This window comes from Sphingomonas oligophenolica (assembly GCF_039522915.1).
Lineage (GTDB): Bacteria > Pseudomonadota > Alphaproteobacteria > Sphingomonadales > Sphingomonadaceae > Sphingomonas > Sphingomonas oligophenolica.
Genome location: NZ_BAAAEH010000016.1, coordinates 115,101 through 170,125 on the forward strand (window position 1 = coordinate 115,101; position 55,025 = coordinate 170,125).

At 63.5% G+C, this 55,025-nt stretch carries 62 protein-coding genes and 1 pseudogene (2 of these 63 cut by a window edge); 32 read left to right on the forward strand and 31 right to left on the reverse strand.

Translation table 11 applies throughout. The features are described from left to right. The 3 genes from ABD050_RS09585 to ABD050_RS09595 all read left to right on the forward strand — a co-directional run. Positions 1-376, forward strand: the 3' portion of a protein-coding gene (locus ABD050_RS09585; RefSeq protein WP_343889070.1) for a nuclear transport factor 2 family protein. It extends 32 nt beyond the left edge of the window; the window shows 376 of its 408 coding nt (coding positions 33-408); the start codon falls outside the window, past its left edge; the stop codon is at positions 374-376. Between the two features lie 28 nt (positions 377-404). Next, positions 405-1,322 carry a hypothetical protein gene (locus ABD050_RS09590; RefSeq protein ID WP_343889071.1) on the forward strand — a complete coding sequence of 306 codons (918 nt, stop codon included), beginning with the start codon at positions 405-407 and terminating at the stop codon, positions 1,320-1,322. A 65-nt stretch (positions 1,323-1,387) separates the two neighbouring features. Further along, a complete protein-coding gene (locus ABD050_RS09595; RefSeq protein ID WP_343889073.1) occupies positions 1,388-2,035 on the forward strand; it encodes a sensor histidine kinase in 648 nt (215 codons plus the stop codon). Between the two features lie 82 nt (positions 2,036-2,117). Here the strand turns inward: ABD050_RS09595 and ABD050_RS09600 are convergent, their stop codons facing one another. Beyond that, positions 2,118-3,011 carry a LysR family transcriptional regulator gene (locus ABD050_RS09600; RefSeq protein WP_343889074.1) on the reverse strand — a complete coding sequence of 298 codons (894 nt, stop codon included), beginning with the start codon at positions 3,009-3,011 and terminating at the stop codon, positions 2,118-2,120. A gap of 170 nt (positions 3,012-3,181) precedes the next feature. On the opposite strand from ABD050_RS09600, the gene ABD050_RS09605 reads away from it, so the two are divergent. The 5 genes from ABD050_RS09605 to ABD050_RS09625 all read left to right on the forward strand — a co-directional run bounded on the left by ABD050_RS09605 (position 3,182) and on the right by ABD050_RS09625 (position 7,663). Beyond that, positions 3,182-4,456 (forward strand): MFS transporter, encoded by a 1,275-nt coding sequence (locus ABD050_RS09605; protein ID WP_343889075.1) that lies wholly within the window; start codon positions 3,182-3,184, stop codon positions 4,454-4,456. 22 nt (positions 4,457-4,478) lie between these two features. Next, positions 4,479-5,558 carry an alkene reductase gene (locus ABD050_RS09610; protein ID WP_343889076.1) on the forward strand — a complete coding sequence of 360 codons (1,080 nt, stop codon included), beginning with the start codon at positions 4,479-4,481 and terminating at the stop codon, positions 5,556-5,558. Between the two features lie 398 nt (positions 5,559-5,956). After that, a complete protein-coding gene (locus ABD050_RS09615) occupies positions 5,957-6,508 on the forward strand; it encodes a VOC family protein (RefSeq protein WP_343889078.1) in 552 nt (183 codons plus the stop codon). Between the two features lie 568 nt (positions 6,509-7,076). Continuing rightward, positions 7,077-7,316, forward strand: a complete 240-nt coding sequence (locus ABD050_RS09620; protein ID WP_343889079.1) for a hypothetical protein — start codon at positions 7,077-7,079, stop codon at positions 7,314-7,316. A 62-nt stretch (positions 7,317-7,378) separates the two neighbouring features. Next, complete coding sequence (locus ABD050_RS09625) at positions 7,379-7,663, forward strand: hypothetical protein (protein ID WP_343889080.1); 285 nt, start codon at positions 7,379-7,381, stop codon at positions 7,661-7,663. 145 nt (positions 7,664-7,808) lie between these two features. Here ABD050_RS09625 and ABD050_RS09630 read toward each other — a convergent pair whose 3' ends face one another. The 16 genes from ABD050_RS09630 to ABD050_RS09705 all read right to left on the reverse strand — a co-directional run bounded on the left by ABD050_RS09630 (position 7,809) and on the right by ABD050_RS09705 (position 19,665). Next, positions 7,809-8,792, reverse strand: a complete 984-nt coding sequence (locus ABD050_RS09630) for a DUF2493 domain-containing protein (protein ID WP_343889081.1) — start codon at positions 8,790-8,792, stop codon at positions 7,809-7,811. 462 nt (positions 8,793-9,254) lie between these two features. Beyond that, positions 9,255-9,452 (reverse strand): hypothetical protein, encoded by a 198-nt coding sequence (locus ABD050_RS09635; RefSeq protein WP_343889082.1) that lies wholly within the window; start codon positions 9,450-9,452, stop codon positions 9,255-9,257. Further along, entirely contained in the window at positions 9,449-9,685 is a 237-nt protein-coding gene (locus ABD050_RS09640) for a DUF6117 family protein (protein WP_343889083.1), read from the reverse strand. The genes ABD050_RS09635 and ABD050_RS09640 overlap by 4 nt, the downstream gene beginning before the upstream one ends. A gap of 58 nt (positions 9,686-9,743) precedes the next feature. After that, positions 9,744-10,736 (reverse strand): DUF2493 domain-containing protein, encoded by a 993-nt coding sequence (locus ABD050_RS09645; RefSeq protein ID WP_343889084.1) that lies wholly within the window; start codon positions 10,734-10,736, stop codon positions 9,744-9,746. A gap of 82 nt (positions 10,737-10,818) precedes the next feature. Beyond that, positions 10,819-11,301: a DUF736 domain-containing protein gene (locus tag ABD050_RS09650; RefSeq protein WP_343889085.1), complete on the reverse strand. Its 483-nt coding sequence runs from the start codon at positions 11,299-11,301 to the stop codon at positions 10,819-10,821. A 369-nt stretch (positions 11,302-11,670) separates the two neighbouring features. Next, on the reverse strand, positions 11,671-12,177 hold the full coding sequence (locus ABD050_RS09655) for a hypothetical protein (protein WP_343889142.1): 507 nt from the start codon (positions 12,175-12,177) through the stop codon (positions 11,671-11,673). 79 nt (positions 12,178-12,256) lie between these two features. Further along, entirely contained in the window at positions 12,257-13,186 is a 930-nt protein-coding gene (locus ABD050_RS09660; protein WP_343889086.1) for a hypothetical protein, read from the reverse strand. Next, positions 13,186-13,377 carry a hypothetical protein gene (locus tag ABD050_RS09665; protein WP_343889087.1) on the reverse strand — a complete coding sequence of 64 codons (192 nt, stop codon included), beginning with the start codon at positions 13,375-13,377 and terminating at the stop codon, positions 13,186-13,188. Before ABD050_RS09665 ends, ABD050_RS09660 begins: the two co-directional genes overlap by 1 nt. Before the next feature lie 32 nt (positions 13,378-13,409). Then, positions 13,410-13,796 (reverse strand): hypothetical protein, encoded by a 387-nt coding sequence (locus ABD050_RS09670; RefSeq protein WP_343889088.1) that lies wholly within the window; start codon positions 13,794-13,796, stop codon positions 13,410-13,412. Then, a complete protein-coding gene (locus ABD050_RS09675) occupies positions 13,783-14,109 on the reverse strand; it encodes a DUF5983 family protein (RefSeq protein ID WP_343889089.1) in 327 nt (108 codons plus the stop codon). Before ABD050_RS09675 ends, ABD050_RS09670 begins: the two co-directional genes overlap by 14 nt. A gap of 75 nt (positions 14,110-14,184) precedes the next feature. Further along, a complete protein-coding gene (locus tag ABD050_RS09680) occupies positions 14,185-15,861 on the reverse strand; it encodes a sensor histidine kinase (protein ID WP_343889090.1) in 1,677 nt (558 codons plus the stop codon). A 211-nt stretch (positions 15,862-16,072) separates the two neighbouring features. Continuing rightward, entirely contained in the window at positions 16,073-16,273 is a 201-nt protein-coding gene (locus ABD050_RS09685) for a hypothetical protein (protein WP_343889091.1), read from the reverse strand. A gap of 857 nt (positions 16,274-17,130) precedes the next feature. Next, positions 17,131-17,838 (reverse strand): DUF5983 family protein, encoded by a 708-nt coding sequence (locus ABD050_RS09690; RefSeq protein ID WP_343889092.1) that lies wholly within the window; start codon positions 17,836-17,838, stop codon positions 17,131-17,133. A gap of 60 nt (positions 17,839-17,898) precedes the next feature. Next, positions 17,899-18,159 (reverse strand): hypothetical protein, encoded by a 261-nt coding sequence (locus tag ABD050_RS09695; protein ID WP_343889093.1) that lies wholly within the window; start codon positions 18,157-18,159, stop codon positions 17,899-17,901. 5 nt (positions 18,160-18,164) lie between these two features. Next, positions 18,165-18,377 (reverse strand): hypothetical protein, encoded by a 213-nt coding sequence (locus tag ABD050_RS09700; RefSeq protein WP_343889094.1) that lies wholly within the window; start codon positions 18,375-18,377, stop codon positions 18,165-18,167. A gap of 91 nt (positions 18,378-18,468) precedes the next feature. Beyond that, positions 18,469-19,665 (reverse strand): DUF932 domain-containing protein, encoded by a 1,197-nt coding sequence (locus ABD050_RS09705; protein WP_343889095.1) that lies wholly within the window; start codon positions 19,663-19,665, stop codon positions 18,469-18,471. A 180-nt stretch (positions 19,666-19,845) separates the two neighbouring features. Between ABD050_RS09705 and ABD050_RS09710 the strand changes: the two genes are divergently transcribed. Beyond that, on the forward strand, positions 19,846-20,577 hold the full coding sequence (locus ABD050_RS09710) for a Ros/MucR family transcriptional regulator (RefSeq protein WP_343889096.1): 732 nt from the start codon (positions 19,846-19,848) through the stop codon (positions 20,575-20,577). 72 nt (positions 20,578-20,649) lie between these two features. Then, positions 20,650-21,078 (forward strand): hypothetical protein, encoded by a 429-nt coding sequence (locus ABD050_RS09715; RefSeq protein ID WP_343889097.1) that lies wholly within the window; start codon positions 20,650-20,652, stop codon positions 21,076-21,078. A 27-nt stretch (positions 21,079-21,105) separates the two neighbouring features. Here ABD050_RS09715 and ABD050_RS09720 read toward each other — a convergent pair whose 3' ends face one another. From ABD050_RS09720 to ABD050_RS09740, 5 genes are all read right to left on the reverse strand, one after another. Continuing rightward, a complete protein-coding gene (locus ABD050_RS09720) occupies positions 21,106-21,522 on the reverse strand; it encodes a type II toxin-antitoxin system VapC family toxin (RefSeq protein WP_343889098.1) in 417 nt (138 codons plus the stop codon). Further along, on the reverse strand, positions 21,522-21,797 hold the full coding sequence (locus ABD050_RS09725) for a type II toxin-antitoxin system Phd/YefM family antitoxin (protein ID WP_343889099.1): 276 nt from the start codon (positions 21,795-21,797) through the stop codon (positions 21,522-21,524). Before ABD050_RS09725 ends, ABD050_RS09720 begins: the two co-directional genes overlap by 1 nt. A gap of 26 nt (positions 21,798-21,823) precedes the next feature. Then, a complete protein-coding gene (locus ABD050_RS09730; RefSeq protein ID WP_343889100.1) occupies positions 21,824-26,110 on the reverse strand; it encodes a strawberry notch-like NTP hydrolase domain-containing protein in 4,287 nt (1,428 codons plus the stop codon). Between the two features lie 113 nt (positions 26,111-26,223). Continuing rightward, entirely contained in the window at positions 26,224-28,251 is a 2,028-nt protein-coding gene (locus tag ABD050_RS09735; protein WP_343889101.1) for a ParB/RepB/Spo0J family partition protein, read from the reverse strand. Between the two features lie 35 nt (positions 28,252-28,286). Beyond that, a complete protein-coding gene (locus ABD050_RS09740) occupies positions 28,287-29,294 on the reverse strand; it encodes a DUF7146 domain-containing protein (RefSeq protein ID WP_343889102.1) in 1,008 nt (335 codons plus the stop codon). Between the two features lie 161 nt (positions 29,295-29,455). On the opposite strand from ABD050_RS09740, the gene ABD050_RS09745 reads away from it, so the two are divergent. Next, complete coding sequence (locus ABD050_RS09745) at positions 29,456-29,722, forward strand: hypothetical protein (RefSeq protein ID WP_343889103.1); 267 nt, start codon at positions 29,456-29,458, stop codon at positions 29,720-29,722. Between the two features lie 52 nt (positions 29,723-29,774). Here the strand turns inward: ABD050_RS09745 and ABD050_RS29015 are convergent, their stop codons facing one another. Then, the gene (locus tag ABD050_RS29015) at positions 29,775-30,416 is read right to left on the reverse strand and encodes a sigma factor-like helix-turn-helix DNA-binding protein (protein ID WP_425542428.1); all 642 of its coding nucleotides are present in this window, start codon (positions 30,414-30,416) and stop codon (positions 29,775-29,777) included. A 91-nt stretch (positions 30,417-30,507) separates the two neighbouring features. Here ABD050_RS29015 and ABD050_RS09750 point away from each other — a divergent pair, with 91 nt between their 5' ends. From ABD050_RS09750 to ABD050_RS09760, 3 genes are all read left to right on the forward strand, one after another. Then, positions 30,508-31,134, forward strand: a complete 627-nt coding sequence (locus ABD050_RS09750) for an acyl-homoserine-lactone synthase (RefSeq protein WP_343889104.1) — start codon at positions 30,508-30,510, stop codon at positions 31,132-31,134. 5 nt (positions 31,135-31,139) lie between these two features. Then, positions 31,140-32,048: a phytanoyl-CoA dioxygenase family protein gene (locus tag ABD050_RS09755; protein WP_343889143.1), complete on the forward strand. Its 909-nt coding sequence runs from the start codon at positions 31,140-31,142 to the stop codon at positions 32,046-32,048. A gap of 71 nt (positions 32,049-32,119) precedes the next feature. Then, entirely contained in the window at positions 32,120-32,488 is a 369-nt protein-coding gene (locus ABD050_RS09760) for a helix-turn-helix domain-containing protein (RefSeq protein WP_343889105.1), read from the forward strand. Between the two features lie 186 nt (positions 32,489-32,674). On the opposite strand, the gene ABD050_RS09765 is transcribed toward ABD050_RS09760, so the two are convergent. Continuing rightward, the gene (locus ABD050_RS09765; protein ID WP_343889106.1) at positions 32,675-33,214 is read right to left on the reverse strand and encodes an RES family NAD+ phosphorylase; all 540 of its coding nucleotides are present in this window, start codon (positions 33,212-33,214) and stop codon (positions 32,675-32,677) included. A 68-nt stretch (positions 33,215-33,282) separates the two neighbouring features. Then, positions 33,283-34,023: a hypothetical protein gene (locus tag ABD050_RS09770; protein ID WP_343889107.1), complete on the reverse strand. Its 741-nt coding sequence runs from the start codon at positions 34,021-34,023 to the stop codon at positions 33,283-33,285. A 195-nt stretch (positions 34,024-34,218) separates the two neighbouring features. Between ABD050_RS09770 and ABD050_RS09775 the strand changes: the two genes are divergently transcribed. The 5 genes from ABD050_RS09775 to ABD050_RS09795 all read left to right on the forward strand — a co-directional run bounded on the left by ABD050_RS09775 (position 34,219) and on the right by ABD050_RS09795 (position 41,185). After that, complete coding sequence (locus tag ABD050_RS09775; RefSeq protein WP_343889108.1) at positions 34,219-34,431, forward strand: hypothetical protein; 213 nt, start codon at positions 34,219-34,221, stop codon at positions 34,429-34,431. Between the two features lie 309 nt (positions 34,432-34,740). Beyond that, on the forward strand, positions 34,741-35,301 hold the full coding sequence (locus tag ABD050_RS09780; RefSeq protein WP_343889109.1) for an RNA polymerase sigma factor: 561 nt from the start codon (positions 34,741-34,743) through the stop codon (positions 35,299-35,301). Beyond that, the gene (locus ABD050_RS09785; RefSeq protein ID WP_343889110.1) at positions 35,298-36,299 is read left to right on the forward strand and encodes a FecR family protein; all 1,002 of its coding nucleotides are present in this window, start codon (positions 35,298-35,300) and stop codon (positions 36,297-36,299) included. Before ABD050_RS09780 ends, ABD050_RS09785 begins: the two co-directional genes overlap by 4 nt. Before the next feature lie 126 nt (positions 36,300-36,425). After that, positions 36,426-38,984, forward strand: coding sequence for a TonB-dependent receptor domain-containing protein (locus ABD050_RS09790; RefSeq protein WP_343889111.1), 2,559 nt, complete (start codon positions 36,426-36,428; stop codon positions 38,982-38,984). Further along, complete coding sequence (locus ABD050_RS09795) at positions 38,984-41,185, forward strand: Atxe2 family lasso peptide isopeptidase (RefSeq protein WP_343889112.1); 2,202 nt, start codon at positions 38,984-38,986, stop codon at positions 41,183-41,185. The genes ABD050_RS09790 and ABD050_RS09795 overlap by 1 nt, the downstream gene beginning before the upstream one ends. A gap of 17 nt (positions 41,186-41,202) precedes the next feature. Here the strand turns inward: ABD050_RS09795 and ABD050_RS09800 are convergent. The 6 genes and pseudogenes from ABD050_RS09800 to ABD050_RS09825 form a co-directional block, all read right to left on the reverse strand. Further along, positions 41,203-42,864, reverse strand: a pseudogene (locus tag ABD050_RS09800) (asparagine synthase-related protein); the annotation flags it as partial. After that, the gene (locus ABD050_RS09805) at positions 42,864-43,535 is read right to left on the reverse strand and encodes a lasso peptide biosynthesis B2 protein (protein ID WP_343889113.1); all 672 of its coding nucleotides are present in this window, start codon (positions 43,533-43,535) and stop codon (positions 42,864-42,866) included. The pseudogene ABD050_RS09800 and the gene ABD050_RS09805, both read right to left, overlap by 1 nt. A gap of 54 nt (positions 43,536-43,589) precedes the next feature. Then, positions 43,590-43,724 (reverse strand): benenodin family lasso peptide, encoded by a 135-nt coding sequence (locus ABD050_RS09810; protein WP_343889114.1) that lies wholly within the window; start codon positions 43,722-43,724, stop codon positions 43,590-43,592. A 152-nt stretch (positions 43,725-43,876) separates the two neighbouring features. Further along, positions 43,877-44,521, reverse strand: coding sequence for a GntR family transcriptional regulator (locus ABD050_RS09815; RefSeq protein WP_343889115.1), 645 nt, complete (start codon positions 44,519-44,521; stop codon positions 43,877-43,879). A 13-nt stretch (positions 44,522-44,534) separates the two neighbouring features. Further along, a complete protein-coding gene (locus ABD050_RS09820; RefSeq protein WP_343889116.1) occupies positions 44,535-44,954 on the reverse strand; it encodes a helix-turn-helix domain-containing protein in 420 nt (139 codons plus the stop codon). A gap of 163 nt (positions 44,955-45,117) precedes the next feature. Next, positions 45,118-45,549, reverse strand: coding sequence for a hypothetical protein (locus ABD050_RS09825; RefSeq protein ID WP_343889117.1), 432 nt, complete (start codon positions 45,547-45,549; stop codon positions 45,118-45,120). A gap of 306 nt (positions 45,550-45,855) precedes the next feature. Between ABD050_RS09825 and ABD050_RS09830 the strand changes: the two genes are divergently transcribed. From ABD050_RS09830 to ABD050_RS09890, 13 genes are all read left to right on the forward strand, one after another. Further along, entirely contained in the window at positions 45,856-46,134 is a 279-nt protein-coding gene (locus ABD050_RS09830) for a hypothetical protein (protein WP_343889118.1), read from the forward strand. A gap of 50 nt (positions 46,135-46,184) precedes the next feature. Next, positions 46,185-46,931: a DsbC family protein gene (locus tag ABD050_RS09835; RefSeq protein WP_343889119.1), complete on the forward strand. Its 747-nt coding sequence runs from the start codon at positions 46,185-46,187 to the stop codon at positions 46,929-46,931. Between the two features lie 214 nt (positions 46,932-47,145). Further along, positions 47,146-47,460, forward strand: a complete 315-nt coding sequence (locus tag ABD050_RS09840) for a hypothetical protein (RefSeq protein WP_343889120.1) — start codon at positions 47,146-47,148, stop codon at positions 47,458-47,460. Positions 47,461-47,570: 110 nt separating this feature from the next. After that, positions 47,571-47,837, forward strand: coding sequence for a type IV conjugative transfer system protein TraL (locus ABD050_RS09845; RefSeq protein ID WP_343889121.1), 267 nt, complete (start codon positions 47,571-47,573; stop codon positions 47,835-47,837). A gap of 7 nt (positions 47,838-47,844) precedes the next feature. Next, positions 47,845-48,483, forward strand: a complete 639-nt coding sequence (locus ABD050_RS09850) for a TraE/TraK family type IV conjugative transfer system protein (RefSeq protein ID WP_343889122.1) — start codon at positions 47,845-47,847, stop codon at positions 48,481-48,483. Continuing rightward, positions 48,467-49,237, forward strand: a complete 771-nt coding sequence (locus ABD050_RS09855; RefSeq protein ID WP_343889123.1) for a type-F conjugative transfer system secretin TraK — start codon at positions 48,467-48,469, stop codon at positions 49,235-49,237. The genes ABD050_RS09850 and ABD050_RS09855 overlap by 17 nt, the downstream gene beginning before the upstream one ends. After that, positions 49,234-50,568, forward strand: coding sequence for a TrbI/VirB10 family protein (locus ABD050_RS09860; RefSeq protein WP_343889124.1), 1,335 nt, complete (start codon positions 49,234-49,236; stop codon positions 50,566-50,568). Before ABD050_RS09855 ends, ABD050_RS09860 begins: the two co-directional genes overlap by 4 nt. Further along, positions 50,568-51,299 carry a TraV family lipoprotein gene (locus ABD050_RS09865; RefSeq protein ID WP_343889125.1) on the forward strand — a complete coding sequence of 244 codons (732 nt, stop codon included), beginning with the start codon at positions 50,568-50,570 and terminating at the stop codon, positions 51,297-51,299. Before ABD050_RS09860 ends, ABD050_RS09865 begins: the two co-directional genes overlap by 1 nt. Beyond that, positions 51,296-53,830, forward strand: coding sequence for a TraC family protein (locus ABD050_RS09870; RefSeq protein ID WP_343889126.1), 2,535 nt, complete (start codon positions 51,296-51,298; stop codon positions 53,828-53,830). The genes ABD050_RS09865 and ABD050_RS09870 overlap by 4 nt, the downstream gene beginning before the upstream one ends. After that, positions 53,830-54,171, forward strand: coding sequence for a hypothetical protein (locus ABD050_RS09875; RefSeq protein ID WP_343889127.1), 342 nt, complete (start codon positions 53,830-53,832; stop codon positions 54,169-54,171). The genes ABD050_RS09870 and ABD050_RS09875 overlap by 1 nt, the downstream gene beginning before the upstream one ends. Beyond that, complete coding sequence (locus ABD050_RS09880; RefSeq protein ID WP_343889128.1) at positions 54,168-54,566, forward strand: hypothetical protein; 399 nt, start codon at positions 54,168-54,170, stop codon at positions 54,564-54,566. Before ABD050_RS09875 ends, ABD050_RS09880 begins: the two co-directional genes overlap by 4 nt. After that, positions 54,563-54,823 carry a hypothetical protein gene (locus tag ABD050_RS09885; protein WP_343889129.1) on the forward strand — a complete coding sequence of 87 codons (261 nt, stop codon included), beginning with the start codon at positions 54,563-54,565 and terminating at the stop codon, positions 54,821-54,823. Before ABD050_RS09880 ends, ABD050_RS09885 begins: the two co-directional genes overlap by 4 nt. Continuing rightward, positions 54,816-55,025: the beginning of a conjugal transfer protein TraW gene (locus ABD050_RS09890; RefSeq protein WP_343889130.1), read on the forward strand. The gene runs 468 nt beyond the window's last position; 210 of the gene's 678 nt are visible here — the first part of the coding sequence; it begins with the start codon at positions 54,816-54,818; its stop codon lies off the right edge, out of view. The genes ABD050_RS09885 and ABD050_RS09890 overlap by 8 nt, the downstream gene beginning before the upstream one ends.

Sequence of the window (55,025 nt, forward strand, 5' to 3'; positions counted from 1 at the left end):
CGCGCTCGTAAAGAGTTTTTATGACGGCGGCGCCCGCGGCGAGATCACGAGCTTCGCACCCAGCCTCGCCGAAAATTTCGAACTGTTCGTGCCGCCTTATCTTCCCTGGGGCGGGACCTTCGGAAAGCAGGGCTATGTCGACCTGCTCCCGGGAGTCGCCCGCGTCCTCGATTTCACACGGCTCAAATATCTGAGCCTGACGGCCGAGGGCCTGCATGTCGTCGCGCTGATCGAGATCGGCGTCCAGGGCACCGACAAGACAATCATCATCTCTGAACATTGGGACGTGGAGGGCGACAAGGCAGTCCGCCTGCTCGTCGCCTATTTCGATCCCAAGATCCTGCTCGACCAGATCGCCGCCGAGCCAGCCGCCTGAAACCCCCGCCCTCGTAAAGGAATCCCCCATGTCCACGCCCGATTATTCAGCTCGCGACAGGAATGTCCGTCACAATGTCTACGCCTCGGTGCGCAAGCGCGACGGCCTGCCGCACGACCTGTTCGCCAATTACTGGCGCGACGTCCATTCCACCCTCTGCTCGCGCATCCCCGGCCTCGGCTTCTATGTGCAGCAGCATTTCGACCGCAACCACACCGCCAATCTCTGGCCCGTAGCCGACGGCGTAAACCGCATCACCGCGGTATTGGACGGATCAGCCGAGCTCGGCTTCGCCAATCTCCAGGATCAGGCGCTGTTCGGCGAGACCGGCCCCATCCTTTATAGCGACGAACAGAACCTGTTCAGCGAGGCGATCGCCTATTTCCTCCCCACTGGCTCGACCACCTTTGTCGACCGCGAGGAAGACGGCATCCGCAACGGCCCCGATCGCCTGCACCGCGTCCATGTCTATATGAACCGTCGGGCCGGCCCTGATCCATCGAAATGGCTTGAAGACATCAGTTCCGACCTGGCGACCAAAAGCGCGGTGCAGAAGTGGAAGCTGCATCTCCCGTCGCCCTACGACAATGCCAATCCGGCACCTCCCTCACCCAATGTCGACCATCACGTTGGTGCTGACCGGCTGAACCTTGCCGTCGCCGAGGTCGCGTTCGAGAATGCCCGCGCCGCACGCGCGTTCTTCGATGGCGGTGACTTCCAGAAGATGCTGCACGGTCAGGCGAAGCACATAGACGCGCTCGGCGCCTATCTCGTGACCGGCATCTACACCTTCGTGCGCGATGGTGTGCCGACAGCGGCCGGATTGCGCGGCAGCCGGCCGGCTGAGCTCATCGATATCGTGGGTGCCGCCAACCAGCTCGCGCCGGAGATCCTCGAACGGTTCGCACCGACCCACGCCCGCGCGCCCCAGCGTATCGCTGCCTAGCGTATCACGACGCCGGCAACACCGGGGTCGGCACGGCACCATCGCAAACCAGAAGGAGCGTCTCAGTGCCGAGCATGCCCGACCCCGGTTCCCGGCTGCAGGAAATCCTGTTCCACGAGCTGCATCACCGCTTCTACAACAGCCTGCAACTGCTCTCGAGTATGACCGGCAGGCTGGGACGCGGCCACGACAGCGCAGCCGACATTTTCTTGCTGCAGGATCGCATCAGCCTGCTCGGCTCTCTGCACCGATCGCTGTCACAGCCCTTCACCTCCGATACCGACATGCCGGCCTTGCTGCATGATCTTTGCAGCGGCCTTATCAAGGGGTTCGGGCGGGCCGATGTCGAGTTGCGGATAGGGAGAGCCACGCTGCCCAGCGACCCGATCGTCGCGCGCGGCCTGACGCTGATCGTCGTCGAACTGGTGACCAATGCGCTGAAGCACGCCAGCGGCCCGGGGTCGCCCTGGATAAGTGTTGCGGTCGAGCGAGACGCGACAGGCTACCGGATGATCGTCGCCAACAGCGCCGTTACCCGCAATGTCCAGGATTTCTGCCGTCCGCGCATCGCGGCAAGGATCACTGAAGCGCTCGGTGGCACGCTGCAGGTGACATCGCTGAATGGCTATGAGGTTGCGGTTACTGTGCCGGCCGTCGGACCGGGAGCCACCGCCACAGTTGGGTCATGTCCGATGTGCAGCGCCGGCCGGTGACGTGCATCGGTCCGATATCGGCTCGCGCCCTAGCGCTGCGCGAAGATCGCGGCGATCGCGCCGCGGCCCTGCTTCGGCCGGGTCAGCGCCTGATCTCCTCACGCAAGGCGTTTGTCAGAAAGTCGATGAACTGGCGTGCCGCGACGCGCGTGGCGCGACCCAGCGGGAAAAAGGCCTGTACCGGGATATCGACTGTCTTCCAGCCGGGAAAGAGACGCACAAGACTGCCATCGGCAAGCTCGCGGCCGCACCCCCAACTCGTGGTCGAGGTGATGCCGAGGCCGGCCACCGCTGCGGCCACGGCGCCTTCATTATCGTCGGCGGACATATGAGCTGCCGGGTCGATCTTCAGCGTGTCACCCTCCCGCTCGAACGTCCAGGCAGTCGGCACAAAGCTGGCGGGTCCGCCGACGATGCGATGGTCGACAAGGTCAGCCGGGCTGCCAGGCGTCCCGGCGCGTGCGAGATAGGATGGCGCCGCCACGATCACTCGGGAGATCGTCGCGATCGATTTGGCGGTTGCGCTCGAGTCCGGCAAGCGCCCCACCCGAATCGCGACATCGGCTGCGTCACGGACGAGGTCCTGGCGCCGGTCGTCGAGCATGATCTGGATGTGAAGCGCGGGATGCCGCTCGGCGAAGGCCGGCAGGCGCGGTATCACTTCGCGCACGGCGACGCTGGTCGGCATGGCCACGCGCAAAATGCCGCGCAGCTCCCCGCCTTCGCGAACCGACTGCTCTGCTTCTTCGAGCGCGTCGAGGATTGGCTCCATGCGGTGCAGGAACTCGGCGCCGGCCTCGGTTGGTACCACCGCCCTTGTGGTACGAGACAAGAGGCGCGCGCCAAGCGATGCCTCGAGATCGGCAATCGTCCGCGACGCCTGGGATTGGGACATGCCACACTCGCGCGCTGCCGCCGAGAAGCTCCCGAGCCGGGCGACCCGGGTAAAGAGCCTGAGCGCGAAGATGTCCTTCATGGGCCGGGCATATCGCGGCGGGGCCCGGCGCGCCAGCGCGTTGCCGGGATCACGATTGATGTGCGGTACGCATGGAAGTTAGCCCAAATGCGCGGCTACCGCCCATCTCGGCCCGGCCCCACCTCAGCGCATCGGTACCAATGCCGTTCACTCCTCACGGGAATTGAATCATGACTCCACCGCTCGATCCGGCCCTCCTGTCCGGCGCGCCCGTCGAGAAGGCCCCGCCCGCCGCGCCGTCGCTCCACCACGGCGCACTCTACGCGCTTGCGCTCGGCACGTTTGCGGTCGGTACTGAAGGGTTCATGATCGCTGCACTTTTGCCGACGATCGCCCATTCGGTGTCGGTCAGCATCCAGGCCGCTGGCCAACTCGTGACGGTGTTCGCGATCGTCTACGCCGTGAGTTCTCCTATCCTGACCGCGCTGACCGCTGCACTCCCGCGCCGGCGATTGCTGATGCTGTCGCTGGCGGCGTTCGTGGCGGCCAATCTCGTCGCTGCAGTCGCCCCGGGATATTGGTCACTGGCCGCGGCTCGGGTCCTGCTCGCGCTCGCCGCCGGTCTCTATGTCCCCAACGCCAACGCGCTCGCCGGCGCGCTCGCAGCGCCGCACCACCGCGGCCGCGCGCTCGCGATCGTCAATGGCGGTATTACGGTTGCCATCGCGATCGGCGTACCCCTCGGCGCGTTTATCGGAGCGCATCTCGGCTGGCGCGCAACCTTTGCCGGGGTTGCGCTGCTGTCGGCGATGGCGCTGGTTGTTCTCGCCATCCTGCTGCCACGCGACATCGGCGCAGCCGCGCCCGCCGCACTTCGCGACAGACTCGCCGTGATTGCCGCCCCGGGCGCACTCCCGACACTGCTCACCACGACGCTGTGGGCGGTCGCCGCTTACACCGTGTACACCTACATCTCGCCCTATCTGACCGCCGCGGCGCATCTGACGCCTGGCATGATCGGGCTCGTCCTGATGGTCTACGGCGTTGCGGCGCTGATCGGCGTCACCATCGGCGGAGCTGGTGTCGACCGGATCGGTTCCCGCAAGGTCCAGGTAATCGCACTGCCGGTCATGGCAGCTGCGTTCACCGGCCTCACCGTCATCGGCCTGTTACCGGGCCCGATGGCCATCGTCGCGATTATCGCGCTGATCATCCTCTGGGGTGTGAGCGCCTGGGGCTTTTTTCCGGCCCAGCAGAACCGCCTGATCGGCGTGGCCGGCCTGGCCAATACACCTGTCATCCTCTCCCTCAATGCCTCCTTCATGTATCTCGGCTTCGCCGCAGGGGCGGTGCTGGGCTCGCTCGTCATCAGCATGGCCGGCGTTGCGTGGATCGGCGTTGCCGGCGCGCTCTCGCTGCTCGCGGCGATGGCAATGTCGCGGTTCGCATGGACCAGAGCGTCATCGACGCCAGCCGCTGTCATCAACTCCATTTCCCGTCCCTGATCGTTCGGAAAAGGAAGCCGTCATGCTTTTCTCGCCTGTCGCCCTTGGCCCCTTCACGCTGCGCCACCGTGTGGTCCATGCCCCGACGACCCGGTTGCGCGCCGACCCGGACCATAGTCCGAGCGCGATGATGCTCGACTATTATCGGCAACGCGCCTCGAACGGTGGTTTGATCATCACTGAGAGCGTGCACCCATCCTATGACAGCCGCGGATACGAAGGTGCGCCGGGGATCTACACCGACGCTCATGTCGAGGCCTGGAAGAAGCTGATCGGTGCGGTGCACGCAAAAGGCGGCGTCATTTTCATGCAGATCGCCCATGACGGGCGCCAGTCTCATGTTGATCTGAGCAATGGCGCAGCGCCGGTCGCGCCGTCGGTCGTGCCGTTCGAAGGCCAGGCGCTGACCGGGGATGGCTGGGTGCCGGTGTCGCCGCACCGGGCGCTCGAGATTGACGAGATCCCGGTTCTGGTCGAGTCCTTCCGCAAAGCGGCCGAGCGGGCGAAAGCGGCCGGCTTCGACGGCATCGAGATGCACAACGCCAATGGGTATCTCGCCGATACCTTCCTGCAGGACGGCACCAACAAGCGCACCGACCGCTATGGCGGCAGCATCGAGAATCGGGCTCGGTTCTCGCTTGAACTGGTCGAGGCGCTGATCTCGGTCTGGGGTCCTGGTCGGGTCGGTGTCAGGATTTCGCCGAGCGGCCAATGGGGGGCAATCTCGGACAGCGACCCCGAGGCGACATTCGGCTATTTCGCGAAGGCACTGAATCGGTACCCGCTTGCCTATCTGCATATCATCGAGCCACGGGTGATGGGGGTCGAGACACTCGACGAGCATCAGGCGCCGGTCGCCTCAGCGACTCTGCGCAAAATCTACCGGGGCACACTGATCGCGGCCGGAGGTTTCGATGGTCCCGGGGCCGAAGCGATCCTCGAGCGCGGTGACGCGGATCTGGTTGCGTTCGGGCGCTACTTCACGTCGAACCCGGACCTGCCGGAGCGATTGCGTCGCGACCTTCCGCTCACACCCTATGTGCGCGAGGCATTCTGGGGCGGTGACGAGCGTCACTATAGTGATTTCCCCGCCTATGATTGATCGGTGATAAGGGCCATGCGTTGATCGCTTAACCTGTTTGCATCGGTCGCAAATCGCCCGGCCGGTGGTTGACGGCTTGCGACCAGACCAAGACGTTCGGCCTAGGCCGGCCGAACGGCCGGTGCCGACACGAGCCGCCGTTCAAATTTCATACTCCCGCCCGACACGAGTCGACCAAGTCAGGCCAAACCGGGGATGGTGACACATTCGCAAAACTGACCATTCCATATGGCGCAGCAGTCCCGTTTCTCCGTCCCCAACCAGCAATTTCGGGAAAACACATTCGGGAACAGGTTATGGGAAAGCCCCATGGCCATATGTGCCTCGAGGCCGGTCTTGCCCCGCTGTCCCACCGAGAATTCCTTTTCGGGAAGATGGCCAAGCATTAAAGCGTCACCATGAAGATCGGGTTCGCCATGCTGTTGGTGTCGGTTGTAGCCGGGGCGCAGGCCCTAACACCGCAAGCACGGCCCAATGAGAGTGCAGTGATGACAGATGCCGCAAACGTGATTGCCGTGGACCACACCGGCTTCGCTGTATCGTCATTGGATGAAGCCGTTCGATTCTGGACAGGAGCGCTCGGCTTTAAGCTTGAGCGCCAGTCGGAGATGGGCGGTGACTTCCTGCATCAGGTGACTGGTGTGGATGATCCAAATGTGAAAACGGCGATCGTCAAGGCACCAGACGGCTACGTGGTGGAACTGCTGCAATATTCAAATGGTCGCCAGAACGGGGCCGTGCCTTCCAGCGCGGGATCGATCGGAGCGGCCCACCTGGCTCTGACCGTGAAGGATATTCATGCCGCCATTGCCCGCGTCGAGGCGGCAGGATGGAAGGCGAAGGGTAGTCCGTTGCCAATCCCGGGTGGTCCACGGAAGGGAACGTTGGTGGCCTACGTTTCCGGCCCCGATCATATCACGATAGAGCTTATGCAGCCGCCAGCCCGTTAATTAATGGGCCTGTGGAAGTTTTCCCGCTTCACCATCCTCTTCGGGACGGCAGCTATCTCTAATCCGCTCGCCGAAACCCGCCTGGCCGTTCTCCACCACAGTTAGGCGTTCCGCAGCGATGATTCATTTAGGTGGCAACGACCGCTTCCGGCAAAAGCCGCCGTCGCCATAGATCACTGGGAATGGCGGCTCTGTCCCAGATGTCGCCATTCCGCCGTCGGCGGCAGTTGTGAGATTCTCTTCGGCATTCGGGAGAGACGGTGACGCATTCTACAGCAAAGAGCGGGCGTGTCTGCTCGGCGGTTTTCTCCGCTCACGATCGACCAGTGGGTGATCCGAGGTGCTCACCGGATACCGCTAGACGGGAGTCGTCGTGCGACGAGATCGCCGGCCAGCGACGTCACATACGATAGTCGGCACCGGAGAGAATCTCTCAAACTTGCCCGCTGGGATTTATGTTTTCGCCGTCCGATGATAGGTACGGATTATTGAGCCCGATCACGAACTTAGGGGTTGAGCTACGAGCCAAAACGATTCAAAATGTGCCCTGAGGGCTTTTAAGAAACCCTTGCAAATCATTGATATTACGCCATTTTTGAGCAGCAATCGTGCGTACGGTGCATTACAAACGGCCAAGGCCGTGAGTGCTCCCCTTCGCAGCGCTCTGCGCGCTGCGTTGTCTCGACCGGGCACGGGCGGACAATCCCCGGCAGGGGATTTCTTCTTCTCGCCGGCGGCACGCCGGCAAGCTCGTCTCGATCGCGATACCGTGAATTTGCATGATATCGATACCCAAGTTCGGGATTGAATGCGAGCGAACCCGGCTTACAATCCGGGATGGCGGGCAGACCCATCACAAGGACGATGGACATGCCCAAGATGACGGAACGTGAGCGGTTGGCCGACCTCGAAGCACGTCAGCGCAAGGTCGCTGAAGAAGTGGAAAGTGCCCGCCGCGCCCTGCGCGACCGATATGCCGGGATGGTGACGGATCTCCCGATCGAAGCGCTGAGTGAGCGGGATTTCAAGGATCTGCTCACCCATGCGATTCGGGTCGGCGGGAGCCAGGCCCTGTCCGCCCTGAAGGCGCTGCCCGCGGCAGTGCCTGAACCCAAAAGTCGCCCAAAGGGCGGCCCAGCGACGAGCATGGCGTAGCCACGCGCAGGAGGCCGACAGCGTCGCTGTCGCACCGCCCCGCGACGGACCCGATCTTCGATCGGGCCCCCGAGCGGGGCGGTTCTCAACGCCAACAAAAAAAGGACCGGCTGGGCATCATGCCCAACCGATCCCCGTCACAATCTCAGGCGACAGCGCTGGCTGTGCGCTGATCCGAGAGCCGGAAGAAGTGCGCCGGCACCCGCTGCTCGCGAACCATCCGGGCGAGGTGCGACTGAAGTCCCGACCCCTCGCAGACCAGCGCTTCGACCGGTCGCAGCGCCAGCAACCGCTCGTTCCGTGCGAACCCGGCCCGCTTGCCCAATCGTGCGTCGAGCGTGAAGGCCACCAGCTTCACGCCCGACCGGGCTGCCCATGCCGCCGCGATCGCGTCGCACCCCTTGTTCTGAGCGGTCGTCGCCAGCACCATCGCCGGGATCCGGGCGTGAATCGTGTCGAGCCGATCCCACAGGAGCTGATGGTCCTCCCACTGCTGGCCGCCCGAGAAGATGACCACCGGCCCCTGCGGCGCGTGCTCCTCGATGCGGCGCTGGCGGCGTGCGGCGAGGAAGTCGGTGGCGGCAATGACCGATGCGGTGCGCTTGCCCGAAACCAGCGTCGCGCGCGGTGCAGACCACGGCCGCCCGGTCTCGGCGTGGTACATCTGCGCCGCGTGATCGCGCATGCAGGCGACCGCGTCCCGGGCTTCGTCCAGCGATTGGCAGAGCGTCTGCGCCTCCTCCAGTTCGGTCGTCGCGACCTCGCTCCCATCGGCGGAGCGGATCAGCCCGTTGACCTGCTGCGCCGCACGATCGGCTTCCCCGTCGAGCTGGTCGGCGACTTTGTGGAAGCTGTGAACGATGCCCCAGGCGAGGCGGTCGGCGATGCTCTCCAGTCTGGTGTCGCGCAGGACGTCGAACAGCGTGGTGACCAGCAATTCGGTCGCGCGCTCGGCTTCCAGCGGGTCGGGCATCCCGGCATCGGTGCCGTCCTCGGCGCGGTCGATCCGGAACTCACCTACGGTCTCGGTGAAAGCGGCGGCGAAGCGGTCCGTAGGCTCAGCCGCTTCCTCGGCATAGAGCGCGGCGATGTCGATGAAGCGCGAAATGGAACGGTGTGAATGCGTCATGATAGCCTCCTGAATTTAAAGAGGCATATTTTTCGGCACGGGCTCTGAGCGACGGGGTCAAGGATCGCGAAGCGGCCGCGAAGCGGCGATGGGGGTCACGATTTTCTTTGGCGGCCACCAACGTCGAGGGGGGAGCGCTGCCGTCGATCCGCCAAAGAAAATGGTGGGGCCCCGTCGTCCTTGAGGCCGGCGCTGTCCCCGTGCCACCCTTGGACTTCTTGATAGATAGAGAGAGGCTGTGATTCGGGGGGCTCGATGCCCCCCGAATCACATCGGCCGGTGCGGACCTTTTGTCCGCACTGGCCGTCCCACACGTCGAGGGGTGTTGAGGCGCTGGCCGCACAGTGTCACTCTACCTACCACGTACTCCTTGTGCCCCGCGGGACGTTCAGGACGTCTGCTTGCAAAAAAATGGGCCGGTACGCGGGGATGCGTCCGGCCCAGATTGCGATCGGGAGATCGTCACGGGTTCATCCAGTCGAACCCTTCATGATGCCCGCAATTGTCACAGGCGATTGTGCGGTAAATATTGAGCGAGCCTTCCGCGCCCTCGACATGGCCATGCTCGGCCGGTTCGCCACAACGCGGACAGGGCGCTTCCCATCGCTCGTCGGCAAGCTCCATGCCGCCGGATTCGATGCAGCCGCCATAGGCGATCATGGCTGGTCCGATCTGTCGGTGACGGGAGGCAGATAGGCCTCATAGGGATCTCCATCGTGAAGATGCCCGAACGGCGTCATCACATACGCGCCGTCGTCCCGTCCCACGGCGCAGATCACGTAGCGCGGGACGCCAGTGACCGCGTCGGTGCACGCCATCAGGGCGAGATTACCGTCTTCGGCCGCGCGGCGCAGGGTTGCGAAATTGCGCCGATACACATCTGGTATGGCCATGTCGGCCTCCTGTGAAACGGTGAGAAAGGAGGCGGGAGCGAGGCCCCCGCCCCGATGTTCAGGCCCGCATCCGGCGCACCGCGGTATCGGCGACCTGATCGGCTTTGCGGAAGGCATGGATGGGGATGCCTGCCTCTTTCAGGGTCTGATAGAGGTTCGCCTGCAAGCCCGAGCCTTCGCACAGCACCGCCTCGACGGGTTTCAGCTCGGCGAGCTTGCGGTTGCGCGTGAAAGCGGTTTTTCGCCCCGAACCGTAGAGTCCGAACGCCACCAGCGGCACGCTGTTGCGCGCCGCCCAAGCCGCCGCGATCGCATCGGCCCCTTTGCGCTGACCGGTAGTGACGAGGGACATGTGCGGCACGCGCTTATGGACCTCGTCGAGTCGCGCCCACAGGGTTTCCCAATCATGCCATTGGGCGGGTCCGGAAAAGACGACGATCGGTCCCTTCGGGCTGTGCTTCTCGCGGGCGGCAAGTTCGCGGGCACGCAGGAAATCCTGCGCCGCGATCTGGCTCGCGGTCGATGCGGAGGATGCCCGGCTTCCCCGCGCCGGCGACCACGGCCAGCCCGACTGTGCGCGATACATCTCGGCCGCATAGTCGCGCATGCACTCGATCGCTTCACGATGCTCGGCGGTCGACTGGCAGAGGAGCTGCTTCTCTTCCAGCTCGTTATTATAGACCTCGCTCGTGTCGGGATGGCGAACGAGATCACCGATTTCAGCGGCAAGGCTGTCTTCGCGACGTTCCAGTTTTCCGGCGACGAAATGGAAGCTGTTAACGAAGCCCCACGCGATCTCGGCCGATAATGGCTCCAGTCGCGTACCCGCGAAGAGATCGAAGATGGTGGCGATGATCGCCCCGCATTCGGCCTGCACCGCGAAGGGTTCGGGCATGTCGTGCTCGCCGGGTTGCTCGCCGGGCTCGACGATACTGAGCGGCATGGGATCGCCGAAGGCCGCCTGAAATTCCGGGGTGGCGATCATCTCTGCATAGAGGGTGGGAAGGTCGGCCAGGCGGCTGACGCTGTTCGAGGATGTGGTTCGAGCCATGATGGCGAACTCCTTGTCGAAAAGGGAAACAAAAAAGGGCCGGAGGCGCTCGACGCACCCCCGGCCCTCGTTCACGCGGCGGTTAGAACGGGATTTTCTCGTCCATGTCCTCGTACGTCTGGCCGCCGGTCAGGCTGCCGTCGGCGCCGGCCGTGCTGTCACCGAAGCCGTCCTGCGTTCGGGGCGCATAGTCGCGCTGGCTGGTGCCGAACCCGCCGCTGCCGAAGCCGCCACCGAACCCGCCGCCGAGATTCTCGCGACGCCAGGCGACGGTGAAGCCACCCGCCTCGTTCGGGAACAGGGCGACCGGAAGCGGCTCGGGCAGGCTCGGATCGTCGATCTGGCCCGCGAGGAAGACCTCGCCGGTCTTCTTCGAAACAGCTTCCCAGAGCGCCCCGATCTGCACCCAGCGCCGCGCGATGTTCAGCGCCACGATCTCATAGATCGGCGCCTTCTCGCTCTGGCTCTGCACCGGGCGCAGCCCGATCCGCGGCAGGTCGATGGTGCGCGTGAAGACCGAACCCATCAGACGGCCGTTCTCCTTCTTGAATTCACCAATGTTCATCGTCTCAACTCCTTCGAATGTCGCTCTCGAGACCATCTCGGCGACACTCCTCCAGATCCCCCTTTCCTCTGATCCCCGGGCTCACCGCGCGCGTTGCTGACCGAGAAGAGCGCCACGCCGCCACCAGCGCCGCCCCTCCCCGCTCGCCGAACCGCCGACGCACGCTCATCCGCCCGCGCCCCGACGAGACGAAGCAGGGTTTCCGGGCTAATTGGCCGTGCGAGTTAGCGAGCGCGAACGAGAAACGCCATTGGGGCACCGCGGGGGTGGCGGGGTTCGGTGTAAGTGTAGGGTGATCGGCGTCAGACGCTGTATCCGACGCGGCGCGGTTCCGGCATCTGGGGCTTACAGGGGTAGAAAGGGCGCTTGCTAGGCGTGACCTGCGGGATGCGCGGTGCCGATCGGTTTGACGATCACTGGGTGGTGGCGGCCGAGCGTAGCGAGAAGCCGGTCTTCGGCCTGATCGAGGGCGTCGATGCTCTCGAACATCTCGGTAGTGTAGCAACCGCGGGCAAAGGAATCGCTCGTCGGTGGCACCATCGCCGTGAAGTTGGCGGGCCAAAGGCAGAGAAGTAGGAGCGGCCAGTTTGGAGCCGGCGGCGCATAGCGACAGAAGATAATGTCAGCAGCATTGATGGCCGAAGGCCGGCGGTCGAATAAGTCGGGGACGACGGGGAAGTCGCGCTCGGCGGCGAGAAAGGTCTCGATCTCGTCGAGTTCGAGGCGGGTTTCGATGATAATGGGATAGTAGCGGCCAAGCGGCAGGCTGGAGGCCGCGTGCCGCGGTGGTATATCTATCACCAGGATATCCGGCATGGTCGGTATCGGTCGACGATAAAGCGTGCGGCGAACGGCGAGGTCGTGGATCAGGCGCATCGTCACGGTACATTGACGGTGTGGCTACACACCGGTCAAGGTGAAGCCGTACGGCCGAGGCGGGGCGAGAAAGCGGCAATCATGCCGCGAGTCGATCGACACCCTCATTGAACCGGGCGATCCACTCACGCATCTGCGGGCGACGCTCGATCGGGATATCCGCGGCAACACGCTGGAAGTCGACAAGGTCGACGGGAGCCCCGGCGATAATAGCGTCGATCTCGGCAGGATCGAGCAGAGCGTTCGCACGAATGAACAGGGTCATGGAGCCGGGTCGAGACTTGGTGGAGGTGCGCCACAACCCCTCGACATTGCGCAGCCGCGGGGCGGCACGCGCCTCCAAGAGCACGATCAGTCGCAGGCACCAGCGCGGCAGCGTCATCAGTTCGTTCGTTTTCTGCGCCGCACAGACCCAGCAAGCCGATTTGATTGGGATGGGGAGGCCCTCGGCGCGGATCCGGGCGGCACAACGCTGGCGGTCCCAGCCCCACTCGCGAAGGGGATAGCGATAGTCATAAAGGGGTGAGACATGACCTTCGCGATGCGCGTATCGCCGGGTGTCGGCGGGTGAGCTGTCATAACCTATAAGCTTCACCACACGCTGGCCGTGAGCCCATGCTCGCTGCGCTGGCTGCCACCGCGCCACCCATTGATCCTGAGGCTGAATCTTCCATTTGGAGCTGCACGAGTGCCGCCCGAAACTGATCGACGGCAAGGTCGCGTTGGTCAGGCAGTTTTCGAGCAACGTGAAGTAGGGCGGCCAATGTTTGAAGCGCTTGGGGACGTAGCAGACGAGGTGATGCTCGATACCATGATCATCCATCCACTTCTGGAAGATCGGTAGATAGGCGTAGGTTTCCTCGCGCTCCACGCCGGTGTCCGCGGTCAAGACGACGGACAGTGGGAGGCCCTGGGCAACCCATTCGATAATGAGCGCGGTGGAATCGACGCCCATTCCCCAGGCCGCGACGACGGGCTTATTTGGCGTGAAGCGGCGCGCGGCATCCATCACGCCACCCAAGCCAAAATCACGTCGTCGTCGGCGGGGCGCCGGGCGGTCACGCGGAAGGGCTGCAGCGGTATGCCAGTGCGGATGACGAACTGGTCGACATGGGTCTCGCGCCGCAACTGCGTCGCGACGGCATAGCACCGCTCGAATGTGGTCAGTCGGCGGCGCAAGGGGGACAGCCCAGCGGACATGGTGAGCTCCTGTGGCGAGTAGCGGGAAACGGTCAGGCGTCCGGGTAGCGGGCGCGCCATGTGAGGAAGCGCTGGAGTGCCTGTGATGCGTCCAAGCTCGCAGAAGGCGTAAAATAGCGGCGCGCGAGCTTTTCCCAAGTACCCTGGGAGAAAGCAGCGCCCGAAATGGCGCGCATCGGCGGCCGGTCGGTTTGAAGGTTTTGGGACGCCGGACTCGGATCGGCGTCCGGATCGAATTGGAGGATGGTGGCCATCGACAGCTCTTCGTCGCTCAGCGCGATTTCGAGTGTCGCCAGCAGACGCAGGACGGCGTCATCGTCATGCGAAGCATGACGGTCCGTTGATCGTTCAGGCATGATTGGGTCCTGTCTTGCGGAGAAGCCGATCGAAGGCGTCGTCAGATGCTCAGTGGGCATCATCTTCGAAGATCGGAAATTCGCTGTAGGGCGGCTCGTCGCAGTCGAAAGAGATCCACGTCGCGCCCGACTCATGAGCGTGTGCGATCAATCGCCACAGTTCGGGCGATAGCGTGCCGGGGCGCTCGAGATGGTCGTCAAGCACGCCGAGATGGATGAAGAAGCCATATTGATGTGGCTCGATCGACAGATCAGGATGGTCGACGATCAAGCGTCCCCGGCGGCGTGGTGACCTCGCGATCAGCGCGTCGATTCCGGCACGTTCGTGCGTCGGCAGATGGGCGGTGGAGCAGATGCAGGTGTGGATGCGGCGCATGGTCTCCTCCCTGGCGAGATGTGATGGTATCGAAGGCAATGGAAGACAGCAGTGGAGCGGAACCGGGCCGCCGCGTCAGCCGGCCGTGTCTTGCGGCAGAAACGACAGCGTCATGGCGTCATCTCCAGCAAGCAAAGTGATCGATCGGCCCTTGGGGATGAGCCATATGACCTCGTCGGCGATCGCATCGCGGATGCGTTCGAGCAGTGCCTGTTCTTCACCAAGAAGGATCTCGTTGGCGATCTGACGGGCGGACTTTTCGAACGCACGATGCTGTGTGCCCCAGCTGTCGCTGTCATGATCCTCGTCATAGCTGAAGCATGACGCCTCGATCAGCCAGGCGAGTGTCCCGGGTTTGATCGCGGCATTCCGGCTGACCAGGATCACCGCTTCGTCGAGGTTGCCATAGCCGTCATTCCGACAGACCAGCGCCTCCAGGGGGAGGCTGTACCATTCGCTGTTACCGGGAGCATCGGGCAGTTCGATGATGACTTGCAGAGTGATCTCGTCGACGCGGCCGGACACGACATCGGTGGGCAATACCTCTCCGTCAGCATAGCGAACGATCCCAATGTCAGTGTCGATGATGAAAGCGATATCGGTGACGCGCGGTAGCGCGTCGTACCAGCGATAGCCGGCGAAGGCGTCATTGGCCCGAACCGGTCGGCGCCCAAGCGGCGTACCGCTACCGAGAACCTGAGCAGCGCTCTGATCGATGTCCGGATCGTAGCTGTCCAAGAGCACCATGGGTTCGCCGGCCACGCGATCACCCGAGGGAATCCCGTGGCCGTCGGCGGTCTGCGGTTCCCAGGCTTCGAGCCAGGCCTCCGCCTCGGGCAGCTCGACGCCAAGGGCATCGGCGCGGCACCACGTTTTATAGGGCAGTCTGTGACTGCCGCGGGCGGCGAAGGCGCGGAGGATTGTACGCTCCGCTGCGGTTTTGAGTTTGGAGAGCGCTTCGTTCTGCACCATCTCCTTGCGCGCCGGGAGAACGAGCTGGAGCGCCGGCGCATCGAGGATGTCGATCTTCACGCTCCACGGCTCGTGATGATCGATTTCGGAGACGATCGGAAAGTCGCAGCCGACGGTGAGGCCGTGAAAATTGATCAGGGGGCAATCCAGCGGCCGATTGCCGAGGCCGCGAAACACGCCGATGCGGCATCCATGCCAGTTTTCGAGATAAGTGGCCCCGGCCAGGAAGTCGGTGCGCGGCTGCGCGTCCCCGCGTAGGAACACGGGGATCGGATAATGAAGGGAGCAGCGGGCGACCGCGCCGTCAAGCGTGCTTTCCCAGCTCTCTGGCAGATCGATCAGGATTTCGGTGCCAATGTCGATCTCGAAAGGCTCGATGGCCAGCGGTGAGCCGCTTTCCCAGGCATCCGGCGTGATCACGACGCGCCAGCCCTTTCCGGCCGAAGCGGAAAAGGAACGTACCTCGACGCGGTGACCGGCAAGGCTGAACACGCCCATCCCTGCCGGATCTTCACGATCAGCGATGGCGTCGTCCCAACCGGAGTCACCGAGCGTCACGAGCTTGGCGGGGTCATCGATTCCCGAACCATCGTCGCGAACAATGAGCGTTGGATGGCCGGCGAGATCGTAGGTGTCGATGTCGACATGGCTGGCGCCAGCACGGCGGGCGTTCTGCAGCAGCTCGGTGAGGACATCGAACAGGCTTCCGTTGAATAGCCTCGACACTTTGTGGACCAGGGACTGGCCGACGGCGGTCTTGATGGTGGCGGGGAGAGACATAGGCGCGCTCCAGATGGACAGCGAACCGATTCCGCCGTCCCGCCCGTTGCTTCCCCCCTTCCTCCCATCACCGTGCCGCAACCAGATCAGGTCGTTGATCTGCGCGGCTAGGCCCTTGGGGCGTCGGGGTGTGGCGGGCACTCGATATTTATTCCGCGGCGACAGTCTGCGAGGAGACGGCCCTGGCGGAAATGGGCCCCGCTCCGTCCGCTCAGCTGCAGCGCACCGCTCCGGGTTGGTCGTTGATAGGGCGCTCGACGAGCGTCGCATCAGCTTCGCAATCGTTGCAGAAGGCAGCGTCGAAAACATTGCCCAGGACCCATGATTGGGACGCATCGTCCCAGGTCGCCCAGGCATCCCGCATGACGTTATCGCCGCCGCAGTTGCCACAGCGTATCGTTATCTTGGTCATCATATCCTCCGGGGTGAGAAGTGATCGGGGGCGGGACGAGCGCGAAGCCGCGCTTTTCAGGCGAAGAGCCGGGCAGGCTCGACGGATGGCGCAGAGGGTGTAACTCGCGGTGGATGCGCGCGAAACGGACGGCGACGTTATAAGGCATAGAAGTCTCGGACCGCGAAGCGCACCGTTGCGCCGTCCATCCTTCCCCCCTTTTCTTCCAGCCAACGGCCCGGCAGCCGAGACGCACGACACGCTACTCTCTTTCCCGTCGCTTGAATTGTCGTGGTGCATGGCGATCATGCGGAATGGAAATTCACGAAGGCATGGGTCTGGCGGACGGGGAAGCGGATCGCTTCGTTCGACCGTCAGGTCATGTCTTCAGGGCCTGTGCGAAGCTTAATTGAGCCCTTTCGCTGCTTGGGCCTTGCGAGGTTGATGGCGAGTGGCGAGCGCTATAGTCTAGGGCGATCCAGCAGGTAGGACGATAAGTCATGATTCCAGCCGAACGCGCTGCGAGGGCGCTTTGCAGGTTCGACGGACACCCCGAAAACATAAAGTTCGAGGGCCGGCCCATGTGGGAAAGCTATTCGTCCCAGGCGCATTATGTTGTCGCCGCGATACAGGATGACTGCGATCGATTGGTGGAGATTGCGCGCAAGATCGCGGACTGGGATGAGGCTGATCCGGCTGTACCAGATTTGTCTGGAATGAGGGCGCTCAAACGCGAGGCCGCAGCCCTACTCTCCGCTCGGGGCCATGGTTCGGGGTCGGGACGGCGGGTTTCCGCCGCCAGTATGCGCTGAAGCCGGTTTTCGTCGATCTCGGGAGCAGTACGGAGCCTATCGTACAAGCGACGGCGATCGCCGCGATCACCAGTTCTGCACCGGCAGGCCATCGACGTCGCCGCCATCGCAATCGAGGAGAACGAACGCGAATCCACGTTCGCGGCCGAAGGCGATGACGCGGAGAATATCGTCCGGCAGATGCGGCTGCCGGTCGTCGTCGATTGGCCGCGTCGGCACGAACCAGCCATAGACCGAGGCGGCGATGTCGATGGGTCTGTCAGTCGGTGGCCAGGAGGCCCAGTCATCGAGGCGAGCAGCTGTTTGGGCGGTCAGGTGCACCGTCGAGATTACGCAATAGCGACCCTGCTCGAGACGATCCCGCGGTGCCACCGCTAGCGTCGCGGAAGGTGCAACCCGTATCTGGTCGACGATGTAGCTTTCACATGCATGGTCATCGAAATAGGCTTTGATTACCTCTTCATCGGCAAGGTGCGTGGGATCGCGGTCATCTCCGGTCTCTGCCCACCAGCAACGACAATAGGCAGCGATTTCACTGGCAAGGGTTTCGGCGTCCGGCGCAGCGTAGATGTTCACGCCGTTCCGGTTTTCGATGACCCCGCCATGAAGCTCAATCGGCCATGGTAATGGCGTCGCGGCAAAGCGGTCCTCGGCAATGGCAATATCCTGGATCAATGCCGCGCGAGCCGCTGGCTCGAGATCGTTCGGTGTTTCGAGTGCGAAACGAATGCGGGTCAGCAGCGCCGCGTGGTCACGATGGGCAAAGTCAGTCATTTGCCTGATCCTGTCGATGAAGTTGTTCGGTTAGACTTGGCTGACGACCCGAGCAGCTGCTCAGTTCGTGTCTTCGGCGCAACGGTTGTCGAAGATCGGCTGATCGCCGGGTGTCCATTCCGCGATCGGCCAGATGCGCCCGTTATAGCTGATGCGCGCGACCGGCATCGAGGCGGCATAATGATGTCGTTCGACAAAGGGCGCGGCCTGTTGCCTCGTATCGATGACATCGACTGCGAGCGATCGGGGATCGATTTCGGTTGCGGCCGGAATCCATCGACACCGGCGATCGCGCCAGCGTTGGGTGCGGTCGGAGATCATGAGGGTCAGGCTTCGCGGGCGTTGGCGCGGCGCCGGCGATCAGGGATACGATCATCGTCATAGATGCTCGAGCCCGAACGCTGCAGCGCGTCCTGCTCTGCCTGGTAGCGGCTGGCGGCAGTGATCGTGTAGGTTTCCGTTCCGTAGCGTTCGTCGTCGCAGAAGAAATCGACGTCGACGATGAAGCTGGTCAGGGAGAATTGCGAAGCAGCGGGCATGGCGGATCTCCTGATCGCAGAAAAGGATCGGCCGCCGGGGGCCGGCGGCCAGGCTGAGTACTGGTGCGGTGACGGCGTGACAGGGGGTGGTTCAGAGCGCCTTTTCGAGAAGCTTGCGGGCCTTGCCCTCAAGTTCGAGGCGGCCGTCCTGATGGGTCTTTGACCGGGCGACGGCGGTGATGCCCTGTACGAAATCATAGAGGGATTCAGGCGGGTGCCCTTCCTCGACCAGCACGGTCTGAATGATTTTGGAGGTCTCGGTTTTCGAGAAGCCGCGCTTGCGCAGGAAATCCTCGCGGTCCTCGTCCTTGCGGGCGACGATGCGGTCGCGGGCGGCGTTGATCCCGCTCACGAATGGCTGCGCTGAGGAGTCCGCGAAATGCTCAAGGGCGGGCGCTGCCTGATGGGCGAAACGGGCGGCGGCGAATTTCGAGTGGCGAATATTGACTTCCTCGAAGTTCTCGACGCCCCACAAGCAACGATTGGCACACACACCGCGAAGGTAGAAAGTCGCGATGCCGAGCGTCTTGGAGCCGACCTCAGAGTTCCAGGCGTAAAAGCCGCGGAAATAATAATCGGGCTCACCATTTGGGAGCTTGCCTGCTTCGATCGGATGAGTGTCGTCGACGAGAAACACGAAAACGTCGCGATCCGATGCATAGAGCGTCGTCGTGTCCTTGGTGATGTCGACATGGGGATTGTAGTGCATATTCCCCCACTGGATTGTGCCGGGCACTTTCCAGCGCGTGTCGCCGACGCCGTCACCAGCGAAATTCATGACGGCCGATACGAGCTCGTGATCCCAGATCCTGCCATAATCGGGGCCGGTTGCAGCGCGTAGCTCGGTGCGGCCGTCCTCGGTCTGGAGCAGTTTCACCTGCTCGCCGCGATGGGTGATCAGGCCGTGCTGCAGGTTTATCCCGGCAAGCGCTGCTGGAAGCTGGCGCAGATAGGAGGCTGGCGCACCGACAAGGCTGGCAAGCTGGCCGAAGGACCAGTTGGTCGGGGCAATGGGATTGTCGTCGCCGGGGGCGAACAGCATCAATCGTTCGGGATTGTCGCTTCTGGCTTCGACGCGAACTGCCCGGCTTTCGACGACACGGGTCGAGGCACGATCGGCGCGGCGGCGCACGCTGTCGTAGAGGGTGGTCAGCGACAGAAATTTCTCATCATCCGGGCGCGAGAACCACTCGGAGGATACGCGGCTGCTCATCTGGCCGCGCGAGACGTCGATGCGATAGGGCGCAGTCGTGCGCGGTGAATCGATGGTACGGGCGAGCGTCGCCATGGGAACGTCTCCTTGCAAGGTCGGGACCGAGAGCGCCAATGCTCTCGCCGCGCTTATCCCCTCTCCCTCCCCTTTGACTTCCTGTTCTGGGCACGGCAGGACTTGGTGTTTACTTGTTTGAAAATTGGTGCGGTTAGCGCGCCGCGGTGCGCATTTGTTTGCACGATGAAGGAGTATCCCATGGCCGATGCCGAAACGCCTGATCTCACGACGCTGACCGTGCAGCTTTTGAGCGCTTATGTTTCAAACAATTTGGTGCCGAGCGCGGAACTCGCTGGTCTAATTCAGACGACACGGACAGCTCTGTCCGGAGATGCCGTCCCAGTGGAACCTGCGGTGCCTGAATTTGCTGCAGCGGTAACCGCGCGCAAGAGTCTGGCGTCGCGCGATCACATTCTCAGCATGATCGATGGGAAGCCGTACAAGACGTTGAAGCGCCATCTGTCGACGAACGGGCTGACCCCGGCGGAATATCGGGATCGGTACAAGTTGCCGAAGGACTATCCCATGGTTGCGCCGGGCTATTCAGAACAGCGGCGGGAGGTCGCGAAGCGCTTGGGCCTTGGGCGCAAGCCAGCGGCGCCGGCTGTGGCGGTGAGAGAAAGTGAAGAAGCGCCGGCACCGGTGGAGACGGCGGAGCAAGCTCCGACCGCGAAGAAAGGCCGCGTCGCCAAAGCAAAGTCGGCCGTGCCGGCCAAGGGTGTCCGCCTGAAGCCGGGCCGCAAACCGAAACAGGCCGACGCGGCTGCACCTGCGGCTTTGGCTGCCGGGACCAATGAGGTCGTGGTGAAGCCGACGCGGGGTCGCAAGGCAAAGACAAAGCCTGCCGCGCAGGATGTGGCTGTTGAGCCTGCAGCGAAGCCTCGTCGCGGCCGCAAGGCAGCGGTCGAAGCCGTGTTGGAAGCAAGCTGATCATGGTGGGCGGGATCTTGTTCCCGCCCATTGACCAGGCTGCGGCACTCAGCCGGATAAGGATCGGAGGAATTGCGCGTCTCGCTGGCCGCTTGCTACGATGATGCCCCACCTTTAGCTGCCGGTATATGCAATCACCGCGAAAGACATTGTCGATTCGGCCTTCGCGGCAACGACGGTTCGGCAGAGACGGATGCCGTCGCGTTGCTGCCGCAAGCGATCCGCAATCAGTTATGCGTTCGTGCCAGCTATAATCGCGGCATGGTCATTCCAGCGCCGCACATTCTCTACACGTGTCATGATGCACCCTTCGTAGATGCTGTTGTGATCGAACGGAACGGTGGAGCGCCTGTAGAAGCGAAGCTGGCAAGCTTCGGGGTAGCCGGGCTCAAATCAATCGCGATGACGGTTGAGGCCTTCGTGCCGTTTGCCGGCCTCGATCTGAGCGACCCGCGCTATGCCCAGCCGATCATCACACAATTGGAACCCCGAAGGGTATGAACGGGTTTTTGCGCCTCTTCCATTCGCTCAGCTCACATTCTTTGCTGCGAATGGGTTGAATAGCTCGACATTGAGCGCCGCAAAGTCTTTCACGTTTCGAGTTACGACGGTGAGACCGTGGGCAATCGCGGTGGCGGCGATCATTGCGTCTTCATAGAGACTGTCCGGCTTGTGATGCATGAGGCGCGCCCATAGACGAAATGTCGCGGCATCCATCGACAGGATATTGAACGTGGCTGCGACCGCATCGGCCCATTGGCTGAGCTCTTCGGCGCGGTCGGCATCGACATCGCGGGTGCGTTCGATGCCGGCCTGAATTTCGCCAAGCGTTACGGCCGACAGATGAAGGTCGCGGTCATCGGTGGCTTCAAGCCACGCCTTGACCGCGCCATGCGGCTTTTTGCGCCGCATCTCCGAGATGATGTTCGTGTCGAGGAGGTACATCAGAGCGAGGGCATCGGCCGGCGGCGGCCATTCCCACGATTGGGAATGCCGAGATCGCCGCGCCCCTCGTCCTGGAGGAGCAGTTCCTTGAGGGTGGGACGCGAGCGGGCGTTCAGCCGCTTCCATTCATCGACCGGCACCAGCACTGCGGCCTCGACGCCACGCTTGGTCACGAGTTGTGCGCCCTCGGCTGCGCAAGCGTCCAACATCTCGCTGAATCTGGCTTTTGCATCCTGCACCGGCCAATGTCGCATGATCACCTCCAAACTAGTCATTACACTAGTCTTTCACCAAGGCTAATTCAAGGCGTTTGCGGTAAAACCCGATCAATGATCGCTGCGGCCCGATCGACCGGCACGAACATGCGCGCCTTATAGGCGATGATCTCGACGAAGCATCCGAGCGATTTCAGCCATTCGCGCCGCTCGGGCGGGAAGTCCTTGATCTCGAGACGGCGCTGCCCATTAACGAGGGCGGTGACCAGGCGGGCGTCGCCGAAGCCTGGCAGCGATGCCCCGGCACCGTCCCTGGCGGCGGCAAGGATCTGCTGCGGCGTGAGCCGGAGTTCCGCATCGATACCGAAGGCGGATGCGAGAGCGCCGATCGCGTGGTCCGGTACGATGCGCCCGAGGAGGCTGTTGCCGGCCTCGTCCGACACGCGCCAGACGCGCACATCATCGGTGGGCAATTTGTGCCAGACCGGCAGGAGCAGGCCTGTCGCGATACTGATCGTCTCGACGTCCACCTTCGATTGCGCTTCGACGGTTTCTTCGTCCCAGCGCGACTGGAAATCGGCTGGCTCGATCGACGTCCAGTGCGAATGCCATAGCGAGGCCGCATCGAGCCGATCGCTGCCGGTCGGACGCACCATTCGGCACATCGGAATGATGCGGCCTTCCTCGTCGGTGACGGACCAGGATGGGACGCGTAGCGCGACGCGTCCGGATCGGCTGTTCCACAGATAGCCGATGTCGGGAGTCTCGCCCCAGACCGTCATCAATCTGTGGAAGCTCGTGGCATGGCGTTTGATGTGCAGTTCGAGCCGTTGGAGACGGGTTTCGGCGCCGGTGACCGGATCACGCCGGAGAAGCTGGTCGTCGAGGCGAATGACCTTCTCGGCGAAGATGGTTTCGACGCCGACATCGAGGGTGCCGGCTTCGCGCGCCGCGTCGACCCGCGCCTGAATGAGCCCGAGATATTCTTCGAAGATCGCGTTCTGCGTGGCGATGCGCAGCGCGAGGATTCGGTTCAGCCAACGCTGGATCGGTGGAAGATGCTCAAGCAGCGAACCGTCGTCAGCATTGGTAAGCTTGAGTCCGGTCAGGTCGGTAAAACCATCAAGCGTGGTGCTCGCCAGCTTACCGTCGTGTAGCAAATGATACCATTGGTTGAGCGCTTCGCGGGCATAGTCGCTTTCAAGATTGTCGGCCGGGTCGAACAGATTTTGCCCGCCGGTCTGCCGCTGGCCGCGGGTGAGCGCCCCCAGGCTGTCGAGGCGGCGGGCGATGGTGGAGATAAAGCGGCGTTCGCCCTTGCAGTCGGTGGTGACGGGGCGAAATACCGGAGGAACGGTCTGGTTGGTCCGGTGGGTGCGACCGAGGCCCTGGACGGCGGCGGCCGCGCGCCAGCCAGGCTCGAGGAGGAAGTGGATTCGGCGTTTCCCGGCGCTCTTGGCATTGCGTTCGGCGTGATAGCTTCGCCCGGTGCCGCCCGCATCGGAGAAGACCAGCAGGGCTTTACGCCCGTCCTGAAAGGCGTCGGCATCGGCGATGCTCGCTCGGGCGCCGCGCCGTTCGAGTTTCTGGCGTCCGGTTCTGTCGACGATGATACGACGGCTGCGGCCGGTGACCTCCGCGACGGCGTCGGCACCAAAATGGCGGAGCAAGGAGTCGAGGGCCGCAGGGATAGCCGGCATCGAACAAAGCTGCTCGATCAGATTGTCGCGGGCGCGGATCGCTTCCTGACAGTGCACGGCGTTGCCATGTTCATCGACCATCAGCTCTGACCGCAGATCGCCCCCGTCGGTCCGGAAGGTCCGCATCTGCCGCGTGGGAAAGCCGCTGCGCAGATACTCGATAAGCGTGTCGAGCGGTGACAGCTCGAGGTCCAGGCTGGCGCGCTCTTCGTCGGAAAGACCTGCAAGGCGTCGATCGAGAATTGCTTCCGCTGTGGTGACAAGCTGGACGACGGCCGCGTGCCCGTGGCCGAGCTCGGCCTCGATGGCCTTGATGAGGGTCGGCATCTTCAGCGCTACGAGCAGGGCCGAGAAGAAGCGTTGCTTCGAGCTTTCGAAGCGGCTGAGAGCCGAGCTGCGCGCCTGAGCATTGAGGACGTCGCCCGACATGCGATCGACGATGCCGGAGGCTTTCAATACCTCATCGAGATTCCGGTGGATGATGCTCCAGCTATCCGCAAAGGCATCGTATATATCGATCTGGTCCACGGTCAGCTGGTGCTCGAGCGCTTCATATTCGACGCCGGCGAAACTGAGCGCTCGAGCGGTATAAAGGCCCATGGCCTTCAGGTCGCGAGCGACGATTTCCATGGCGGCAATGCCCCCTTCGTCCATTGCCGCCATGAAGGCGTTCCGGTCGGGAAAGGCTGTGCCCGGCCCCCAGAGACCAAGACGCGCGGCATAGCAGAGATTGGCAGGGTCCGTGGCGCCGGTCGCGGACAGATAGAGGATGCGGGCACGCGGGAGCGCATTCTGGAGACGAACGCCGGCAAGCCCCTGTTCCGAGCCTTTGGCGGCACCGAACTGTGTCTCGGTCCCGGCGGCGTTGGCGAGCGCGTGGGCCTCGTCGATCACGATGATGCCGTCGAAATCATTCCCGAGCCAGTCGAGGATCTGCTGGAGCCGGGAGGCTTCATCATGGCGCTGGGAGCGCAATGTCGCATAAGTGCAAAAGAGAATTCCGGCCGGCATGGTGATCGGTGTGCCCAGCGGGAAAACGTCGAGCCCCTGAATGTCGACCGAAAGGCCGCCGAGCGCTGTCCAGTCGCGTTTCGCCTCAACCTCCAGTGCGGTGCTTTTCGAGAGGTAGACGGCCTTGCGGCGTCCCTGGCACCATTGGTCCATGATGCAGCCTGCCGCCTCGCGGCCTTTGCCGACGCCCGTGCCGTCGCCGATATAGAAACCGGTGCGGTACGCCGCGCCAGTCTCGTCCTCGATCAGACGATCGCCGGCGTCGTTGGCGCGAAAGCGCCCCGGCAAGTCGCGCGCGAAGGCGTCGCCGGCCTGGATGATGACCTCCAGCTGGGCATCGGAGAGCGCTCGAACGGTGCGGTCGGGCAGCATCGGGCGATAGCGCGGCGCCGGCGGCGGCACGGAAGCCATTGCCAGCGACTCGACCAGCGCGTCGGGGTGGGGATTGGCGCCGTCGATATCGATGCGTGCGAGGCGCCAGGGTGCGTAGATCCCGCTCGCGTCGCCGGCGGGGCGGATCTCATCGCGGACGCGATAGGCGAGCGGCGCTATGGGCGATACCGGCTGCGGCACCAAAACCGGTGCGGCAAGCGGTTTGGCGGTGAGGCCGCGCAGCAGCCCCTGCGGTGCGGTGCGGGTCGGCAGTCGGGGAACGGCTCTTGCCGCCTGGGGCGCGGGCGGCTCGTCGAGCGGGAGGCGTGGCGGCACCTTCAACAGCAGCGGGAGCGCAGCCGCGAGGTCGGGCGCGCGGTGGCGTTCGGTGACACCCGACCATCCCTTGTCGAAAACCACCAGGCGGACGTCGATCGACGTGCCGTGCTTGGAATAGGGGCTTCCTTCAATGTCGATTTCGACGCGCGGCACGGCGACCTCACAGACCACCTCATAACCTGGGCCGCCCGTATTTCCGCGCGCGAAGCCGGGCGACATGATCGCGACGCAGCGGCCGCCAGGTGCAAGCCGCAGGAGCGCCGAGCGCAGATGGCGCGCACCCGCATGCCGGTCGGCACCCCGCGCGGCGCTGCGGCTGAAGGGGGGATTGATCAGCACGACTGTCGGCCGCACCGAATGCGCCAGCAGTTCATCAATATGTTCGGCATCGTGTCGGGTCACGGCCGTCGCCAGCACCTCCTCGACCAAGGCGGCACGCTGGGCATCGCGCTCGTTGAGAAGGAGGCGCGCGCCTGCCCTTCTGGCATGGACCGCGAGCATCCCGGTGCCGGCGGACGGCTCGAGAACAAGATCGGCGGGACCGATGCAGGCAGCGAGCGCATTGAACCAGGCCAAAGTGAGCGGGGTGCTGAACTGCTGCAGGTCGATCTGGCGCTCGGAGCGGTAGGTCTGCGTCGGCAGTGATCGCTCGAAGCTGTGCAGCGCGCGAAACTGATCCGATGGTGTCGGGCCGGACAGAAGAGGACAAGCGGGATCCCGAAGCAGAAGGACCTGGGCTGCTTCCAGCGCCTCATAGGCGTCTCGCATCGACCAGGCGCCAGATGCGTCCGACGCACCAAAGCATTGCATCATCAGTTTCTGAAGCGCCTGGCGGCTGATCGTGCCCTGCCGAAGCAGGTGCTGATGGATGGAACGAGCGACATCGCGCAGCGCGCCATAAGGGCGCGTGTCGATTTCGGGCTGGAGAAGCGCAAGCATGGTCTGGGACATCGGGATGCTCCTGGTTGATCATTGCGCGTGACGCGCGCCACCCCATCCCCCTCCCCACCCTGGCGGGACTGACGGATAGGGCGCGCGAATCAAGGTTCGGAAGTGGGCCGGGGTCAGGCAGCGTCGGCGAGTGGGGCCGCGCTATCGTCTGAAGTCGGGGCCGTGTTTGCCGCATCGACCTCGGGCTCGGTCCCGGTCGAATCGCCCTCAATGACGGTGACCGTCTCGGCGACGAAGCGCATGGCGTCGGGAAGCCAGCGCACCGCTCTGTCCTTCACCTCGGCCTCGACGATGATGTCGCCGGCGAAGAGCCTTTCGGCCGAGGCCGCGAGATCATGCTTCTTCGAGCCGCTGTAGCGCTGCTTGAGTTCGAACCCGCCGACGTCCTCGAACAGGCTGAGGATGGCCGGCTTGGTGATACGGTCGAAATAGGTGCGTGCTGTCGGTCGCCACCAGGCAGCGACGTCAATCGCAAGCTTGGCGCCGAGATGATCGAGGAACCCGCTTCCGGTCGTACCAGCAGGGCGCGCATCGAGCGTGCGGGCGATCGCCCAGCCAAGCCAGGCCGCGCGGGGCGCATCGCCCAAGGCGCAGAACGCATCATAGCGCGCCTCGATCGTCTCATGCTCGATCCAGCTGCGATCCAGGGCCTGGTCGAGCTTCGCCCATTCGGCGGCCGCCGGCGTACCGCTCTCGAAGCCGGTGACGCGCTGGGAAGGCCGCGTCGCCCGCAGATCGCTGGGGATGCCATAGGTCCCCATAGTGCGGGTTGCCGCCTCGACCATGATGAACGTGCCGAGGTCGAGCGCGAAGGCGGGGTCGCTTGCGACATGCACCGCGAGCAGTTCGGTTTTCATCATCGCGAGCTCGTCGGCGAGGCGCTGGCTGATCGCCGGCTTGGCGTCGGTCGGAACGGCATCCGCATCGGGGGCGGTCCCGTCCGCCTCACCATCGCCTTCGCCGTCATCATCGTCGGGCTCGGGTTGCGGCGCGACATAGAGTTGTTCGTGAACCCGCGGCGCGCCGTCGGGACCGATGACGACATACGCCACCGCCGTCGCCCGTTGCTCGTCGGTGAGGATCGGCGCCCGATCGGTGATCGATGCGAGCTCGGCCTCGAGGGCCTCACCCCGCAGCTCGTCATCCTCGCTGGGCTCGTAGGACTCGTCCTCATAGGACGCCGCGATGTCTTCGAGCTCCGCCTCGATTTCCGCCTGCCGGCTCTCCTGCTCGGCCGTCAGCGGCGGCAGCTCACCCCGGAGCGGCTGCAGTTGATAGGTCTCGGTATAGGGCACGTGTGTCGCGGGAACGATGCGGACATCCTGGAAGCCGTCGCGTTCGCGGATCGCCGCAGCGGCGGTCGAAAGAGCCTCCTCGGCCAGGCTATCGATGATGTGCGTATCGAGCCAGCTTTCGCTGTCGGCGTCCGAGAAGAGGTCCTTGTCGATGCGGCCACCAGCGGCGAGATAGGCATCGCGCCCGACAAGCACCGCGCGCGGATCGCTGGCACGGTAGCTATAAGCGGCGAGCTGGCGGCGGATCTCGCTGACATTGGAGCGATAATAGCCCTCGCCCATCTGCGCGTAGACCGCAGCCTGACGTTCCGCATCGGACGTGCTGGCATAGGCCATGGCGACGTCGAGGGTGATAGCGTTCGACGCCAGCGCATCGAAGACAGGTTCGGCGAGCCCTGCGAGGCGAAGCCGGCCGTGTACGAATTTCTCGGTCACGCCGAAACGCTTCGCGACATCGGCCGGGGTCTTGCCCTCGGTCTCGATGACATCCTGGAAGGCGCGGCAAGCCTCAGCGGGATTCATCGCCAGGCGAAAGAAATTCTCGGCGAGACTGATCTCGATCGCGTCCTTGGCGTCCGCGAGCGGTAGGACGGGTACGAGATAGTCCGCGTCGAATACGGCCTTGTCGATGAGGCGCTGGACCGCGTCGAGCCGGCGTCCGCCAGCGGTGATGCGATACTGGCCTTTCTTGCGCGCGACGGGCACACCGATGAGATTCTGGATTATGCCCTTTTCGGCGATGTTCGCCTCGAGCTGCGCGTCGGCGACCGGGTCCGTCGATCTACGAACGTTGGTCGGCGACTTGGTGAGCTTCGATGCCGGCACCAGAATGGGTAGCTGGGACATGGGAATATTCTCCGAAGGCGGACGCGTCCTGACCATCAGGCCGCCTGCCGCCGCCGCTCCCCACCCCTCTCCCCTTCCATGCGCAGGACGTCGTTCCAGTCGTTCAGGCCGTGCCAGGGCCAGATCGTTTCGATCGTCCGTCCCGGTCTTTCATGGGCTTCCCGTGCGATATCCTCAGCGCGACGGCCTGCCCGATCATTGTCGGGGAGAAGCACAAGGCGATCCACAGTGGTCGGGACGGCGATTCTCGGGAATCTCTCATTGCCGAGCACCGCCCAGACCGGAATGCCCAGCAGGATCATGGCGGACAGCGCGGTCTCGACGCCTTCGGCAAGGCCAAGCACGTCGGTGGCGTCCGCCAGCATGACTGCGCCCCGCGCGGGGCGCCCCAGCATTCGACGGGGGTTGCCGAGGTCTCGAGCACGACGTGCGCGGACGGTATCCAGGAAGGTCCGCTGAACGGCGATCACGCGCGAGCCTTCTTGCACGGCTGCGAGCATGGCAGGGCGGAAGAGGACCTGACGCCGCGACCCGAGCGGGGTACGAGGGTGAAAACGGAGCGCCGGGGAAAAATGACTGATCGCGCGGTTCAGCAAGTATCGTTCGACGGGCGTATTGGTGATGGCGCGTGCCGCTTCCCACAGGCCCTTCGCGCGCGATTGCAGCCAGCCTTCATCGACACCGGGTTGAGCGATGTAGCTATTCAGGGGACCGGCAGTCGGAAGTGGTCCGAGCCGGGCGATCGCGCGGAGGACGTCAATCGTGTCGCAGCCGGCAAAACATTTGAACAAGAGGTCAGTATCCCCGGTCCGTACCGAAAGACTCGGGCTTCGGTCCGGGTGCGCGGGACAGCGGCACATGCCCTTTCCGGCGGTCCAGTGTCCGCCCAGATGATGGACGAGGGCCATGCCGCGCGCTTCAAGCTCTGCGCGGTCGACGGCGTGATGCAGAACAGACATCGCTAAGACTTTCGTGGAAGTACCGATTTTCGCGTCCAGCCGGATGTCGTTCGCGGCGATGGGTCCCGGAAGGGCTTCTCCCAAAATGGAAACGAAAATTAACGGTTTCGGTCTGGTCGATACATTCAATCAACCATAGGATCATCGCATCCGTCCGCGCCTCGGTCTGGGTTCGTACCGGATCATGCCGCGTGATTGCCTCGCAGGCGCCGGGGTGCGCAGGTGCCAGCTTTGAAGGTTGTTTGATGGGAAATATCATTCCGTTCGGTCGCGATGAGGACATTGTGTGCAGGGGAAATCCGGCGGTGGTGAAGGCCGTGCGTCTCATGAAGGAGGCGCTCGCGACGCTCGACCGCGGCGGCGCGGGATGCACGGCTTTCGCCTGCCATTTGTCCTTAGCCATCGATGTCGCGGAACAGGCGCCCCTTCCGAAAGACGAGGAGGAATGCCAGGCAATGTTGGATGCGTTGCTGGCGTCGGAGCCTGGCTCCGGTCTTATCGCCAAGATGTAGCGCATCGCCTGGAGATCGATATTTCCCGCATCGTCGGCGCCGGTGGCGTCATCTATTTGGGCTTGGAATCAAGGGCGGCGATTACGGTCAGTATGGCGCGTCGGACAGACCGGCGCGGTATGTCCAGAAGGACAGCGATGTCCCGCATGGGGATGCCGTAGGCGGTCCTCAGAAAGAAAATCTGGCGGACCCGAGGCGAAAGCTGGCTTAGCTTGGCGATACTCGGCGCCAATATGCCGGCGAGGCGTGGGGGAACGTCGCCATGCGGCACAAGGACCCACGCTCGTACCTCGATGCCATCTGTGTGAAGGCGACATTGTGTCTCGAGCGGATCGATGGCGACATCCGCGCGATCGGCATATCGCGACCGTGCCAATGCGATAGCGGGAGGCCCAGGCTGGTCGGCCGCGGCCTTCAAGATTTGGCTGCGGAATAGGGCGTCCGCCTGTGCCCTGGCCCGGCGGCGTGATCGCGACCAGATTTGGATGAATTCAAACGCCATGAACTGACTCCGCGATGGAATTGGCGCTGGAATCATCGGTCTGATGTCTGTCTCTGATCCAAGCGCGCCCGCCTCCCCCCTCTCCCCCTTTGCTCGGGGTGTGTACGGCGGGTGACCGAACCTCAGGGGCGTGCACCGAGGCCTTTTCGGTCCGAAATGGATTGAGTTCGCTCCGGGGGCGTCGGGCAACATCCCTGCCACATCCGGTCAACCCTCTACCTAGCCGGTATGAGGAGCCAGCGTTTCTGGACGACCCTGACCCCGTTGTAATCGGGAGAAAATCATGATCCAGATCTTTCACGGTGCGCGAGTGCCTGGCACCAATGCGATTCTCGACGCGATGCATCGTGATCGCAAGCATGTCTTCGTCGATCTGCTGAAGTGGGATGTGCCGGTTGTCGATGGATGCTTCGAGATCGATCAATTCGATAACGAACGGGCAATCTATCTTGTCGCAGTAGATAACAACGGAGCCCATCGCGGGTCCATCAGGCTATTGCCCACGGACGGCCCTCATATTCTCGGGACGATCTTTCCGGATCTGTGCGACGGCGGCGTGCCGCGTTCCCGCAATATCTATGAAATCAGCCGGGGATGCCTGTCGATCCGGCTTCGCGCGCCCGAGCGGCTCGCGGTCCGCAACGCGCTGACGACTGCGGCGGTCGAATTCGCGCTGTTGCAAGAGATCCACGCCTTCACCTGTATCGCCGATTCAGGCTGGTTGAGCCAGGTGCTGGCACTCGGTTGGGACTGCTGGCCGCTTGGCTTACCGCGCAAGATCGGGCGCAGCCTCACCGGTGCGCTCCGGATCGATATCACGCCGGAGACGCCGCATCTGTTGCGCGATGCCGGCACCTATGTGTCGGCGCCGCTGACCCTGGCCGATGCCGGGGAACGGGTGCTGGCGTGAACGACATGAGAGCGATCGCAGGCGACGCGCGCCGGAGCGACCTCGGCGGGCATACAGAGCTGCTGCTGTCACAGGGTTATTGCGTGATCCGCGATGCCATGCCGCCGGAGATAGTGCGAGCGTTGGCGGGTGATCTGGAACCAGTGTTCGACGCGACCCGACTGTCGGTCGGGCCCTTTTATGGCGGCACCACAAAGCGGTTTCACGGCCTGCTGCGCCGGAGTCCGCATATGGCGGCCTTCGTGCAACATGTCGGCGTGCTGACGACCGTCGATGCGATCCTGGGTCGTCATTGCGACAGCATTCAACTCAATCTCACACAGGCGATCGAGATCCTGCCCGGTGGCGTGGCGCAGCCGCCGCATCGGGATCAGGACATGTGGCCAATTCACAGCCCCGGCGTCGAATATCTGGTCAACGTGATGTGGCCTTTCTCGTCCTATACCGCAGAGAATGGGGCGACGATCGTCTGGCCGGGAAGCCACCGCCGGCAGGACGAGATCGTCATCGATGCTGCGGAGGGCGTCGCCATCGAAATGGAGCCAGGCGCAGCCTTGCTCTTCCTTGGATCCACCCTCCATGCCGGCGGCGCAAATCGTACGCATACTCCCAGACGCGGTATGATCGTGAGCTACAGCCTGGGTTGGTTGAAACCCTACGAATTGCCCTGGCTTGCATACCCACCTGAGATCGCGAGATCGTTCGATCCGGCCCTTGCAGCGCTCGCCGGCTACCGCGCGCATCGGCCTAATTTGGGCACCTATGAGGGACGCTGCCCTTCATTGATGCTGACCGGAGACGCAGGCGACCTTGGCGCGATCGATGTCTTGCGGCCTGAGCAAGAGGAACTGATTGCGCTCTATCGTGCCGGCGCGATCGTGCCCCAAGGGCGTTCGTCGGCCGCCCTCCCATAGGAAAGCGGCGGGCGCTGGAACCGCAAGCCCCCCGACTCTTCGCAACTCTTGGTGAGATTCTGGAGATGTTTATGAGCGCCGACATGCCGGCGGTCAGGCGCCATGAAGTGTGCCGGCGACTGATCGCCGAGCGCAGGCTGGTTGGCATCCAGCTCGGATTCGACCTTTGCCCGGCACCGACCTGGGACATGCTGTTGGACTTGTATCTGGCGCATCAGGAAGGACGAAAGATATATCTCTGGTCATTGTGCATGGCGTCGCATGTGCCGACGACGAGTGCGCATCGCAAGATTACCGAACTGACGAGGAAAGGGCTGCTCGTGCGCCATGCAGATGGCGCGGATGGCCGGCGCGTTTCGATAGAGCTGACCGAGCAGTGTCTCAGTCGTCTAGATGGCCTTCTCGATTCGATTTCGACGCAGCTAGGGTTGCAGCCGTAGCGCCATCATCCGCCGACCAGAGGCGATAGTCCGAAACTTGGTGGGTTCTCGGTCGAGGCCAACGCCCATGGCGCGACAGCCGAAGGCTTTGCGCCGCGAAGATATATTCTTGGCCTGGGTCGCAGATCGTCCCGCAGTGGGCAAAGGGCCTGTCCCACTTTCGATCTCGTCGAATGCTTAGGAGCCTCAGATCAAAGCGACGAAAAAATAGTCGAGCAGGTCTGCCATACCAGGGGCACGCTTCAAATTGTGGCTTCGGAGCGGCTCGAGTTTCAGAACGGAGCGATCATAGATTGCGAGATTCGTTTGGCCATTGAGGCGGGACGGATAGAGAATCCCGTCGATCGCTGCCGGATGATCGTAGAATGCCACCGACCATTTCCGCGCAAGGGCCTGTTGGCTCCCGCGCAGAACGTCGCTCGGTATCCCCATCCGCACCGGCCCATCGCCGGTCAAATCGAGTAAACGGAGGGAATCGCGAACCCGAACCTCGGCATAAAGCCGGTCGTCCAGTTCCTTCTCTTCAACCTCTACGTCCCCGACCACGCCATCGCGATCATCCCGAAGAATGGTTTCGAGGAAGCAGACCTTTAACGATGATCCGAGGTAAAGCACGCCGAAGCGCGAGTCCGGGACGCGCCGGCGAGGGTCGCTGAAGCGTGTCGGGTTCTTCCCGAAGCCCAAGGGGTCGGGAAAGGTCAGTCGATGGATTCGCCCGAACTCCATACCTGCGGCGATTGGCGCAATATCGAGTGGGACGCCGGCGAACGCGGGCGTCGGTGGAACGCCTGGCACTAGGAGAAGTCGCCCCGCGCCAGACTTTCCGCAGCCTGCAGCACTTGCTCGGTCTTGCCGCGGCCCAAGGCTTCTCTGGCCGTCGCGCCATTCAGCACCGCGTGACGCTGGGTGAGGAAGCGATAGACACCCCAAGGGCTGTCTCCGAGAAGTTCGAACAATTGGGGGAGCATGCCGAGCGGCTTCCCGTCCTCATCGACCTGCCACGCGGGAAAGCGAAAACCCCGCTTGGCCCCATCGAGGCCGAGCAATTCGTGCTTTTGCCGCCGCGCATTCACGGTGACCCGGGAAACCCCCAGCCGCTCGGCGAATACCTCGGCCGTCAACATGTCGGCCTGATCCAGAATTTCAGCGGCCCGCAAGCGTCCGCGCTCGCGTGCGGCCCGTAGCGCGTCATCGAGTCGATCCTCTTCCGCCACCGGTTGCTCCGCCACCGGACCTGGCAAGGCCGACACTTCAGGGTTGCCCTCAGCATCGATCATAACAGTGAAGCCGCTGGCGCGACCGCTCTTCTGATTCCGTACGATCGTCTGGCCGAGCGTCTCCATCAGCCGCTTGATCGTCGGCTGACGGGCAGACAGGGTCTTGAGGACGCTGGACGGTAATTTGATGGCAAACGCGTCGTCGTTGGACGTAGCGGAGCCGCTTCGCACGAGCATCGCACTCGCCGCCGCCGGGCGCACGGCGGGAGCGCCCTTGATGCGCTTCGCCGGTGTCGGCGCGGATTTGGTATTCGCCATGACAATCTCCTCGCCGACAAGATGGTGGTTATCTGTCATCTCGTCAATACCGTTAACTTCGTAAAGAACGCCACACCCCATTGGTGGTAGGAGAGGGTTGGCGACATCTGTCAAATCAGGCTTGCCGGCGCCTGGATCCCCCCGAACAACTGGAAGCGACGGGTCTGGCATCGTCGGTCGCAAGTGGAAGCCGGGGTGACCACAACGGATCGTGGCGACGGATGGTGGGACAGGCCGTCCTTCCCGTTCAGGCCTGTCCTGCTGCAGCTTCTGACCAATCCCGGCGCAGCGCACGTGTCGGTCGATGTTGATGCCGAATATCGCGCGCTGCTTCCTGCGAACCACAGCTCCTCTCCGCCTTTCCTCCCCGCACCGAGCCACAATGGCCCGACGGATCGGTTGGCGTGATAAACACTTGCGTCTGAAACCGAAGCAGGCAAATTAGCCGCGCTCCCGCGACACTCGGGAGCGGGGCATGGAAACCTCGAACTTGTGGACTCGGTCACAGCTTCTGCGGCCGGGTGGCATGCGCGTATGTCCAGCCGGCTTGCCGGTAAAGGCGCATGCGCCTGCCGCAAGTCAGGTTTCCAACATCCGGCTTTGGCCGTCGCCCCGAGTGGACATAGGGCGCGACGAGATGGACCAAGGCCGATCTGATCAGAGACTCCGGGCACACGGTACGAACATTGTACGGGGCGCGAACCGCGCTGCCGTCTGATGTCGCTCGAAGACGATATACATCGCCATAGTGGCGTAGAGCCTTCGGCCGGCAAGACCGACGAGCCGTCGGGGTTCGACGCGATCTATCGATCCGAGGTCCCCAGCCTCGTGCGGTTCTTTCGGAGGCGCTTGGGTTCCTACGATGAAGCCGATGATCTCGCACAGGAAGCGCTCACCAGATTCCTGCGCGTATCGCCGGCCACCCAGATCGCAACGCCACAGGCCTATCTGAGGCGCATCGCTACGAATTTGCTGCGAGACCGCGCTGAGCGCGCCTCGACACGGCTTGCGGAGCTTTCGGTACCGCTTGTCGAAGGCCTGGACCATCCGACCGAATATGACCAGCATCGAGAACTTGAAGGCCGTCAGGAGCTCGAGCATTACGGGACCATATTGCGCCAACTCAAGCCCAAGACGCTGGAAATTTTCCTGCTCAGCCGGGTCGATGGTTTCACCTACAAAGAAATCGCGAGTAAAGTTGGTATGAGTGTTTGGGGTGTCAAAAGACAGATGCTGAAGGCCATCGCGCATATCGATCACCATCGGAGGAACCGATGAGCGGCCGCCCCAGCAGAATTGAGCGCCAGGCTTATAAATGGCTGCTGAAGATGCTCGAAGATCCGGGCCGGCACGCCCTGACCCTCGAAAGATGGCTGTCCAAGGATCCTGAGCATCGCGCAGTTTACAAGCGCGTGGCGGTAGAGATCGGCCGCGCCAGTGACAGCGCCGCGCGCATTCCGTCTTTGCGAGTTGCCATTTCGCCTGCACCTGAGCGCGTCCCCTGGGGTGCGAAAGGACGAATGGTTGCCGCTGGTGGCCTCATCGCGGTGGTCGCCGTCGTGGTTGGCATTCTGGGCGGCCCTCATTTGACTTGGAGAGACCTGAATCCCGCGAGGCGGGGCGTCGCGGAAAGCCGTACATACGTCGCCGCCACGACCGACAGGATTGTCAGGCTTGAAGACAGCTCTGAGGTCACGCTCTTCGCTGGCAGCCGAATTGCGACGCATTTCACGAATGACGAACGGTCGGTAGACCTCTTGCGGGGCAGGGCACGATTTGCAGTATCGCATAACCCTGTGCGACCCTTCGTTGTCTACGCCGCAGGCGGCAAGGTGACAGCGACAGGAACGCTGTTTGAAGTCGCCATCGTCCACGGCGTAAACGTCCGGCTCCTCAGCGGTTCGGTCGAGGTGAGCCTCCCGCGCACGGCAAAAGAGCAGGTGAAGAAGGTTGTGCATCTCAGCCCGGGCGAACAAGTGTCTTATTCGGCACCGTCGGAAGCTGAGCCGCAGCCGACCGCCCAGATCCCTGCGCCATCGACCACGCGCGCAGTGGAGAGTTTCGATGATGTCCCGGCCGCGCAGATTGTCGAGAAGGTCAACCAGCGATCAGCGATCAAGATCGTGTTCGCGGATACCGCGCTTGGAAGACGAGAGGTATTCGCGGATCTCAACATCACCGACGTCGACGCCGTCGCGCAGAAACTGGCGGCTTTGCTGGGATTGATCGTTGATCGCAGCAAACCCGGGCGACTTCTGCTGAAAAATCCGGACTGATCGCGGCGGTTACCGCACCACATTCGAACATGCTCCGTCAAGGCCAATGCACCCACTGGAAAGTTCCGTGGGACCGAAGGGGGCATTGGAATGAAGCGGTATCGGATTGGCATATGTTTCAGCGTCATGGTTGCGGCACTGGTGACGAGTTCGGCGAGTAACGCGCAGGAGCACGCTGCGCGGAATTACGACGTCGCAGCGCAGGACCTGAAGTATTCGCTTCGCGATGTGGCGCGCCAATCCGGGTTGGAGCTTGTAGCGACGAGCGACGTCCTGCGGGGCAAGCAAGCCGCCGCGTTGAAGGGCCATTTCACGCCGGATGAAGCACTAGCACAACTCCTTCGCGGCACCGGTCTCACCGCCGAAATCTCCGGCAACACGGTCTACATCCGGGGGCGAGCGCAGCCGCAGGCTGCGGCAACCGATGGCCCGGTCGACAAGTCGGCCGATATAGTTGTGACGGGAACGCGAATTCGCGGAGCTGCGCCAGCCTCGCCGACAATCACTCAAACCCAAGACCAGATCCGGAAATCGGGCCTCACCAATCTTGGCGACTTTGCCCGAAGCCTGCCGCAGAGCTTCGCGGGCGGACAAAATCCGGGAGTGACTGTTGGTGTCACTGGTGAAACCAACGAGAATGTCAGTTCCGCCTCGAGTCTCAATCTCCGTGGCCTCGGGCCGGACGCCACGCTGACGCTGCTGAACGGGCATCGGCTGGCGTATAACAGCGCGCAGCAGGCGATCGATATTTCCGCAATCCCGCTCGCGGCGGTCGATCGAATCGAGATCATCACGGACGGCGCATCGGCGATCTATGGCTCAGATGCCGTCGCGGGCGTCGCAAACGTAATTCTCAAGCGGAGCTTCGATGGAGTCAGCGCGACGGCACGCGGTGGCGCATCGACGGACGGTGGCGATCGGCAGCAGGAATATAGTGTCGTCGCCGGCACGACCGGAGCTCACGCCGGCTTCATTGTCAGTTATGATTTCGAGCGCGACACACCGATTCTCGCCGGGCAACGCTCCTACACCAACGCGACATTTCCAACGACCACCCTGCTTCCGGCGCAGCGGCATCACAGCGCCATCCTGAACGGCTATTGGGATGTGGACAGCGCGCTGACCGCGAGCGTCGATGCGGTCTACAGCTCTCGCCATTCCACCACGGTGCAGCCGCTCGCGAGCGACGACTATGCCGACCTCGGCTATCGCCGCACGCCCGCCGTGCAGTCCTATGCGATCTCGCCGAAGATCGAATGGGCGCTCCCAAGGAATTGGACGGCGACGCTCCTGGGAACCTATGCCGAGGACAAGACCGACCTGAACTCGCGCTTTTTCAGCGGTGGCGCCCTCAGTTTCGCATCGATAGGCTCCTATCGAAATCGATCGACGTTGGTCGAGCTCAACTTCGAAGGCAGCCTCATGACCTTGCCGGGCGGAGACGTCCGGGTTGCCTTGGGGGGCGGCTATCGGTCAAACGGCCTGGACGCAAACCTTGCAACGGAACGCGCGGGCGGCACGACCCCGACCGTGCAATTCTCGAAGAACCGGAAGAGCTATTACGGGTTCGGCGAGGTCAACCTTCCCATCGTTTCAAGCGGCCAGGAAATCCCTTTCGTCGACCACCTGTCGGTTAGTGGCGCCGCACGGTACGAAAGCTATCCTGGCATGGCGAGCGTCGCGACGCCCAAGCTCGGGGTGGTCTATGCGCCATTGCGAGGTGTAGAATTCAAATTTTCATGGGGGCGCTCGTTCAAGACGCCGACGCTCTATCAGCAATTTGTCGGCTATGATGCCGAGCTCGTACCCGCGAGCTATTTCGGGAGCACCAGTTATCCGGCAAGCGCGACGGCGCTCTTCCTCGTCGGTGGAAATCCGGACCTCAAGCCGGAGCGCGCGTCGACTTGGACGGCATCGATCGTCCTGCGGCCAGCTTCAGTCCCCCATCTCAAAGTCGAGGGGAGTGTTTTCCATGTTCGCTACAGGGACCGCATTACACAGCCCATCAGCTCCTATGAAGGGCTGCTGACCAATCCGGCCTACGCCGCGCTCGTCGATCTCAACCCGGCCCTCGGCGACGTTGGCACCGCGGTCGGCGGATCGAAATCCGGCATCGAAAATCTCACGGGCCTTCCCTACGACCCGGGCGATGTCGTCGCGATCATCGATAGTCGCTACCTGAACATCGCTCGCCAGACGGTCAGCGGCATCGACATCGCCGCAGACTACCGGCTCGAATTCGCGCCGCAAGACACAGTGACGCTGAGCGGGTCGGCGAGTTATATTCATAGCAAGCAGGAGCTGACGCCCGATACCGCAGCGATCCCGGCGGCCGGCGTGATTTTCAATCCACCCCATTGGCGTGCGCGCGGAGGGGCCGTCTGGGATCGGGAGGCGTTCACCGTCAGTGCCTATGGCAATTATATCGGCGGCGTGACCGATAACCGGTCGACTCCCGAGCAGGCCGTCCGGCCGATGACGACGCTCGATCTCACGGCGGTCTACCGGACCGGCGACAGCGCGAAGGCGCTGGGCCATATCGAATTCACGCTATCGGTCCTGAATCTGTTGAACGACAAGCCCGACCGTATCAAGACCTCGGCACCCTACTATCCGGCCTATGATTCCACCAACTACTCCGTTGTCGGCCGGTTCGTCAGCCTGTCCATCACCAAGCATCTGTGATGCGCCCATTCATGCGGGCGCTGGCGCCGTCGTTCATCGCCTTGTTCGCCGTGATCGGTTCCGAAGCCCGGGCAGCCGCTACCGAAAGCGGTTGCCAGGATCTGGCGCCGTCGATCTCGGCGGGGCCGAATGCTTCCCGCCGGGCCATCGAGGCAATGGATCTGGTCCGGCTCCGGGATGTGGGCTGGCCAGCCGGCGTCGCGATCGAGGAGCCAAGCGCGGTCGCGCTCTCGCCCGACGGTCGCAAGGCCGCGTTTCAAATACGGCGAGCTGATCCCGCCACGAACAGCTACTGTCTCGGCATGTTTGTCGTCGAGATTGGGGTGCCGACGCGCCTCATCGAGGTGGACACGGGGGGTGAGTTGATCCGCCAGACCCTGGATCGTACCGGTATCACCGCCTTTCCGACCGGCGTCCCCAAGGTCATCACCCCCCACTGGTCTCCAGACGGGCTGTGGATCGCCTTCCTGAAGCGCGAGCGCGGCGTCACGCAGATCTGGCGGGCACGGACGGACGGATCGACATCCGAGGCGCTCACGACGTCCGACGTCGATATCGAGGATTTGGCATGGTCCTCGGACGGCAGCGCGATCATCTTTGCGGGCAAACCGAAGCTTCAGCAGGCCTGGCGCGCGATCGACAGCCAGGCTCGGTCCGGTTTCCTGTTCGACGATCGGTTCGTACCGAAGGCGAGCAGCCGTCCCTTTCCGTACGCTCCGAGCCCCCTCGCGTTCTCCACCTTGGACGTGCGGTCACGCTCTGTGCGACCGGCCACTTCGAGCGAACGCGCCCTGCTCGATCCCGCAAGCGATGTCAGCAGGCCTAAGGATGCGCTGCTCTTCGCGACATCGCTCGGCAGCAAAGCCTGGACCCGCCGGCGCGACCCTGACCAATATATACCGACAACCCAACTGCGCGCGATCACCGCCACCGGGAAAATAGTCGACTGCGCGACTGAGGTCTGCACGCATATCGTCGGATTGTGGTGGATGCCTGGTGGCAGGGACTTGCACTTTCTCCGACAGGAAGGCTGGGGCCTGAGCCAGCTTGCGCTCTATGTCTGGACGCCTGGGCATGGCATGCCGCATCGCGCTTTCCGGACCGAAGATCTGCTTGCCGATTGTCGCCCAACCGGACACGATCTTCTCTGCCTCCACGAATCGTCGGGCCAGCCGCGCCGGCTCGTCACGGTGAGCGAAAACGGGCGGATCCGACCGGTCCTCGATTTCAACCCGGAGTTCCGGGAGATCAAGCTGGGCCCGATCGAGCGGCTGACCTGGCGCAACGATCGCGGCATCGAGAGTTTTGGCGACCTCGTCCTCCCGCCGGACCATCGGCCAGGCCAGCGGCATCCGCTGATCATCGTGCAATATGACAGCCGCGGGTTTCTCCGCGGCGGCACCGGCGACGAATATCCCATTCAGCTGTTCGCCGCGCACGGCTTTGCGGTGCTCAGCTTCGAGCGCCCTCGCGAAGTCGGCCTGTTGTCGCCCAGCCGTGACGGAGACGAACTCGAGCGCAACAACATGAAAGACTGGGCGGACCTGCGAAGCGTGCTGTCCTCGCTCGAGCAGGGCGTCCATCTGTTGGTTGCACGCGGGGTCGTCGATCCCGCGCGTGTCGGTATTACAGGCCTGAGCGACGGCACGCGCACGACGCAATATGCCCTGCTCCACAGCTCGCTGTTCGCCGCGGCATCGGTCAGCAGCTCGTTCGAGGAGCCAGGGACGTTGATTCCGTTGGCCGGATCAGCCGCGGAGCGAAACTATGTCGGTTCGGGCTATCCCGCGCGTGGCGATGAGGATCAGCCCTTCTGGGCCTGCTATTCACTCGCCCGGAATGCGAGCCGGATCCGGGCGCCGATCCTTATGCTGCTGGCCGAGGACGAGTATCTCGGAAGCCTCGAAACCGCGGCGGCCTTGCGCCAGCATCACGTGCCTCACGCCCTCTACGTGTTTCCGGGCGAGCATCATATCAAATGGCAGCCGGTCCACCGTTACGCCGTCTACGAGCGGAACCTCGCATGGTTCGACTATTGGTTGCAGGGCGGCGATCACGCAACGCGCGAGGCGGCTGAATGGCTCGATCTTCCCGCGCTTTCTGCATCGCGCCCCGATCGCCCGCTGCTGAACGGCGCCGCGCCGGTCGACCAATGCCGGGCCCAGGCTTCCGCGTCAGCGAGCGCGAGCAGCCGGAGATAGTCATTGTCCCGCGGCGGCCCGAGATAGGACAGCGAGCGCTCCACCGCGCGGCGATCGATCAGCCCCTTCGCAGCGAGGAGGCCGTCCATCAATTGCTCCCTGACGATGCTCCGATAGGCGTCGAGCAGTTCGATACAGAAAGCATCCGGCCCACCCTTGACGGTGCGCTCGAGCACCGACCGAGGCAGCACACCCGCAAAAGCGCGCCGGGCAGTGGCACGATTGATGCCGCCCGCAATCCATTCCCAGCTTGGGATCGCCAGGCATTGCTCGATAACAGGTTGCGCCAACAAGGGGCAGATAAGGTCGAGATCATCCGGGTGCCGGTGGCCCTCCGCAAAACGCTGCACACGCATCACCCACTGCACATGGGTCGCGCGGCCAGGGGGGACGCCCCGCCTTGGAGCAAGCCAGGGATGCCCGGCATGCACCGAGCCTGTTCCCGCGGTCGGCAGCAGGAATCGTGCGTCTTCCCGATTCGCCGATGATGTCGGTCCCGCCGTGGCTTTCCGGAGCGCCGCGAAGAGCATGGTGGGAAGGCTGGTCCCGGTCATGCGACAGGCATCGCGTACGGTCTGCCATAGGGCCGGACGCGGTCCTTCAACCAGCAGACGGTCGACGATAGGCGTCGCATTCTGCATGAAGCAGAAGACGGCGTCGCCGCCATTGCCGCGAAAAATGGCGCCCATTCCCTGGCCGTCGGCGACACGGCGCGCGAGATAATCATAGCTCTGCAGGAACGGTTCGCCGATCGGCCGCGCCAGAAGGGGAGCGCTTGGCCGGCACGGGTCGACGTGCGCGACCGCGAATTGTGCCTCATGGAACGGCAGCTTGAGCGCGGTGCATAGGGCCCGCGCATGGTGGCGTTCGTCCCCCTCGGGATGCCGGGTCGCCACCGTTACACATTCCGGCTCACACCCGGCGCGGGCGAGCGCCGCTGCAATGATCGACGAGTCAAGGCCACCGGAGACGCCCACCAGCATGCGTCCGTAAGAACGGCCCAAAGCGCCGATGCAGCCTTCGATGGTCATGCGGAGATGATCGAAGCTCGCGGTCCGATCGCCGACTGGCCTGTTCGCGATATGATCCCATGGCGACCAGCGCGCTTCCGCCCGGACTTGGCCCCCATCCTGTACCAGAGCAAAACCTGGCAGCAGTTCGCGCAGGCCACAGATCGCGGTCTCGTCGGATCGTTGATTGGGGAAGCGGAACTGGAAGCCGATATTCTCCCAAGCGACTTCGACGTGAAGGAGATCAGCGACGCACAGGGTCGCCGCGTCGGATGCAATGGCGTGGAGGCGGTTCGTCGAGACATGATACACGGGAAGACCGCCGGACGGGTCGCGCAGAACGACCGCCTTGCGGTCGGCGCCCTGCTCGATGGCGACATAGCTTCCCCAGTAGCGATCGACGAGCAGCGGGAGTGAGCTCGCGTCAGGGCTCGTGGTCGGCGGATCAAGAGTGGTGATCGGCGCGAAGTCCGATCGACCAAAGAGCCGGCCCAGGACAACGCCGCGACCTGATCCGAGCGCAACTGCCGGGCACGCCGCATTGGCCATGACCGCGACGCGATCCGTCGCGAACACAACGCAAAGCGATCCCGTTCGCAGCGCCCGCGCAATCCCGTCGGAGAGCGTCTCCGCGTCATCCGACAGGAGGATCAGATACTGCGCCGGCATCAGACGACCAGGATCGGTGAGAAGATCCGGACATGATCGAGGCTGTCATTGAGCACTTTGGTACCGCACTGAACCCAGGCGTGGGCGGAAAATGGGCTTGCGGTCACGCCGATGACAAGGTTTCCATCAGCTCCAGCCGCGTGCAACATCCTCACCAATGCTATCGAACGGATCAGGCAATTGTCTGCCCTGGATATCGCGAACTCGGCGAACGTAAGGGCCGCGCGAAGCCGGTTGATCTGGGAGGCGACGTCGATGGCGTCGACGCGAGACGTGTTCTTCCGCCTCCGGTCGAGATCGCGAATCACCTTCTGAAAGCCATGTTTTTTGAGATCCGACGCAACTCGGATCTGATGCCAAAACGCCCGCAAAACCGTGGAGAAGCGGACGAAGCGATCCGCTTCATCCGACCAGATTTCGGTGGGAGCGACAAAGGGCATCGGGTCGCGCGCCGGCCCTTCATGCCCTGGCGGACAGAGGATTCCAGCAGCGACAAGCTTGCTCACGGCAAAGTCCGTGCGTTCGATCAAAGCATCGTCGGTGAGGCAGGCACGAAAAGAGTCATTCCAGCTTGGCGGAATACTGAAATAGCGGCCTGCAACCGCGTCCAGGAAGACGATGTGGGCGCCAGTGTCGCAATAATGAAGATTCGTCCTGAGATAATGAGCCATGGCACCCGGTCTCTGGTATCGGGGCGCGCAGCGGCCTGCGCGCCCCGATCGGCTTCAATCCTCGAGGATGCCTGCGCCGCCCTTCGGCGACTGATCCTGATCGCGTGACAGGCCGGCGATGCCCTTGGTTTCGACCGTGACGGATCCGAGGTCGATGAGGTCATTCTCGGTTTCGATTTCGCGTTGCATGATACACTCCTTGTCGTGCTGCGGACTGCAGCGGCGGAATGTTACCGGCCAGCGAGCGTATTCGAGACGTTATAAGTGCCCGATATGGGAGCTTATTTGCGTGGCCGAAGGCAGGTCCGAAATGATCCTCACGTCGCTACAGATTGGGCAATCTAATCAAATTCTTGGGCGGTCATCATCCTGCCGCTCAATTTTATGAGAGCCGGAACGCGGCGCAATCTCCGCCGATGATACGCCCAGATGGCATCTCGGATGGTCGATTCTCGACCGGACGTGGTCGCGATCCAGACCGCACGGAGTTCGTCCACGCGGTCCTTGATCGACGACTCGCGCAGTCGAGTCGCGTAGAGCTTGTCAGCCACGGCGGCGATCGCCGTCGCATGTTGGCGGTTGCGCGAACCGGCCGCCAGGTGGTCGAACAATTCCGTCGTTGCGTCGGTGATCGCGCGGGTATCTGCCGGGTCGAGAGCGTCCAAGGTAGAAGACATGTCGATGCTGATGCTGGGGCTTGAGCGATGTTTGATCGCGAGACGCAAGACCTGGCCATGCCAGACATACAGATCCCGGAGATCTTGTTCCGTGAGGACGGGAAGCTGGAAGCCCCCGCCATGATGTGCCTCGATGAAACCCTCCCCTACCAGTCGGTGAATGGCATCCCGTACGGGCGCGATGCTTGTGCCAAATTCCTCGGCAATTGCCTGCGCGACAAGCGTCGAACCGGGAGCATAGTAGCCGCCGACGATTGCGCGGCGCAGGCCCGTGTAGACCCGCTCCGATGTGAGCGCTTCGGGCGCCATGACCCGCGGGCCCTCAAGCTTCGGCTTCGGGAGGCGACGATCTCGGCACTGGCGGCCGCAACCGACTGGAGATCGTATCGACATAATAGTCGCCGATGCAGCGAATGCAGTGCTCCTCAAGCGCCGCCATGTCATCGAGAAGCAATTGCCGTGGAAATGCCATCTTGTGATCCATGAACATCAGCGGGATCAGGAAATAGGAGGCTGGAAGCCCCACACCGGAAGCGCAGCGCAGATGATCCTCAATCGAGGATTTCGGATTGCCCGACTCGATCTCGCGCAGCCAGCGCACACCGATGCCGACATCGGAGGCGAGCTGCTCTTGCGTCTTCCGTTCTTTCCGTCTCCGCTCTTCGATGCACTTTCCCGAGATCACCTTGATCTGCGCAAGGACAGTCGCATCTCCAATGCTGGATGTGCTTTGAAGCGACACGTGCAGGTTCTCCCTGACTGTTGCTCAAAGCTCCCTTTGCACAGTTCGACAGGGCGGAAACTTGTGTTAAATATGCCCGCGGTCAAATCCAATCGTTTCCAATTTGGAAGACGGCGAGGGTCGGAACACTGGAAGTGTGGTTGCCTAACTAGCTTGGATAGCGTTAACTTTTCTTTGCTCGCCTTGGTCCCTCGCCGGCGACGCGGCGATAAGCTTCCGCGAGGTCCTTATCTTCCGCGGTTCGGAATGAAGCAAGGCCAACGATGTAAAGCTTGCCGACTGGCGGGCACTGCGCAAATCGATCGGATTCGATCAAGCGTTCACACACCAGCTGCATGATCTCGGCAAGTTCCGCTGAAGATCCAACGAAGCAGGTCTTGTCGCCTGAGCATTGCAGGCAGGACTGAGTCTCGAGTTCTGCCGCTATGTCATCGGCGTCCATGCGTTCGAGAAGCGCGACGGCGACGGAAAATGTCGCTCCATATGGAATGAAGTCGCGCAGGAGCTGCGCCAAGCGGTAGTGGCACGCAAGGAACAGGTCTACCCCCTGTTCCGACAGTCGCAATTTATAGGTCCTTGAGGCCGCCTTTCCCATTTCCCCTTCCCTGCGACTCGTGCCTGTCTCCTTATGGCTTGACGAGATTTGAGCCCAAATGGGCGCTTGATGAACGATTAGAGACCAAAATTGCGGCACGGTTGTGCCGATTGAGGTCTGCGATTGCCGCCTTCGGCACGGCAGTGCCCTGCCTATTGCGGCACCCCGATTACTTACTCATGACGCGGCCATCCCGATTTGGGGTGACGGCGAGCACCGTTCGACAACTCAACGCTCCCAGCCCGATCCCAATCAAGTTCCCCGGTCATCGCGAGGCGCGATTCCCGGACAGAGGAGGCGTGTCTGATGACCAAACGAATAGTCTTGAACAGCATGGGCAGCGTCTCGCTTTTGCTCACCACTATGCCAGCTTCGGCCTGTCCCCGGCAAGTGGCCGCGCCCGTCAGCGCACCGGCCCCCCGGGTCCGTGTCATCGCGACGGCCGACGGCTTTGCCCTCGCGACGAAGACGGAAGGTCCCGCAGCGGCTGCGCCGCGCGTGGCCGTACCGATCGGCGTCCAGATGCAGATCGATCGTGACGCCTTCGAGTGCAGCACGCGTCGCATCGCGGGTGTCCGTCCGTGAGCGGCGCGACGTCCAAGGCGGTTCGACGCCTGTCGCTGATCGCTTGCGCGATGACATTCGGTCCGAGCGCGACGGCGCAGTCGGCGTCAATGGCGAAGCAGAGCGATACGGCGCCGCTCAGTGCCGCTGCGGAAGCAGCGCAGCAGAAGCTGCAGCAGACCTTCGCCAACCTCAAATTTGAGGACTTCGGCCCTGCGCCGATCAATGGCCCGATCTATCAGGCGACCGCGGGCGGGCGGATCATCTATTACGCGCCGGACAGCGAGCAGATCCTCTTCGCCGCCGTTTACGACAAGAACGGCGTCAACATCACCGCGCTGGCTCAGGATGCGAGCGCACGGAAGAAGCTCGGCGCGCTGGATCCCGCGAAGGCGCTGGTGATCGGACCTGCGGGCGCGCCGACGGTGATCGAGTTCACCGATCCCGAATGCCCCTATTGCCGCGCGCTCGAGAAATTCTGGATCGCCAAGGCAGCAGAGGGGAAACCGGTCCGGCGGCTCATCTACTTCGTGAGCGGCATCCACCCGCAGGCGGCGGCGAAGTCCGAGCATATCCTTTGCTCGCCCGACAAAGAGGCCGAGTTCAAGTCGATCTACGGCGGCGCGCAGCCAGCCGTGCTGCGCAAGTGTGCCACGGGCCACGCCAAGGTCGAGGCCGATGCGATCGCCGTCCAAAAGATCGGCATCACCGGCACGCCGACGCTGATCGTCGATGGAAAGCTCGTCTCGGGCTTCCAGCAGGGCGAGCTCGAGCAATTCCTCGCGGACCATTCGGCGAAGATCGATGCGAAGCACTGACGATCGTCGCGCGCGAACGCGCGCGCGCCTCCTTTTTGGCGGCCGTTCGGGGGGCCGGTCCGGGCGTAGCGCCTCGGCTCCACCGACACGGGCCGGAATGCCGACGGCCGTGGCTCCCCTGGAGCCGTCCACCACGCCGCTCGGCCGCCAACGTGTCCTCACGGTGTCGGCAGGCATCTACCCGGGCGGCTCCGCAAGCGCACGGAGTGGCAAAATGATCAGGAAAATCGGCAAGCATGTGTTCGGGGTCGCGAATATCGGCGTCCCTTTGGTTTTGTTCGCCACGATGAGCGGGGGCGCCCACGCGTTCACCGCACCCGCGACGGGCGACCTTGGCTACGACATCTACAACATCGTCGTGAACAAGGGCGTCAAGGGCCCGATGGGGTTCGTCGCCGGCGTCGCGGCCTTCCTGTTCGGCGTGTCGCGGCTGTTCTCGAACGTCATGATCGGGATCCCGACGATCGTCGCTGCGGTCTGCCTCATCAAGGCGGACGCCATCCTCCAGACCTTTGGAATGGTGGTCTGAACGGATCGGTCGCGCGGGTCTCGCATCCGCGCGTCCCACGAGCCGGGCCACACGGCCTGGACATGACAACCCGAGCTCTCGGGCTGTCTTGAAGCAGGAGGAGAAGAGCGTTGGACGAACGTCTGCCCCAGTATCTTCATCAGCCCGTACAGATCCTCTGGTTCGGCGCGGATGAATTCATTCTGGCCATGTCGACGATCTTTGTCGCCGTCATCGTTGGCGGCGTGATCGGGTGGACGCTGATCGGCGCTCTTCTCCTTTTCATCCCCTGGAAGCGGACCAAGCCGCGCGGGTTCATCCCGCATCTCGCCTGGCGCTGGGGCCTGCTTCGTTTCCGCCATTATCCGGGTCCGACCCAGACCCGCTTCTTCGAGTAGAACGGCCATGGCGCTTTTCCGCAGATCACGCCCGAAGGACTGGGATCCACTCGCCGACAAGCCGGCGAGCTGGGGCATCCACCGCTATCTGCAGGGCTCGGCCAATCTCTTCGAGGAGAACCGGCTGCTCAAATTCGCGATCGCAGGACTGTTCGGCATCACCGCAGTGCTCGGCATGCTGATCTACACGTCGAACCAGAATCAGCGGACGGTGATCGTTCCGTTCGGCACGGGCGGCGATCTCTATGTGACGGGCAATACGCCCTCGGCGCCGTATCTGCGCACGATGACGCGCAACATCGTCAGCCTTTCTGGCACCTATTCAGCCTACTCGGCCGATCCGCAGTTCCAGGAGCTGCTGAGCATCGTCCACCCTTCCGCCTATAACAGCATCCGCGACAGCCTGACCGCCATTCTCGATGAGCTCTCGGACAATCCGACGCTGTCGATCGCGACCTATATCCGGCCAGACCAGCCCGTTTTGACCACCAGCACCGACATATTGGTGCCGGTCGAGAAGGTTCGCGTGATCGGCGGCGTGATCCGCAAATTCCGGGGCAATCTTCGGATTGGCTACGCGATCGACAACGGCCGTTTCTGGCTGACGTCCCTGCATGAGGAGAATTTCGATGCCGAAACTAGGTAATCGCACTCGCGCGAGCCTGCTGGTGGCGGGCCTCATCGTCGCGGCACCGCCGGCACTCGCCCAGGCGATCACCGCGCTGCCCGATCAGACCGCGTCGATCCGGTTGTCCAATCGCGACGTCAACCACATCATCTGCCAGGGCGGCGAGATCGAGGATGTCAAATTCTCGGCCGAGAAGGCGATTGCGGTCGAGCGTGGCGGATCGGACGCGTGGATCAAATTCCTGGTGAAGGAGGTCGACGGCGAAGGGGCACCGACGCGAACCTATGTGACCACACCTTCCGAATTCTTCGTGTCGTGCAACGGGGCGATCTATCCGCTCTACACCGAGCCGTCAGACATCCCCGCGCAGACCGTGATTCTGGCGTCGGGCACCGCGCAGCGTGCCCGGGCCAATCAGGATCTGCTTGGCCCGCTGGTTGAGGAAGAGCGCGCCGTCTCGATCACGCTGTCGATGCTGCAGGACCGCGTGCCGGCAAGCTTTGCCGAGGTGGCGCCTGGCGCCGGCGACATCGTCCTGCCGACCTTGCCCGCGGCCCGGCTCCATGAACGCCGGCGGTTTACCGTCGAGGGCGCTGGCCTCTCGGCATCCGAATATCTGGTCCAGGCGTCAGCCGACCAAGTCCTCGCCGAGCCCCAGTTCCTGGTGTCGATGCTCGGCTCGAACATCTTCGCGGTCACGCTCGATCGGATCGCGCTGAAGGCGGGCGACAGCGCCCGGCTCATCATCATTCGCCGGGGAGATGTCCAATGAGCGAGACACCAGAGGAGACCGCACCGGATCCCGCTGGGCCCGGCGACCAGAGTCCTTATCAGGCGCATCTCGCCGCCCAGGCGGCGCGGAATGGCGGTGACGAAGCGCGGGGTGCGGCGCTGCTCGACTGGCGCGCGCGCTGGGATTCGCTCAGTTCGACGGGCAAACTGCGCGTGAAGCAATTCGGCGTGGCCACGGCGATCGGCGTGCTCGGCTATGGCCTCTATTCGGCGAGCACGGCCGACAAGCCGGTCGTGGCGGCACCGGAGGCCTCCAAGCTCGACATGGGTGCTGGCCTGCGCGGCGACAGCCTCGAGGTGAAGCTGCGCGGCGATCTGAAAAAGGTCCTGGACGGTCAATCCATGCTCGGCGACCGGGTTACGGCGATCGAGGAGGGCAAGACACCGATCGGACCGCAGGGCACGGCGCCCGCCGCAGCAGGAGCGGACGGCGCGCCGTTGCCTCCGGCCCTTCCCGGCGCTGGCGCGCCGGAGTTTCCGCCATCCCCATCCGGCGCGTCGGCCGCGGGCGACGCTGGGCTGCCGGCACCGCCTTCCGCGCCCGTGGCGCAGTCAGCGCCGCCGGCACCCCCTGTCGAAAAGATGGTCGGCGCGATCGGGGGCGCAAGCACACCGATCGTTCCGAAGGACGCCGCCGCGGCGTCGGACGATTCGAAAAAAAAGATTCGGACGATCTATTTGCCGCCTGGTTTCATGAAGGCGCGGCTGCTGACGGGCGTGGACGCCTTGGCGAGCCACGACGCGACGTCGAACCCGGAGCCGATCATCGCGCGGGTCCAGGCGCCGGCCGTGCTCCCCAATGACGTCAAGGCAAACCTGTCGGGTTGCTTCGTCATCGGCAACGCGACCGGCAGCCTCGCCAAGGAACGGGTCGAGATCCAGCTCGTGACGCTCTCTTGTGTCGATTTCGACGAACATTCGGTCGTCGATCAGAGCGTCAAGGGCTTCTTCGTCGATACCGACGGCAAGAAGGGCCTCTCGGGCAAGGTCGTCACCCGCGCCGGCGCGGCTTTGGCCCGGACCTTTATCGCGGGCACCATCAGCGGCATCGCCCAGACGGTCGAGAACACCTTTGGTGATACGTCGACCTCGGCCCTCGGCACGGTGAGGACACTTAATGCCGGCGACGCCGCCAAGTCCGGCATCGCCGGTGGTCTTTCCAAGTCGTCCGACAAGCTGACCGACTTCTATCTCGATCTCGCGCGCCAGGCTGGCCCCATCGTCGAGGTCGGCGCGGCGAAGGACGTGGTTGTCGTCATCCAGGAGGGCGTGACCCTCGAAATCAAACCTTCGGCGGGGAGCAAATTCTGATGCCCAGGACCCTTTCACGCAAAGTCGCGATCCGCGGTCGTCGACTGCTTCTCATCCCGGTGATCGCGGCCCTTGGTGGTTGCGCCACGCTCGGCTCGGTGATGTCGCCATACTCCGAGAAATACAGCTGCAAGAACAGCGATCATGGGCAGTGTGTCCATCCCGAGAAGGCCTATGAGGACGCGGTCGCCGGACGGCCGTCCCGGTCGGACCCGGCCGTCACCAACGACAAGAAGCTGCTGCGCGGCCAGCCAGCCGCACCGGCCATGCCCGGCATGGTGGCGGCGTCACGCGGCAAGGGCGCCGCGCCAGCAGGCGCCTATCTCGGCTACAAGGACAGCGTCTATCGCGAGCTGCAGGGCCTGATCGACCAGCCGGTCACGCCGATGCTCAAACCGCCCCGCACCGTTCGCACGCTGATCCTGCCCTATGCCGACCGTCAGCGGCCCGACCGGCTCTACATGCCGCGCTACGTCTTCTCGATCGTCGAGACGCCCGCCTGGGTCGTCGGCGACTATCTGGTCGACCCGGTTCAGCCATCGACCCAGGCGCCCATCCTGGGTCAGGTCCAGGAGCGCCCGATTGACGGGGAGATATCCGCGACCGCGCTGGCGTCGCCGGTGAGGGACCCGCGCACGCTGGTACCCGCGCCCATGAAGGCGCGCCCGCTGGCGCCGACGCCTAAGGCTCCGACCACGCTCGCGCCCGCGCCAAAGGATCAGCGCAAGTGAAGGCGCCCGGCACCCGTACGGGCGGCGACTTGAGCTTTGCCCAGCTTCGGCAAAGCGTAGGGCGCGATCGCTTCTCCAATTATTTGCCGCTCGTTGCATGGGACGAGGATGAGGAGGCATTCCTCTGCATCGACGATGGCTGGGGCTATGCCTGGGAGCTCGTGCCGAGCGCCTATATGTTCGCGCACGTTCATCAGGCGCTGCTCGGGCTCCTCAATATCCATTTCCCCGACGGCACGGTGCTTCAGCTTCACAGCTTTGCCGATCCGCTGATCGAGACGGCGCTCGATGCGTTTCTCGATCTCAAGACCCGCGACGATCCGCTGATCCAGGCGTCGGCCAGGCGCACCGCGGACTACCTGCTGGCGGGGACGCATGGCCTGCGTGCGATGCACGGCATTCCGATCCGGGACTTTCGCACGATCTTGTCGGTGAAGACGCGGCGACCGCTGGGAAGCGATCTGCGTCGCCAGATCGAGGAGCAGCTCGCCAAGCTCGGTATCGTCCGGCTGCCGCCCGAGGAGATCGTGTCCTTCTATCGCCGGATCTTCAACGGTGTGTTCGCCGCCGCCCCCGGCGTCTTCTCTTCGAGCCCGGATGCGACCGGCGCCGCGCCGCCGATCCGCAAGCAGATCATCGACGCCGGTCCCGACCTGCTGTTCGAGGGACCGGAACTGTTCCTCGGCAATCAGGTCGCGCGTTGCCTGACACCCAAATCGCCGGCGCGGCGGATTACGGCCGAACGAGCCAATCGGCTGACGGGCGGCATGCGCGGCTCCGCCGAGGACAGCGACCAGATCGGAGGGCCGTTCCTCTACACGCTCAACGTCCTGTTCGATCATTCGCAGTTCGAGATCCATAAGCGCGCTCAGGTCCTGTCCGCGCAAAAGGCCGCCGGCAGTTTCGCGGTCGAGGTGTCAAAGCAGATCGAGGAGATCGGCTGGATCCTTGACGAAGCCGGGAACTCGAAATTCGTGCGGGTGATCCCGACCGTCTGGGTGTTCGGCCGCACCAGCGCCCATGCCCGCGAGATGGCGGCGCGCGCCAAGCGGCTTTGGGAAGGCGAGCCTCTGCCCTTCATGATGCAGGAGGAGAGTTATCTCAATCCGATCCTGCTGACGATGAGCCTGCCGTTCGGGCTTTACCCGGACGGGCGGACGCTGCGCATGCTCGAGCGTGATTTCCGGATGCCGGTGAAGGCGGCGGTCCTGATGGCGCCGATCCAGACCGACTTCCGTGGCGGCGGGCGCCCTGCCCTCCTCTATACCGGCCGGAAGGGCCAGTTGGTGACGCTCGACCTGTTCGATCCGCGCATCAACAACTATAATTTCATCGTCTCGGCCGAGAGTGGCGCCGGCAAGAGCTTCCTGCTCAACAATCTCTGCCAGCAATATTTCGCGCAGAACGCGCTCATCCGGATCATCGATATCGGCGGGAGTTACCGCAAGCTCTGCACACTCTGCTCGGGCCGTTATATCGATATCGGCGAGGAGCGACTGGTCCTCAATCCGTTCGACATGGGCTTCGCGCTCGACGGCGAGGACAAGCAGTCGGCGATCTCGATGGCAGTCGCGATCGTCGCCGAGATGGCGAATGCGGCGACCCGCAAGGGCGTCACCACATCGGAATGGAATCTCCTGAAGTCTGCGGTGCAATGGACGATCGACGAGGGCCATGCCGAGGAAGGCATAGACGCGGTCCGTGCCTGGCTCGGCGCCTACCCAGAGTTCGCCGCTTCCGATCTCGATCGGGTCGATCATCTGGTGCCGGTCTCCAGGGAATTGGCCTTCAACCTGCGCGATTTCGCAAGCGAGGGCGCTTACGGCCATTTCTTCAACGGCCCCTCGACCTTCGACATTACCGCGGACGAGTTCGTCGTGCTCGAGCTCGAACGGCTGAAGAGCATGCCCGACCTTTTCAACGTCATCGTCATGGTGGTGGTGAACGCGGTCACGCAGGAGCTCTATCTCTCGGCGCGCGACCGGCCGCGTTTCGTGCTGTGCGACGAAGCCGCCCAGTTCATGACCAAGACCGAGGGGCAGGACCTGTCGCGTCTGGCAGAGGCGTTCGGCCAGGGCTACCGGCGCGCGCGCAAATATCAGGGCTCGTTCGGCATCGTGCTGCAGTCGATGAACGACCTGATGCTGTTTGGTGGCACCGGCCAGGTCATCCTCGAGAACGCAGCGACGCGGTTTCTGCTGCAGGGCTCGACCTATGACAAGGCGGTCGAGAACAAGATCCTCGATTATTCGGGGTTCGTCCTCGACCTGTTGAAGTCGGTTCGGAACTCGAAGCCCAATTATAGCGAGGTCTTCATCGACTCGCCGCTGGGTCTCGGCATCGCCAGACTCGTTGTCGACCCCTTCTCGTACTGGATCAACACCAGCGCGCCGCAGGAGGTTGCCGCGTTCGAGGCGCTGCTGCGCGCTGGCCGCTCTCCGCTCGACGCCGTGTGTGAGCTCGCCGGCGTCGATCCGGCCGAGATCCTCGGACGGCGACCCGAACTGCCCATCCATGAGGAGATCGCGTGATGCTGAAGCGCAAGCCTCCGCACAACCAGATGGTCTTTGATCTGACCTCGTTCGACAGCAGCAAGGACGCTCAGCTCGAACGGATGATCGAAGCGCGCGTCGCGATCCGCGCCGAGGCGGCGGCGATCCGCTGGCGTTTCCGGCTGATGGTCATCGAGGCGACCATGATGACGAGTCTGGTGCTCGTGGCGGGGTTCGCCCTCAACCAGCCTCACGCGATGGTGATGCGCAGCGCGCTCATCGTCGGCGCGGCCTGCTTCGCGAGCGGTATCATGCTGGTCGGTCTGTCCGGCGCGACCGGTCTGGCGATCTCCGCCCTTCGTCGTTGGAGGGCGCGATGATCCGCGTGACCCTCGCCGACGGCACCGCGGAGCTGATCGAGCGCGAGATCGAGCCGCGCCGTCCGGGCGAGACGCTGTACGATTTCATGCTTCGCTCGGCGCATGAGACAAGCCTCGAAGCGAGAGCCCTGCGCGTCCTGCTTGACGCCCATGTGGCGAGCCTTGGCGCGGAGCGTGCGTCCGTCGAGCGGCGCCGGCGTGCGATGCTGGGCGGGCAGAGTCTGATCGCAGGCCTGGTCGCGAGCGTCCTGATCAGGCCCGACACGGTCGGCGACGCGTGCATTGTCGCGATGCCGGTGGCGATCCTGACCCTGGGTGCCAGCCTGCTGCTGTCATTCTTCATGCCGGCCCTCGATCGGGGTTTCATCCGGATGGCGCGGCGGTGGCGGCGATGAGGGGCATCTTATCCTCGACGCCGTCGCTCGGCTCGATCCGCCTCCTGCTGGGCAGCAAGCTGCTGTTGCTGATCCAGGCCTGGATCGTGCTGCGCAGCGGCCGGCTTCTGGACGGCATGCTGTGGTTCGTCGTCGGCGCGATCGTCGTCATCGCGATCCTGTGTCTTATCGGCGCCGTCATCGGCGAGCCGGACGACAGCGCCGATGACCATAACCGGGCGTGGCGGCGCAGAGCGGAGGGTCGTCATCATGAATGAGGCTAGTTGCGGCGCGACGAGCGCCACCGCCCCGGCGCGCGTTCGTGTCGTGCTGTTCCAGGGCGCCACGACAATCGCTCTGCTCGCCTGCGCGTTCGTAACCGCTTCGGCGCACGCGCAGACCTCGGTGATCGGCCGCACGTGGCAGATCGCGGAGCCCGATGCGCTCGAGGAGATCGAGGCGCGCACACAGAAGCTGCCG

Bases quoted from the DNA above. Each gene is read 5' to 3' on its own strand.
- ABD050_RS09590 (WP_343889071.1), top strand. From the start codon at position 405: ATGTCCACGCCCGATTATTCAGCTCGCGACAGGAATGTCCGTCACAAT.
- ABD050_RS09600 (WP_343889074.1), bottom strand. From the start codon at position 3,011: ATGAAGGACATCTTCGCGCTCAGGCTCTTTACCCGGGTCGCCCGGCTC.
- ABD050_RS09605 (WP_343889075.1), top strand. From the start codon at position 3,182: ATGACTCCACCGCTCGATCCGGCCCTCCTGTCCGGCGCGCCCGTCGAG.
- ABD050_RS09610 (WP_343889076.1), top strand. From the start codon at position 4,479: ATGCTTTTCTCGCCTGTCGCCCTTGGCCCCTTCACGCTGCGCCACCGT.
- ABD050_RS09615 (WP_343889078.1), top strand. From the start codon at position 5,957: ATGAAGATCGGGTTCGCCATGCTGTTGGTGTCGGTTGTAGCCGGGGCG.
- ABD050_RS09625 (WP_343889080.1), top strand. From the start codon at position 7,379: ATGCCCAAGATGACGGAACGTGAGCGGTTGGCCGACCTCGAAGCACGT.
- ABD050_RS09630 (WP_343889081.1), bottom strand. From the start codon at position 8,792: ATGACGCATTCACACCGTTCCATTTCGCGCTTCATCGACATCGCCGCG.
- ABD050_RS09635 (WP_343889082.1), bottom strand. From the start codon at position 9,452: ATGATCGCCTATGGCGGCTGCATCGAATCCGGCGGCATGGAGCTTGCC.
- ABD050_RS09640 (WP_343889083.1), bottom strand. From the start codon at position 9,685: ATGGCCATACCAGATGTGTATCGGCGCAATTTCGCAACCCTGCGCCGC.
- ABD050_RS09645 (WP_343889084.1), bottom strand. From the start codon at position 10,736: ATGGCTCGAACCACATCCTCGAACAGCGTCAGCCGCCTGGCCGACCTT.
- ABD050_RS09650 (WP_343889085.1), bottom strand. From the start codon at position 11,301: ATGAACATTGGTGAATTCAAGAAGGAGAACGGCCGTCTGATGGGTTCG.
- ABD050_RS09655 (WP_343889142.1), bottom strand. From the start codon at position 12,177: ATGCGCCTGATCCACGACCTCGCCGTTCGCCGCACGCTTTATCGTCGA.
- ABD050_RS09660 (WP_343889086.1), bottom strand. From the start codon at position 13,186: ATGGATGCCGCGCGCCGCTTCACGCCAAATAAGCCCGTCGTCGCGGCC.
- ABD050_RS09665 (WP_343889087.1), bottom strand. From the start codon at position 13,377: ATGTCCGCTGGGCTGTCCCCCTTGCGCCGCCGACTGACCACATTCGAG.
- ABD050_RS09670 (WP_343889088.1), bottom strand. From the start codon at position 13,796: ATGATGCCCACTGAGCATCTGACGACGCCTTCGATCGGCTTCTCCGCA.
- ABD050_RS09675 (WP_343889089.1), bottom strand. From the start codon at position 14,109: ATGCGCCGCATCCACACCTGCATCTGCTCCACCGCCCATCTGCCGACG.
- ABD050_RS09680 (WP_343889090.1), bottom strand. From the start codon at position 15,861: ATGTCTCTCCCCGCCACCATCAAGACCGCCGTCGGCCAGTCCCTGGTC.
- ABD050_RS09685 (WP_343889091.1), bottom strand. From the start codon at position 16,273: ATGACCAAGATAACGATACGCTGTGGCAACTGCGGCGGCGATAACGTC.
- ABD050_RS09690 (WP_343889092.1), bottom strand. From the start codon at position 17,838: ATGACTGACTTTGCCCATCGTGACCACGCGGCGCTGCTGACCCGCATT.
- ABD050_RS09695 (WP_343889093.1), bottom strand. From the start codon at position 18,159: ATGATCTCCGACCGCACCCAACGCTGGCGCGATCGCCGGTGTCGATGG.
- ABD050_RS09700 (WP_343889094.1), bottom strand. From the start codon at position 18,377: ATGCCCGCTGCTTCGCAATTCTCCCTGACCAGCTTCATCGTCGACGTC.
- ABD050_RS09705 (WP_343889095.1), bottom strand. From the start codon at position 19,665: ATGGCGACGCTCGCCCGTACCATCGATTCACCGCGCACGACTGCGCCC.
- ABD050_RS09710 (WP_343889096.1), top strand. From the start codon at position 19,846: ATGGCCGATGCCGAAACGCCTGATCTCACGACGCTGACCGTGCAGCTT.
- ABD050_RS09720 (WP_343889098.1), bottom strand. From the start codon at position 21,522: ATGTACCTCCTCGACACGAACATCATCTCGGAGATGCGGCGCAAAAAG.
- ABD050_RS09725 (WP_343889099.1), bottom strand. From the start codon at position 21,797: ATGACTAGTTTGGAGGTGATCATGCGACATTGGCCGGTGCAGGATGCA.
- ABD050_RS09730 (WP_343889100.1), bottom strand. From the start codon at position 26,110: ATGTCCCAGACCATGCTTGCGCTTCTCCAGCCCGAAATCGACACGCGC.
- ABD050_RS09735 (WP_343889101.1), bottom strand. From the start codon at position 28,251: ATGTCCCAGCTACCCATTCTGGTGCCGGCATCGAAGCTCACCAAGTCG.
- ABD050_RS09745 (WP_343889103.1), top strand. From the start codon at position 29,456: ATGGGAAATATCATTCCGTTCGGTCGCGATGAGGACATTGTGTGCAGG.
- ABD050_RS29015 (WP_425542428.1), bottom strand. From the start codon at position 30,416: ATGTTGCCCGACGCCCCCGGAGCGAACTCAATCCATTTCGGACCGAAA.
- ABD050_RS09750 (WP_343889104.1), top strand. From the start codon at position 30,508: ATGATCCAGATCTTTCACGGTGCGCGAGTGCCTGGCACCAATGCGATT.
- ABD050_RS09755 (WP_343889143.1), top strand. From the start codon at position 31,140: ATGAGAGCGATCGCAGGCGACGCGCGCCGGAGCGACCTCGGCGGGCAT.
- ABD050_RS09760 (WP_343889105.1), top strand. From the start codon at position 32,120: ATGAGCGCCGACATGCCGGCGGTCAGGCGCCATGAAGTGTGCCGGCGA.
- ABD050_RS09765 (WP_343889106.1), bottom strand. From the start codon at position 33,214: ATGGAGTTCGGGCGAATCCATCGACTGACCTTTCCCGACCCCTTGGGC.
- ABD050_RS09770 (WP_343889107.1), bottom strand. From the start codon at position 34,023: ATGGCGAATACCAAATCCGCGCCGACACCGGCGAAGCGCATCAAGGGC.
- ABD050_RS09780 (WP_343889109.1), top strand. From the start codon at position 34,741: ATGTCGCTCGAAGACGATATACATCGCCATAGTGGCGTAGAGCCTTCG.
- ABD050_RS09785 (WP_343889110.1), top strand. From the start codon at position 35,298: ATGAGCGGCCGCCCCAGCAGAATTGAGCGCCAGGCTTATAAATGGCTG.
- ABD050_RS09790 (WP_343889111.1), top strand. From the start codon at position 36,426: ATGGTTGCGGCACTGGTGACGAGTTCGGCGAGTAACGCGCAGGAGCAC.
- ABD050_RS09795 (WP_343889112.1), top strand. From the start codon at position 38,984: ATGCGCCCATTCATGCGGGCGCTGGCGCCGTCGTTCATCGCCTTGTTC.
- ABD050_RS09805 (WP_343889113.1), bottom strand. From the start codon at position 43,535: ATGGCTCATTATCTCAGGACGAATCTTCATTATTGCGACACTGGCGCC.
- ABD050_RS09810 (WP_343889114.1), bottom strand. From the start codon at position 43,724: ATGCAACGCGAAATCGAAACCGAGAATGACCTCATCGACCTCGGATCC.
- ABD050_RS09815 (WP_343889115.1), bottom strand. From the start codon at position 44,521: ATGGCGCCCGAAGCGCTCACATCGGAGCGGGTCTACACGGGCCTGCGC.
- ABD050_RS09825 (WP_343889117.1), bottom strand. From the start codon at position 45,549: ATGGGAAAGGCGGCCTCAAGGACCTATAAATTGCGACTGTCGGAACAG.
- ABD050_RS09830 (WP_343889118.1), top strand. From the start codon at position 45,856: ATGACCAAACGAATAGTCTTGAACAGCATGGGCAGCGTCTCGCTTTTG.
- ABD050_RS09835 (WP_343889119.1), top strand. From the start codon at position 46,185: ATGACATTCGGTCCGAGCGCGACGGCGCAGTCGGCGTCAATGGCGAAG.
- ABD050_RS09840 (WP_343889120.1), top strand. From the start codon at position 47,146: ATGATCAGGAAAATCGGCAAGCATGTGTTCGGGGTCGCGAATATCGGC.
- ABD050_RS09850 (WP_343889122.1), top strand. From the start codon at position 47,845: ATGGCGCTTTTCCGCAGATCACGCCCGAAGGACTGGGATCCACTCGCC.
- ABD050_RS09855 (WP_343889123.1), top strand. From the start codon at position 48,467: ATGCCGAAACTAGGTAATCGCACTCGCGCGAGCCTGCTGGTGGCGGGC.
- ABD050_RS09860 (WP_343889124.1), top strand. From the start codon at position 49,234: ATGAGCGAGACACCAGAGGAGACCGCACCGGATCCCGCTGGGCCCGGC.
- ABD050_RS09865 (WP_343889125.1), top strand. From the start codon at position 50,568: ATGCCCAGGACCCTTTCACGCAAAGTCGCGATCCGCGGTCGTCGACTG.
- ABD050_RS09875 (WP_343889127.1), top strand. From the start codon at position 53,830: ATGCTGAAGCGCAAGCCTCCGCACAACCAGATGGTCTTTGATCTGACC.
- ABD050_RS09880 (WP_343889128.1), top strand. From the start codon at position 54,168: ATGATCCGCGTGACCCTCGCCGACGGCACCGCGGAGCTGATCGAGCGC.
- ABD050_RS09885 (WP_343889129.1), top strand. From the start codon at position 54,563: ATGAGGGGCATCTTATCCTCGACGCCGTCGCTCGGCTCGATCCGCCTC.